Annotated in this window: 65 protein-coding genes and 1 tRNA gene (1 of these 66 only partly in view); 18 read left to right on the top strand and 48 right to left on the bottom strand. The window is 68.5% G+C overall.

Annotated features, from left to right (window positions below):
- Nucleotides 1-433: the 3' portion of a sensor histidine kinase gene (locus tag FGL94_RS12665; protein ID WP_144925801.1), read on the top strand. The gene continues 560 nt to the left of window position 1, outside the view; the window shows 433 of its 993 coding nt (coding positions 561-993); its start codon lies beyond the left edge, outside the window; it ends in the stop codon at nucleotides 431-433.
- Here the strand turns inward: FGL94_RS12665 and FGL94_RS18835 are convergent.
- From FGL94_RS18835 to FGL94_RS12705, 9 genes are all read right to left on the bottom strand, one after another.
- A complete protein-coding gene (locus FGL94_RS18835) occupies nucleotides 430-564 on the bottom strand; it encodes a hypothetical protein (RefSeq protein WP_006114415.1) in 135 nt (44 codons plus the stop codon). The genes FGL94_RS12665 and FGL94_RS18835 overlap by 4 nt on opposite strands.
- Nucleotides 565-663: 99 nt before the next feature.
- Complete coding sequence (locus FGL94_RS12670; protein WP_144925804.1) at nucleotides 664-957, bottom strand: DUF5808 domain-containing protein; 294 nt, start codon at nucleotides 955-957, stop codon at nucleotides 664-666.
- Nucleotides 958-1,048: 91 nt separating this feature from the next.
- Complete coding sequence (locus FGL94_RS12675; protein WP_144925807.1) at nucleotides 1,049-2,776, bottom strand: bifunctional N(6)-L-threonylcarbamoyladenine synthase/serine/threonine protein kinase; 1,728 nt, start codon at nucleotides 2,774-2,776, stop codon at nucleotides 1,049-1,051.
- Nucleotides 2,777-2,786: 10 nt separating this feature from the next.
- Nucleotides 2,787-3,095 carry a 30S ribosomal protein S24e gene (locus FGL94_RS12680; protein WP_144925809.1) on the bottom strand — a complete coding sequence of 103 codons (309 nt, stop codon included), beginning with the start codon at nucleotides 3,093-3,095 and terminating at the stop codon, nucleotides 2,787-2,789.
- 95 nt (nucleotides 3,096-3,190) lie between these two features.
- Nucleotides 3,191-3,769 (bottom strand): GTP-dependent dephospho-CoA kinase family protein, encoded by a 579-nt coding sequence (locus tag FGL94_RS12685; RefSeq protein ID WP_144925812.1) that lies wholly within the window; start codon nucleotides 3,767-3,769, stop codon nucleotides 3,191-3,193.
- A gap of 48 nt (nucleotides 3,770-3,817) precedes the next feature.
- On the bottom strand, nucleotides 3,818-4,015 hold the full coding sequence (spt4, locus tag FGL94_RS12690) for a transcription elongation factor subunit Spt4 (protein ID WP_004047158.1): 198 nt from the start codon (nucleotides 4,013-4,015) through the stop codon (nucleotides 3,818-3,820).
- Nucleotides 4,015-4,590, bottom strand: coding sequence for a DNA-directed RNA polymerase (locus FGL94_RS12695; protein ID WP_008007806.1), 576 nt, complete (start codon nucleotides 4,588-4,590; stop codon nucleotides 4,015-4,017). Before FGL94_RS12695 ends, spt4 begins: the two co-directional genes overlap by 1 nt.
- A 22-nt stretch (nucleotides 4,591-4,612) precedes the next feature.
- Nucleotides 4,613-5,083, bottom strand: a complete 471-nt coding sequence (locus FGL94_RS12700; protein WP_144925815.1) for a PIN domain-containing protein — start codon at nucleotides 5,081-5,083, stop codon at nucleotides 4,613-4,615.
- A gap of 1 nt (nucleotide 5,084) precedes the next feature.
- Nucleotides 5,085-6,329 carry a translation initiation factor IF-2 subunit gamma gene (locus FGL94_RS12705; protein ID WP_144925818.1) on the bottom strand — a complete coding sequence of 415 codons (1,245 nt, stop codon included), beginning with the start codon at nucleotides 6,327-6,329 and terminating at the stop codon, nucleotides 5,085-5,087.
- 485 nt (nucleotides 6,330-6,814) lie between these two features.
- Here FGL94_RS12705 and FGL94_RS12710 point away from each other — a divergent pair, with 485 nt between their 5' ends.
- Both FGL94_RS12710 and FGL94_RS12715 read left to right on the top strand, forming a co-directional pair.
- A complete protein-coding gene (locus FGL94_RS12710; RefSeq protein ID WP_144925821.1) occupies nucleotides 6,815-7,303 on the top strand; it encodes a DUF5810 domain-containing protein in 489 nt (162 codons plus the stop codon).
- Nucleotides 7,304-7,339: 36 nt separating this feature from the next.
- Entirely contained in the window at nucleotides 7,340-7,777 is a 438-nt protein-coding gene (locus tag FGL94_RS12715) for a DUF5809 family protein (RefSeq protein WP_144925824.1), read from the top strand.
- A gap of 124 nt (nucleotides 7,778-7,901) precedes the next feature.
- Here FGL94_RS12715 and dpsA read toward each other — a convergent pair whose 3' ends face one another.
- Nucleotides 7,902-8,450 (bottom strand): DNA starvation/stationary phase protection protein DpsA, encoded by a 549-nt coding sequence (dpsA, locus tag FGL94_RS12720; RefSeq protein WP_144925827.1) that lies wholly within the window; start codon nucleotides 8,448-8,450, stop codon nucleotides 7,902-7,904.
- Nucleotides 8,451-8,617: 167 nt separating this feature from the next.
- On the opposite strand from dpsA, the gene FGL94_RS12725 reads away from it, so the two are divergent.
- Both FGL94_RS12725 and FGL94_RS12730 read left to right on the top strand, forming a co-directional pair.
- On the top strand, nucleotides 8,618-10,066 hold the full coding sequence (locus FGL94_RS12725) for a HEAT repeat domain-containing protein (protein WP_144925830.1): 1,449 nt from the start codon (nucleotides 8,618-8,620) through the stop codon (nucleotides 10,064-10,066).
- 55 nt (nucleotides 10,067-10,121) lie between these two features.
- Nucleotides 10,122-11,915 carry a phospholipase D-like domain-containing protein gene (locus tag FGL94_RS12730; protein WP_241659173.1) on the top strand — a complete coding sequence of 598 codons (1,794 nt, stop codon included), beginning with the start codon at nucleotides 10,122-10,124 and terminating at the stop codon, nucleotides 11,913-11,915.
- A 36-nt stretch (nucleotides 11,916-11,951) separates the two neighbouring features.
- On the opposite strand, the gene FGL94_RS12735 is transcribed toward FGL94_RS12730, so the two are convergent.
- On the bottom strand, nucleotides 11,952-13,898 hold the full coding sequence (locus tag FGL94_RS12735; protein WP_144925832.1) for a DHH family phosphoesterase: 1,947 nt from the start codon (nucleotides 13,896-13,898) through the stop codon (nucleotides 11,952-11,954).
- A gap of 150 nt (nucleotides 13,899-14,048) precedes the next feature.
- Here FGL94_RS12735 and FGL94_RS12740 point away from each other — a divergent pair, with 150 nt between their 5' ends.
- The 5 genes from FGL94_RS12740 to FGL94_RS12760 all read left to right on the top strand — a co-directional run bounded on the left by FGL94_RS12740 (nucleotide 14,049) and on the right by FGL94_RS12760 (nucleotide 18,012).
- Nucleotides 14,049-14,570: a Mov34/MPN/PAD-1 family protein gene (locus tag FGL94_RS12740; RefSeq protein ID WP_144925835.1), complete on the top strand. Its 522-nt coding sequence runs from the start codon at nucleotides 14,049-14,051 to the stop codon at nucleotides 14,568-14,570.
- Entirely contained in the window at nucleotides 14,567-15,055 is a 489-nt protein-coding gene (locus FGL94_RS12745) for an adenylyltransferase/cytidyltransferase family protein (RefSeq protein ID WP_186313408.1), read from the top strand. Before FGL94_RS12740 ends, FGL94_RS12745 begins: the two co-directional genes overlap by 4 nt.
- 78 nt (nucleotides 15,056-15,133) lie before the next feature.
- Nucleotides 15,134-16,537 carry a heme o synthase gene (locus tag FGL94_RS12750; RefSeq protein ID WP_144925841.1) on the top strand — a complete coding sequence of 468 codons (1,404 nt, stop codon included), beginning with the start codon at nucleotides 15,134-15,136 and terminating at the stop codon, nucleotides 16,535-16,537.
- A 90-nt stretch (nucleotides 16,538-16,627) separates the two neighbouring features.
- On the top strand, nucleotides 16,628-17,710 hold the full coding sequence (locus tag FGL94_RS12755) for a sensor histidine kinase (protein WP_144925844.1): 1,083 nt from the start codon (nucleotides 16,628-16,630) through the stop codon (nucleotides 17,708-17,710).
- 59 nt (nucleotides 17,711-17,769) lie between these two features.
- The gene (locus FGL94_RS12760; protein ID WP_144925847.1) at nucleotides 17,770-18,012 is read left to right on the top strand and encodes a SelT/SelW/SelH family protein; all 243 of its coding nucleotides are present in this window, start codon (nucleotides 17,770-17,772) and stop codon (nucleotides 18,010-18,012) included.
- Between the two features lie 24 nt (nucleotides 18,013-18,036).
- On the opposite strand, the gene FGL94_RS12765 is transcribed toward FGL94_RS12760, so the two are convergent.
- Together FGL94_RS12765 and FGL94_RS12770 are read right to left on the bottom strand one after the other, a co-directional pair.
- The gene (locus tag FGL94_RS12765; RefSeq protein WP_144925850.1) at nucleotides 18,037-20,517 is read right to left on the bottom strand and encodes a heavy metal translocating P-type ATPase; all 2,481 of its coding nucleotides are present in this window, start codon (nucleotides 20,515-20,517) and stop codon (nucleotides 18,037-18,039) included.
- A 93-nt stretch (nucleotides 20,518-20,610) separates the two neighbouring features.
- Nucleotides 20,611-20,814 carry a hypothetical protein gene (locus tag FGL94_RS12770; RefSeq protein ID WP_144925853.1) on the bottom strand — a complete coding sequence of 68 codons (204 nt, stop codon included), beginning with the start codon at nucleotides 20,812-20,814 and terminating at the stop codon, nucleotides 20,611-20,613.
- Nucleotides 20,815-20,911: 97 nt separating this feature from the next.
- Here FGL94_RS12770 and FGL94_RS18370 point away from each other — a divergent pair, with 97 nt between their 5' ends.
- The 5 genes from FGL94_RS18370 to FGL94_RS12790 all read left to right on the top strand — a co-directional run bounded on the left by FGL94_RS18370 (nucleotide 20,912) and on the right by FGL94_RS12790 (nucleotide 23,969).
- Nucleotides 20,912-21,088, top strand: coding sequence for a hypothetical protein (locus tag FGL94_RS18370; RefSeq protein ID WP_186313409.1), 177 nt, complete (start codon nucleotides 20,912-20,914; stop codon nucleotides 21,086-21,088).
- Between the two features lie 7 nt (nucleotides 21,089-21,095).
- Entirely contained in the window at nucleotides 21,096-21,611 is a 516-nt protein-coding gene (locus FGL94_RS12775) for a cytochrome c oxidase subunit II (RefSeq protein ID WP_144925856.1), read from the top strand.
- Nucleotides 21,608-23,401 carry a b(o/a)3-type cytochrome-c oxidase subunit 1 gene (locus FGL94_RS12780; protein WP_144925859.1) on the top strand — a complete coding sequence of 598 codons (1,794 nt, stop codon included), beginning with the start codon at nucleotides 21,608-21,610 and terminating at the stop codon, nucleotides 23,399-23,401. Before FGL94_RS12775 ends, FGL94_RS12780 begins: the two co-directional genes overlap by 4 nt.
- On the top strand, nucleotides 23,398-23,613 hold the full coding sequence (locus FGL94_RS12785) for a CbaC protein (RefSeq protein WP_144925862.1): 216 nt from the start codon (nucleotides 23,398-23,400) through the stop codon (nucleotides 23,611-23,613). The genes FGL94_RS12780 and FGL94_RS12785 overlap by 4 nt, the downstream gene beginning before the upstream one ends.
- 98 nt (nucleotides 23,614-23,711) lie before the next feature.
- A complete protein-coding gene (locus FGL94_RS12790; RefSeq protein ID WP_144925865.1) occupies nucleotides 23,712-23,969 on the top strand; it encodes a DUF7542 family protein in 258 nt (85 codons plus the stop codon).
- Nucleotides 23,970-24,194: 225 nt separating this feature from the next.
- Here the strand turns inward: FGL94_RS12790 and secY are convergent, their stop codons facing one another.
- The 27 genes from secY to FGL94_RS12925 form a co-directional block, all read right to left on the bottom strand.
- On the bottom strand, nucleotides 24,195-25,673 hold the full coding sequence (gene secY, locus FGL94_RS12795) for a preprotein translocase subunit SecY (protein ID WP_144925868.1): 1,479 nt from the start codon (nucleotides 25,671-25,673) through the stop codon (nucleotides 24,195-24,197).
- 3 nt (nucleotides 25,674-25,676) lie between these two features.
- Nucleotides 25,677-26,174 (bottom strand): uL15m family ribosomal protein, encoded by a 498-nt coding sequence (locus FGL94_RS12800; RefSeq protein ID WP_144925870.1) that lies wholly within the window; start codon nucleotides 26,172-26,174, stop codon nucleotides 25,677-25,679.
- The gene (locus tag FGL94_RS12805; RefSeq protein ID WP_144925873.1) at nucleotides 26,171-26,635 is read right to left on the bottom strand and encodes a 50S ribosomal protein L30; all 465 of its coding nucleotides are present in this window, start codon (nucleotides 26,633-26,635) and stop codon (nucleotides 26,171-26,173) included. Before FGL94_RS12805 ends, FGL94_RS12800 begins: the two co-directional genes overlap by 4 nt.
- A complete protein-coding gene (locus FGL94_RS12810) occupies nucleotides 26,635-27,282 on the bottom strand; it encodes a 30S ribosomal protein S5 (protein ID WP_144925876.1) in 648 nt (215 codons plus the stop codon). The genes FGL94_RS12805 and FGL94_RS12810 overlap by 1 nt, the downstream gene beginning before the upstream one ends.
- Nucleotides 27,275-27,832 (bottom strand): 50S ribosomal protein L18, encoded by a 558-nt coding sequence (locus FGL94_RS12815; RefSeq protein WP_144925879.1) that lies wholly within the window; start codon nucleotides 27,830-27,832, stop codon nucleotides 27,275-27,277. The genes FGL94_RS12810 and FGL94_RS12815 overlap by 8 nt, the downstream gene beginning before the upstream one ends.
- Nucleotides 27,832-28,293, bottom strand: coding sequence for a 50S ribosomal protein L19e (locus FGL94_RS12820; RefSeq protein ID WP_144925882.1), 462 nt, complete (start codon nucleotides 28,291-28,293; stop codon nucleotides 27,832-27,834). The genes FGL94_RS12815 and FGL94_RS12820 overlap by 1 nt, the downstream gene beginning before the upstream one ends.
- Nucleotides 28,286-28,993 carry a 50S ribosomal protein L32e gene (locus FGL94_RS12825; RefSeq protein ID WP_144925883.1) on the bottom strand — a complete coding sequence of 236 codons (708 nt, stop codon included), beginning with the start codon at nucleotides 28,991-28,993 and terminating at the stop codon, nucleotides 28,286-28,288. The genes FGL94_RS12820 and FGL94_RS12825 overlap by 8 nt, the downstream gene beginning before the upstream one ends.
- A gap of 3 nt (nucleotides 28,994-28,996) precedes the next feature.
- Nucleotides 28,997-29,530 (bottom strand): 50S ribosomal protein L6, encoded by a 534-nt coding sequence (locus tag FGL94_RS12830; protein ID WP_004047214.1) that lies wholly within the window; start codon nucleotides 29,528-29,530, stop codon nucleotides 28,997-28,999.
- A 2-nt stretch (nucleotides 29,531-29,532) separates the two neighbouring features.
- On the bottom strand, nucleotides 29,533-29,925 hold the full coding sequence (locus FGL94_RS12835) for a 30S ribosomal protein S8 (protein WP_004047215.1): 393 nt from the start codon (nucleotides 29,923-29,925) through the stop codon (nucleotides 29,533-29,535).
- Between the two features lie 2 nt (nucleotides 29,926-29,927).
- Nucleotides 29,928-30,101, bottom strand: coding sequence for a 30S ribosomal protein S14 (locus FGL94_RS12840; RefSeq protein ID WP_004047216.1), 174 nt, complete (start codon nucleotides 30,099-30,101; stop codon nucleotides 29,928-29,930).
- The gene (locus FGL94_RS12845; RefSeq protein WP_144925886.1) at nucleotides 30,098-30,622 is read right to left on the bottom strand and encodes a 50S ribosomal protein L5; all 525 of its coding nucleotides are present in this window, start codon (nucleotides 30,620-30,622) and stop codon (nucleotides 30,098-30,100) included. Before FGL94_RS12845 ends, FGL94_RS12840 begins: the two co-directional genes overlap by 4 nt.
- Nucleotides 30,615-31,340: a 30S ribosomal protein S4e gene (locus FGL94_RS12850; protein ID WP_144925889.1), complete on the bottom strand. Its 726-nt coding sequence runs from the start codon at nucleotides 31,338-31,340 to the stop codon at nucleotides 30,615-30,617. Before FGL94_RS12850 ends, FGL94_RS12845 begins: the two co-directional genes overlap by 8 nt.
- A complete protein-coding gene (gene rplX, locus FGL94_RS12855; RefSeq protein ID WP_144925892.1) occupies nucleotides 31,337-31,693 on the bottom strand; it encodes a 50S ribosomal protein L24 in 357 nt (118 codons plus the stop codon). Before rplX ends, FGL94_RS12850 begins: the two co-directional genes overlap by 4 nt.
- Nucleotides 31,694-31,695: 2 nt before the next feature.
- Nucleotides 31,696-32,094 (bottom strand): 50S ribosomal protein L14, encoded by a 399-nt coding sequence (locus tag FGL94_RS12860; protein ID WP_050025348.1) that lies wholly within the window; start codon nucleotides 32,092-32,094, stop codon nucleotides 31,696-31,698.
- On the bottom strand, nucleotides 32,094-32,438 hold the full coding sequence (locus FGL94_RS12865) for a 30S ribosomal protein S17 (RefSeq protein ID WP_127118563.1): 345 nt from the start codon (nucleotides 32,436-32,438) through the stop codon (nucleotides 32,094-32,096). The genes FGL94_RS12860 and FGL94_RS12865 overlap by 1 nt, the downstream gene beginning before the upstream one ends.
- Complete coding sequence (locus FGL94_RS12870) at nucleotides 32,429-32,887, bottom strand: ribonuclease P protein component 1 (RefSeq protein ID WP_144925895.1); 459 nt, start codon at nucleotides 32,885-32,887, stop codon at nucleotides 32,429-32,431. Before FGL94_RS12870 ends, FGL94_RS12865 begins: the two co-directional genes overlap by 10 nt.
- A 2-nt stretch (nucleotides 32,888-32,889) precedes the next feature.
- Nucleotides 32,890-33,102, bottom strand: a complete 213-nt coding sequence (gene rpmC, locus FGL94_RS12875; RefSeq protein ID WP_004047223.1) for a 50S ribosomal protein L29 — start codon at nucleotides 33,100-33,102, stop codon at nucleotides 32,890-32,892.
- Nucleotides 33,103-34,047, bottom strand: coding sequence for a 30S ribosomal protein S3 (locus FGL94_RS12880; protein ID WP_144925898.1), 945 nt, complete (start codon nucleotides 34,045-34,047; stop codon nucleotides 33,103-33,105).
- Nucleotides 34,047-34,511, bottom strand: a complete 465-nt coding sequence (locus FGL94_RS12885; RefSeq protein ID WP_144925901.1) for a 50S ribosomal protein L22 — start codon at nucleotides 34,509-34,511, stop codon at nucleotides 34,047-34,049. The genes FGL94_RS12880 and FGL94_RS12885 overlap by 1 nt, the downstream gene beginning before the upstream one ends.
- Nucleotides 34,512-34,514: 3 nt before the next feature.
- On the bottom strand, nucleotides 34,515-34,940 hold the full coding sequence (locus tag FGL94_RS12890) for a 30S ribosomal protein S19 (protein ID WP_144925904.1): 426 nt from the start codon (nucleotides 34,938-34,940) through the stop codon (nucleotides 34,515-34,517).
- The gene (locus FGL94_RS12895; protein ID WP_004047227.1) at nucleotides 34,937-35,659 is read right to left on the bottom strand and encodes a 50S ribosomal protein L2; all 723 of its coding nucleotides are present in this window, start codon (nucleotides 35,657-35,659) and stop codon (nucleotides 34,937-34,939) included. The genes FGL94_RS12890 and FGL94_RS12895 overlap by 4 nt, the downstream gene beginning before the upstream one ends.
- 1 nt (nucleotide 35,660) lies before the next feature.
- Nucleotides 35,661-35,915, bottom strand: coding sequence for a 50S ribosomal protein L23 (locus tag FGL94_RS12900; RefSeq protein ID WP_144925907.1), 255 nt, complete (start codon nucleotides 35,913-35,915; stop codon nucleotides 35,661-35,663).
- Nucleotides 35,912-36,658: a 50S ribosomal protein L4 gene (rpl4p, locus tag FGL94_RS12905; protein WP_144925910.1), complete on the bottom strand. Its 747-nt coding sequence runs from the start codon at nucleotides 36,656-36,658 to the stop codon at nucleotides 35,912-35,914. Before rpl4p ends, FGL94_RS12900 begins: the two co-directional genes overlap by 4 nt.
- A 3-nt stretch (nucleotides 36,659-36,661) precedes the next feature.
- Nucleotides 36,662-37,678, bottom strand: coding sequence for a 50S ribosomal protein L3 (locus FGL94_RS12910; RefSeq protein WP_144925913.1), 1,017 nt, complete (start codon nucleotides 37,676-37,678; stop codon nucleotides 36,662-36,664).
- 4 nt (nucleotides 37,679-37,682) lie between these two features.
- Complete coding sequence (locus FGL94_RS12915) at nucleotides 37,683-38,549, bottom strand: putative RNA uridine N3 methyltransferase (protein WP_144925916.1); 867 nt, start codon at nucleotides 38,547-38,549, stop codon at nucleotides 37,683-37,685.
- A gap of 245 nt (nucleotides 38,550-38,794) precedes the next feature.
- Nucleotides 38,795-39,073 (bottom strand): hypothetical protein, encoded by a 279-nt coding sequence (locus FGL94_RS12920; RefSeq protein WP_144925919.1) that lies wholly within the window; start codon nucleotides 39,071-39,073, stop codon nucleotides 38,795-38,797.
- Between the two features lie 106 nt (nucleotides 39,074-39,179).
- The gene (locus FGL94_RS12925; RefSeq protein ID WP_144925922.1) at nucleotides 39,180-40,460 is read right to left on the bottom strand and encodes a PQQ-dependent sugar dehydrogenase; all 1,281 of its coding nucleotides are present in this window, start codon (nucleotides 40,458-40,460) and stop codon (nucleotides 39,180-39,182) included.
- Nucleotides 40,461-40,612: 152 nt separating this feature from the next.
- Here FGL94_RS12925 and FGL94_RS12930 point away from each other — a divergent pair.
- Nucleotides 40,613-40,683, top strand: a tRNA-Gly gene (locus FGL94_RS12930).
- A 107-nt stretch (nucleotides 40,684-40,790) separates the two neighbouring features.
- On the opposite strand, the gene FGL94_RS12935 is transcribed toward FGL94_RS12930, so the two are convergent.
- Nucleotides 40,791-41,318, bottom strand: coding sequence for a redoxin domain-containing protein (locus tag FGL94_RS12935; protein ID WP_144925925.1), 528 nt, complete (start codon nucleotides 41,316-41,318; stop codon nucleotides 40,791-40,793).
- Nucleotides 41,319-41,479: 161 nt separating this feature from the next.
- Here FGL94_RS12935 and FGL94_RS12940 point away from each other — a divergent pair, with 161 nt between their 5' ends.
- A complete protein-coding gene (locus tag FGL94_RS12940; protein WP_144925928.1) occupies nucleotides 41,480-42,028 on the top strand; it encodes a DedA family protein in 549 nt (182 codons plus the stop codon).
- A 26-nt stretch (nucleotides 42,029-42,054) separates the two neighbouring features.
- On the opposite strand, the gene FGL94_RS12945 is transcribed toward FGL94_RS12940, so the two are convergent.
- From FGL94_RS12945 to FGL94_RS12955, 3 genes are all read right to left on the bottom strand, one after another.
- Nucleotides 42,055-43,878 (bottom strand): acyl-CoA carboxylase subunit beta, encoded by a 1,824-nt coding sequence (locus tag FGL94_RS12945; RefSeq protein WP_144925931.1) that lies wholly within the window; start codon nucleotides 43,876-43,878, stop codon nucleotides 42,055-42,057.
- An 88-nt stretch (nucleotides 43,879-43,966) separates the two neighbouring features.
- Nucleotides 43,967-44,848, bottom strand: a complete 882-nt coding sequence (locus FGL94_RS12950; RefSeq protein ID WP_144925934.1) for a class 1 fructose-bisphosphatase — start codon at nucleotides 44,846-44,848, stop codon at nucleotides 43,967-43,969.
- Nucleotides 44,848-45,645: a class I fructose-bisphosphate aldolase gene (locus tag FGL94_RS12955; protein WP_144925937.1), complete on the bottom strand. Its 798-nt coding sequence runs from the start codon at nucleotides 45,643-45,645 to the stop codon at nucleotides 44,848-44,850. Before FGL94_RS12955 ends, FGL94_RS12950 begins: the two co-directional genes overlap by 1 nt.
- Before the next feature lie 221 nt (nucleotides 45,646-45,866).
- Here FGL94_RS12955 and FGL94_RS12960 point away from each other — a divergent pair, with 221 nt between their 5' ends.
- A complete protein-coding gene (locus tag FGL94_RS12960; RefSeq protein ID WP_144925940.1) occupies nucleotides 45,867-46,724 on the top strand; it encodes a 3-hydroxyacyl-CoA dehydrogenase family protein in 858 nt (285 codons plus the stop codon).
- Here FGL94_RS12960 and FGL94_RS12965 read toward each other — a convergent pair.
- From FGL94_RS12965 to FGL94_RS12980, 4 genes are all read right to left on the bottom strand, one after another.
- On the bottom strand, nucleotides 46,721-47,398 hold the full coding sequence (locus tag FGL94_RS12965) for a phosphate ABC transporter permease (RefSeq protein ID WP_144925943.1): 678 nt from the start codon (nucleotides 47,396-47,398) through the stop codon (nucleotides 46,721-46,723). The two genes, FGL94_RS12960 and FGL94_RS12965, sit on opposite strands and share 4 nt — an antisense overlap.
- 84 nt (nucleotides 47,399-47,482) lie before the next feature.
- Complete coding sequence (locus tag FGL94_RS12970) at nucleotides 47,483-47,761, bottom strand: zinc ribbon domain-containing protein (protein WP_144925946.1); 279 nt, start codon at nucleotides 47,759-47,761, stop codon at nucleotides 47,483-47,485.
- 395 nt (nucleotides 47,762-48,156) lie between these two features.
- Nucleotides 48,157-49,473 carry an MFS transporter gene (locus tag FGL94_RS12975; RefSeq protein ID WP_144925949.1) on the bottom strand — a complete coding sequence of 439 codons (1,317 nt, stop codon included), beginning with the start codon at nucleotides 49,471-49,473 and terminating at the stop codon, nucleotides 48,157-48,159.
- A gap of 95 nt (nucleotides 49,474-49,568) precedes the next feature.
- A complete protein-coding gene (locus FGL94_RS12980; RefSeq protein ID WP_144925952.1) occupies nucleotides 49,569-51,347 on the bottom strand; it encodes a hybrid sensor histidine kinase/response regulator in 1,779 nt (592 codons plus the stop codon).
- Nucleotides 51,348-51,964: the final 617 nt, after the last annotated feature.

The following is a 51,964-nucleotide window of genomic DNA, read 5'->3' on the forward strand; positions in this document are numbered from 1 at the left end:
GTGGGTCCGCGCGGACGAGTCGATCGAGTACCCGATCCGAGAGGTGTTCGAGAACGCCGTCACGCACAACGACGAGTCGGTGCGCCGGGTCGACGCCCGCGTCACCGAGAACGGGTCGACGGCCTGCTTGGAGGTCCGCGACAACGGCCCCGGGCTCCCCGACGACGAGCGAGCCGTGTTGCGCGCCGAGGAGGAGACGCCGCTGTCGCACGCGAGCAGCATCGGGCTGTGGCTCGTCAAGTGGATGTGCGAGACGCAGGGCGGAACCGTCGGGTTCGAGACGAGCGACGACGGGACGACGGTCAGACTCCGGTTCGAGTCGGTCGACGGTCCGGCGGCGCCGACGGAAGGAACGGACAGCGGAACGGCGAGCGGGATCAAAACGAGCGGTTTGGGCGCGGAAAGGAAGGCCGACCCGGGGGCGCGAAGCTAGTCGAGTTCCGTGATCGTCACCGCGTACACCGCGCCGCAGTTGCCGCATTCGACGTGGACCCCGCGGCTCGTCTCCCCGCGAGTGAACTCGGAGATCTCTTCCGAACACGAGCACTCGAACTGGACTTTCATCAGTTCCAGTACGTCGTTCCGGTATTTAAAAGAATCCGTCCCAAAATCGCGTCTGAAAATCGAGGCGAGACGGTCGGAAACGCTCGGCGTCTACGACGGTCAGTCGTCGTCGACGATCACTTCGACCGGCTCGTCGCTCGCGTCCGCGTCGTCGTCGGACGCTCCGGCGGCCCCGGCCGACTGCGTCTGCTGGTAGTAGAGCCCGCCGGCGACGGCGAGGACGATCCACGACCGCCAGTTCGCGAGGTTCAGCGTGTAGCCGATGCCGAACGGCTTCTCGACGAGCATTCCCTCGTCGGGCTGCCAGTACGACGAGAGCAGCCGGCCGAGGCTCGGCCGCTCGAAGTTGTACGGGATCCCGAGTATCTCTCCCGAGGACGGTTTGTCTGCCATACCGGTACATCACTCGCCGGGCATATAAAGCGTGGCGCAACTCCGCGTCGTTCGTCGTCCGCCGACGACTCACCGGTCGACTCCCGACCGCTCACCGGTACCGTCCGCGTCCCTCCACGTCGCGAAGCCGTTCGAGAACGTCGTCGTCGCCCACGGCCGCGTACCCGGCCTCGAACGCCTCGATAAGCGGGTCCGGGTCGGTCGCGGTCGCGCGGACGGACCCCTCGAACACGTGGAGGTCCATCGCGTGGTCCTCGACGTGGCCGGTGTGGTAGGCGAGCCCGAAGTCGATGAGCGCGGCTCGGTCGGCGGTGTTCGTCGCGCGCCTCGTTTCGCTCGCCGCCGCCGAGCCCTCACCGGCCGCTTCCGCTCCTACCCGCGCGTTCCGCGTGGTCGGGTCCCCGTGAACGATCCCCGCGTCGTGGAGCCGAGCGAGGTGGCGACCGATCGACGCCGCGCGCTCCCTCCCCCCGTCGAGGGCGGCGGCGAGGTCGCGGTCACCGACGTGTTGGAGGGTCAGCGTCGCGTTCGGCACGTCGGCGTCGTACACCAGCGGCGTCGGCACGCCCGCCCGGCGTGCCTCGCTCGTCAGCCGGGCCTCCGCGACGGTTCGGTCGCGCCTGAGCGTTCGGTCGAGCGTGGGATGGCGGTACGCCTTCGGGACGCGGCGTTTGATCACGCGGCGGTCGGCGGGACCTCCACCAGTGCCGTCTTCCGAGACGATCGCTACCGTCGCCTCGGCGCCCCGCCGATCGGCGTCCGTCTCGACGCCCTCCCCTCCGGGAGCGCGTCCGACAGCGACCGACTCGCCGCTCCGCCACGTCACGGGCACCTGATCCGGGCGGAAGTTCGGGTCGATCGCGGATCGGGGAATGGGGATCGTGTCGCCGGCCTCCGCCATCTTCGCTCCCAACACGGCGATCATCCCGGCGTTGTCGCGGAGAAATCGCGGCTCCGGGGCGTGGAACTTCGCGTCGCGGGCCGCACACATCGACGCCAGCATCTCGCGGAGCCGATCGTTCTGCGCGACCCCCCCGCCCAACACGAGCTCGTCGGCGCCCGTCAGCGAGAGGGCGCGCTCCGAGACCTCGGTGAGCATCGCGAACACGTGCTCCTGCAGCGAAAAGCAGATCTCCTCGACGGGGACCCCGTCGTCGTACGCGTCGTTGGCGGCGGAGCTGATCCCGGAGAAGGAGAAGTCCATCCCCTTGACGACGTACGGGAGATCGAGGAGGTCCTCCGAGCCGTCGCTCTCCTCGACGTACCGCCGCGCCGCCGCCTCGACCTTCGGCCCGCCGGGATGGTCCCAGCCGACGTGGCGCGTGAACTTGTCGATCGCGTTGCCGACGCCGGCGTCCATCGTCTCCCCGAGCACGCGGTAGCGCCCGTCGTGGTAGCCGAGCAGGTGGGCGTTCGCGCCGGAGGCGTTCAGACACACCGGGTTCTCGAAGCCAGAGCGATGGCGGCCGATCTCCAGATGGGCGACCATGTGGTTGACGCCGACGAGCGGCACGTCAAGCGCCCCCGCGAGCGCCCGGGCGGCGGTGCCGACGGTGCGGAGACAGGGTCCGAGTCCCGGACCCTTCGAGAACGCGACCGCGTCGATCGCGTCGGGACCGTGTTCGGCCTCGGCCGCGGTCAGCACCGCGTCGACGACCTCGGGGATCGCCTCGGACATGTGTTCGGCGGCCTCGCGCGGGTGAATGCCGCCGCTGTCCGGCTCGTACGGGTTCGATTCGATGAGAACGGAGTCCGTCTCGGCGTCGTACAGGGCGGCGCTCGCGCACCACGCGGTTCCCTCGATGCCGAGAACGCGCATTCAGCGAGCGTTAGGCTTCCTCGGCGTCCGCCTCGCCCTCGCCGCCGATCTTGTTGCGTTCGAGCATGTACTCCTGCTCGACGTCGAGTGCGTCCTCTGCGCTGTCGTACACCTTCGCGTAGCCGACCGTCTTGCGCATGCCGAACTTCGTGTCCAGCTCGTGGACGACGACCTCCTCGGAGGCCTTATCGAGCTTGGCCGCGAGCGAGTCGCGAACCGACAGACGAGAGGGCGTCGCCTCCTCGTGAGTCGTCTCGAAACGGATGTCCGTGCGGTGCAACATCGGGTTCTCCTCCTCGGAGATGATATCGACGTCCATGGTTCAGTTAGGCGTATATCCCCTCGAAAGCTGTAAAAGGATTTCGAAGCGGGGGTGCCGTCGAGATCCGGATTTCGGTCGCCTCCGTCCGGGTCTCACTGGTCTTCGTCGGGGACACGACCGAGCGCCTTGTAGGCCGCCTCGACGTCGCCGTCGAGCGCCTCGAACAGCTCTCGCGCCTCCGTACGGGACTCGGGGGTGACCGCGACGCGGACCATCCCCTCACCCGGCTGGCCGTAGACGACGCTCGCGCCGTCTGGCGCGGCGAGGATCGCCGGCAGAGCGGCCAGATCCTCCTCGCCGGCCACCTCGATAATGACCGGTTCGACGTCGGAGAGCGCCTCGGCGAGCGCCTCGAGCAGCTCCGCCGACAGCGACGCGGCGGGGTTCTCCACCGAGATCCGGCGGTCGTCCGCGGCCGCGAGCGCGGACTCGATCGCCGCGTCGACCGCCTCGCGCTCGGTCTTCCCGTCGATCAGCGCGACGTCGGGGACGCGGCCCGCCTCCCGCAGGTGGTACGTGACCACGTCGCCGACCGCGATGAGGGGGGCGTCGGGCGCGGCCCGCTCGCCGCGGGTCTCCGCCGCGCCCGCGAGCAGTTCGTCGGCGTCCGACGTCACCGGACCGAGCGGCTCCTTAAAGGCGTCGCGCAGGGAGTCGGGGAGTGTAAGCATGGGTGAGGTAGTGGTTGAAACCGTAAACCGTTGCCGCGAACCGCCGCCCTACCGGACCTTCAGCGCGTACGAGCCGGGCTTCGTGACGTTCATCTCCTCCGCGATCTGGCTCTCCTCGGGCTGGGTGATGATGACGTAGCCCGCCCAGTCCTCGGTGAGCGACGACGACCCGCAGTGCTCGCAGGTCTGGGAGTCGGGGTCGTTGACGTGGTGGCACTCACGGCACGCCAGGCGGTCCTCGGCCATCAGTCGGCCTCCTCACCGGTCTGTTCGCGGTGTTGGCGCTGACCCTCCAGCCACTCGTGCTTCCCGAGGCCGGGCTGTTTCGCGGTGAGCCCGATCTTCGAGTCGCGGGGGTTGCGCTCGTCGATGCTCTTGGTCACCACGCGCACCCGGACGGCGTCGTCGACGCCGAGGGTCTTGTCGGAGTCCGAGGAGGCGAGCTGCTGGTTCGCTCCGTCGAACGTGAGGTACTCGTCGGTGATCTGCGAGACGTGCAGCAGGCCGTCGACCGGGCCGATACCGACGAAGGCGCCGAACTCGACCGTCTCGACGACCGTTCCGTCGGCGACTTCCTGCATGTCGGGGTCGTACGTCAGCGCGTCGAACTCGGCCTCGTAGTAGACGCCGGGTCGGTTGTGTAACACCGCCCCGTCGCCGATGTCGTGGACCTCGATGACGCTCACGACGCTCCCCACGTCCTCGTCCATTCGTCCTTCCAGTTTGTCCTGCAGCAGGGCTTTCACCCGCTCGTCGGTGACGTCCGCCAGGTGTTTCGGCGGTACCTCGACCGTATCCTTGAGTCGAACTCGTTTGTACATATTCGTTGGTTGTCCGCGTCCGCTAGGGTTCCGTTATCGCCAGTGTGTTCCGACCCCTTAAACCGATTACTGGTGCGCCCGCCTCCAGCACCCGGTTCGCCAGCGGTCGATCGTTGGTGACGACGCCGTCGACCCGACCCTCGGCGGCCAGCTCGACGAGCGCGTCGTCGGCGTACGATTCTGCCGTCTCCACCGCCTCCGCCCGCGTCGCGAGGTCCGCACCCACGCTCGCCGCGGTCGCCGCCTCGCCGTTCCCGCCTTGGAGCCGGTCCAGCTCCGACACGACGGCGGTCGGGACCACGGCGTCATAGCCTCCGAGGAGCCGATCGAGCTCCTCGAACAGCCGCAGGTCCGCTTCGACCGGCGCCATCAGCGCGCTCGCGTCGAGCGCGACGACCGGAGCGCCGTCGGGACCGTCACCCGTGAGGCCATCGGTAGGGGCGTCGCCCGCGGGAGCCGACTCCGATCCGTCCGCGCGGGCGTCGTCGGTCACGCTACGACAGGGTCCCGACGCCGATGAGTCGCCAGCGCGCGCCGACGCGCCGGTTGATCGCGATCTGTGCGCCCTCCTCGGCGCAGACCGGCCGTTTGAGGCTGACCTCGCACTCGCCGTCGCGCGCGCTCGTCACCGCGCCGACCGTCGTCGCGGTGCCGACCGTGAGCATCAGGGGCTCGCCGGTGTTGATGTCCTCGATGTCGCTCTCACCGCTCTCGTCGTCCTCCTTCCCGACGACGCGGTCGAGGAGGTCGACCTGCATCTCGAACTCGTTGCGCGTCGGCGGGAGCGTCCCGGGCTCGCCGGCGACCTGCCCCGCGAGCGCGTCGCCCTTCGTCAGGCTCGGGTCGAGCCCGGTGCCGACGCCGAGCAGCCCGCCCGGCCGCGCGGACTCCACGTCGCTGCTGCCGGCCTGTAGCGAGCGCACCGTGGTTTCGAGGGGGCGCCACTCCGTCTGGCCCTCCTCGTCGACCTCGCGGCCCGGTCGGATCTCCAGCCCGTCGCCGACGGACAGCTCGCCGCTGACGAGCGAGCCGCCGACGACGCCGCCCTTGAGGTCCGCCGCGGTCGCGCCCGGACGGTTGATGTCGAACGAGCGGGCCGCGTACATCCGGGCGTTCTCGCCGGGATCGCGATCGGGGGTCGGGATCTCCGTCTCGATCGCGTCGATGAGGAGGTCCATGTTGACCTCCTGTTGCGCGGAGACGGGGACGATCGGCGCGTCCTCCGCGACGGTGCCCTCGACGAACTCCTGTATCTGCCGGTAGTTGTCGACGGCGCGGTCGCGGTCGACCAGATCGACCTTGTTCTGCGCGATGACGATGTTCTCGATCCCGATGAGATCGAGCGCCATCAGGTGCTCTTCCGTCTGCGCCTGCGGGACGTCCTCGGTCGCGCTCACGACGAGCACGGCCCCGTCCATGATCGAGGCGCCGGAGAGCATCGTCGCCATGAGCGTCTCGTGGCCGGGCGCGTCGACGAACGAGACCGTCCGGATCGGCTCGCTCTCGGAGCCGTCCTCGCACTCCTCGTCGACGGTGTAACACTCGGGCGCGTCGACGCCGGGACAACGTCGGAACGTCGCGTCCGCGTACCCCAGCCGGATCGAGATGCCGCGTTTCATTTCCTCGCTGTGCTGGTCGGTCCACGAGCCGGACAACGCCTGCACGAGCGTCGTCTTCCCGTGGTCGACGTGACCGACGAGACCGATGTTCACCTCCGGTTGTGTGTTGGCTTCAGTCACTGTTGGACCTCCTAACGGAGTAGTCTTACCGGAAATTCGCTCCGTGCGAGTGATAAAGTTGCTGTTATAGTGGCGCCCGCGGCGTCGACGACGGCGGACGCCCGAACGGGAAGAGCGACGAAACGATACGTAAACCGATGAGCGCAGCCCAGAGGTCTATTTATAAATGTGCGACGCGGGGCGGTGGCGCGCGCCTCCGAGCGCCCCGTGGGCGCGAGTAGTGAGGGACCGAAGGTCCCTCTGACAGCCGGCGGCGAAGCCGCCGGCGAGGAGCGCGTGCGAGGGAGGCGGCGGACCGGCGCGGCGTCGCCCGCGCCGGTCTGTCCGCCGAGGCTGGGGAGGCGTGAGGCCGCGGTGGCGGTGCGGGCTGGGGCTTTGTGGGTATTCGGCGTCGAGTCACCGATCTCAACCGCTTATAAACAAATCCCGGCGTCGCCGGCGTCGTCCGACGCCGATTTACGCCTCACGCATCAACTCGAAACGTAATGGGATACGCGTGCCCCGTCTGCGAGACGCCCCAGCGCGACGGCGAACACCTCGCGCATCACCTCGCGTTCACGGCGATGTTACACGGCGGCGACCACGAGGCGTGGCTCGACGACCACGTCTCCGACTGGAGCGATCGGGAGCCCGCGGGGCTCGCGGCCGAGGTGACGCCCCACGCCGAAGACGCCGAGTACCACGAGGTGTTCGAGGACACCGTCGATCGCGGGCGCCCCGACGTCGACCTCGGGGCGCACGACCACGTGGGGCACGACCACTCGGGACACACCCGCGCGGATCGCGCCGGTCACGACCACGCCGCGGGCGGCGGCCCGGGCGCGGTCGACTCGACCGGCGAGACCGATCCGAAGGTGGCCGAGGCGATCCGCGAGGCCCGCGAGATGGCGCGGGAGGTGAGTGACGACGAGAACGACGAAAGCGACCCGAGCAACAGCGACGACTCCGACGCCGCCGACGACCCGTCCGCGTAACGGAACGCCCTTTTCAGTCGACGGCGAACGGCGGGTATGGACACCAGAGGGACGTTCGCCCCGGAGACCCGCGCCGACGCGCTCGAACGCTACGAGGAGGTCGGGCCGGTCGCGCAGGTCGTCGTCCGCGAGGCGACGAAGGCGATGTCGTTCGACGCCGACGAGTACGACGAGCGGGTCACGCCCGAGGTGATCCGGACCGCGCGCGACGCGACGTTCGCAGAGCTGCTCGCGGTCCACGTCGGCGAGGGCGGGGAGTTCGACGAGTGGCTCGCCGACAGCGAGTTCGACGAGGGCGACGTGGTCCGGATCGGGTCCGACAACGTCGACAACGTCGTGTGGCACCCGATCCCCTTCGCCGACACCGTGATCGCGGCGACGTATCAGGAGGAGCCGGACGCGGCAGCCAGCACCCTCCGCCGGAACGCGTTCGGGCGAGTGTACCGCGAGGAGTTCTACGAGTCCGGGCGGTAGGCCGGTTCAGTTACAACCCACACAGCCGCCGCTTTCGGACGAGAAAACGGGAAAAATTCGAGGCCGCGGACGGAACGATGGCCGCCGACCGAGAGATCGTCAGCTACAACGAGGTCGTCGACGCCTAGTCGAGCGTGCCCTGAGTGACGAGGGTGTCGTCCTCCAGGTAGTGCTCGATGTGGTGGCCGTGTTCCTCGACGCCCTCGAGGATCTCGCGGAGCTGCTCCTCGGTGGCGTAGTCGCCGAGGTTGTTGGCGAGTTGGATGTGCTCGCGGAGCTGCTCGATGATGTCGCCGAAGATCTCTAGGTCGTTCTCCAGCGACGTGCGGATGTCGTAGGCGTCGGCGTCCTCGGGGCTCACGGGCGCGTGTTCCTCGTAGTTCGCGCCGCCCGAGAGCGGGACACCACCGAGCGCCTGCGCGCGTTCGGCGATCACGTCGGCGTCCTCCTCGAGGTCCGCGGCGACCTCGCCGAGGTACTCGTGGATGTCGTGGAACTCGGCTCCCTCGACGAGCCAATGGTGCTTTTTCACCTGATGGTAGAGCACGTACGTCGCCGCGAGGTCGGAGTTGAGCGCGTCGACGAGCTGTTCGGCTTTCTCCTCCGGGATACGCAGCGCTTCGCTTTCGTGAACGTCGCCGTACCGTTGGCGGGCCTCTTTCTGGGTGCTCATAGCTACTTCGACGTACGCGCGCGACCCACTTAACTATTCTTACTTTAGAAAGATAAATTCCAGACATTGAAAAATATCTTCTGTATTTTCGATAGTAGGGGGGTACTACCGTCGACTCCGTCCGGAAGGGAAACGTCTTAATGGACAACGCGCGCAGTTCTGGGTATATGAGCAACGGCGACGACGACCCGGCCGACGCCTCCGAGGGGGCCGACGCCGCGGACAACGCGGAGGAGGCGGGCGGCGCCGGCGAGTCGACGGACGCGGCCGCCGCGCCCACGCTTCCCGACGAAGCGACCGAGGAGTCCCTGAACGAGTACCTCGACGACATCGAGGCGCTTCTCGACGACGCCGAGACCGAGGCGGACCTCGACGACATCGAGGCGCTTCTCGACGACGCCGAAGAGGGGCTCACCGGGGCCGATCTCCCCGAGCCGGACGAGGACGACGAGGACGCCGACGACCCGCGCGGCGACCTCGAAGACCGGATCGCGGAGCTCCGTGACGGCGTCGAGGAGGCCCGCGGCCCCTACGCCGAAGACGTGATCGACGCGATCGAATCGGCGGCTTCGACGCTCGAAGACACCGAGTGGACCGCCGCCGGCCGCGACGACGCCGCGGACGCGGTGGTGGCGTTCGTTGACGCGGCCGCGGACGCCGTCGACGACGAGGTCGACACGGACGATCTCGACCGGGACACCATCGATACGGACGAACCCGACGCGGATGCCGACGACGCGGACGCCGACGGTACCGGCGGTGACTCCCTCGACGATTTCGTCGCCGCACTCGACGCGGTCGCCGCAGCGGTCGCGGACGCCGGTCTCGACCCCGACGACGACGCTGAGACGATCGCGGCCCTGCTCGATGCGACCGACGGGCTCGAAGCGGGGCTCGACGACGCCGAGGAGTGGGACGACCTCGAAACGCACGAGCAGCTCCGCGCGCAGGAGTACTACGACGTGCTCGGCCACTACAAGGACTACCCGGTCGAGTGGGCCGCGCTGAAAGAGCACGAGACGCGTGACAACGTCGACATGATCCTGCTCGCGCTCGACTCGCTGCAGTCGGACTTCATGGAGCGCCACTGTCTCGAGGCACTCGAACGCATGGGGAAACGCGGGAAAACCGAGGCCTCGGTCGAGGAGCTGCTCGGCCGCGCCGAGAAGCGCGACCAGCCGGCGATCCGGATCCTCGGCAAGATGGCGGCCGAGGAGGCGACGGAGACCCTCGTCGAGTACGTCCCGGAGGACTCGAACCCGCAGCTCCAGAAGGCCGTCTTCAAGGCCCTCGGCGAAATCGGCGCCGCGGAGGCCGTCCAGCCGCTCGCGAACCAGCTCGACCCCGAAGGTGACACCGACAGCCTCGTGCGGCCCCACGCCGCCCGGGCGCTCGGTCTGATCGGCGACACCCGCGCGATCGACCCCCTCGCCGACGCGCTCGCCGAGGACGACTCCGACGACGTCCGTGCCGCCGCCGGCTGGGCGCTCCGCCAGATCGGCACGCGCGAGGCGCTCGAAGCGGTCGCCGAGTACGGCGACGAGCACTCCTTCATCGTCTCCACCGAGGCCGAGAAGGCCGAGCGCGCGCTCGACGAGGCGGCGCCGACCGCCTGACGGCCACACGCCGTTCGGTCGACTTTTTTTAATCCATACCGCGGGCAGACCCCTCGTGTCGCCCGTATCATTCCATCCCGGAAACGAGTCTGTCACGGGTGTCGTCGCGGTCAAGAGCGTCGTCGCCGTCGCGCTCGGGCTGCTCGTCCTGACGACCGCCGCGCCGGTCGGGGGTACCGCCGCGCCGGTCACAGGTGACACCGCGTCGACCGCGGGTGACGCGGGCACCGACCTGAAGGTCGGCGGGACCGACTCGGAGCCCGGCGTCGCGCAGTCGAACGACGGCCCGGAAAACCGGACGCTCGTAGCGATGGAGCCGCGGATCATCGAGCTGTTCCCGAACCCGACAGCGGTGGAGAACCGCGGCGAGTACCTCGTCGTCCGGCTCCCCGAGCGCGGGAACTGGTCGCTCTCCGACGGCTACTACGAGGCGAGGATCCCGGCGAACGCGAGCGGCGTCGTCGCGCTCTCGATGGACCCCGCGAACACGACGCCCCTACTCGACGACGGGACCGCGGTCGCCGGTAGCGGCGGCGTCGGCGAACCGGAACTCCGCGCGCTCGACGGCTACTTCCCGCTCGCTGCATCCGGCGATCGGGTCGAGCTCCGCCGAAACGGGACGGCGGTCGCCGTGGTCGACTACGACCGCGCACCCGAGGGGCACCGCTGGCGAGCGGACTGGGGAGAGTGGCGACCGCGGGGGTACGACCCGCGACCCGCGACCAGAACGGAGAACGCGACCGTGACTCCGTTCGTGCTTCCGGACAGTCCAGGGATGCCGGTCGAGCCGCTGCGCGCCGCCGATGACCGTCTGCTGCTCGCCGGCTACACCTTGGGATCCGAGCGCGTCGCCGACCTGCTCGTCGCCGCCGCCGATCGCGGCGTCGACGTGCGGGTCCTCGTCGAGGGGTCCCCGGTCGGCGGCTTTTCCGCGCGGAGCGCGCGGCTCCTCGACCGGATCGCGGCCGCCGGCGTCGAGGTCCGCGTGCTCGACGGAAACCCCGAACGGTTCCGCTTCCACCACGCGAAATACGCCGTCGCCGACGACCGCGCGATCGTTCTCACAGAGAACTGGAAGGCGTCCGGTACCGGCGGACAGACCAACCGGGGGTGGGGAGTGACGACGGACGGATCGACGGGTGAAACGGGTTCCGAAACCACCGCAGACGACCTCGCTGCCCTGTTCCAGGCGGACGCCGCGGCGTCCGACGCCCGGGCGTGGTCGTCGTTCCGGACCGACACCGAGTTCCACGAGTCGGGGACGGCAAACGAGTCGTATCCGGCGCGGTTCGAGCCGCCAGCGGCGACGACGGCAGATGTCGAGCTTCTGACGACTCCGGGGAATGCCGCCGATCGGTTAGTCGAGCGGATCGACGCCGCCGACGACCGCGTGTTAGGCGTGGTCCCGCGGACCGGTGGGCCGGACAACCGGATCGTCCGCGCGCTTCGCCGGGCCGCAGACCGCGGCGTCGACGTTCACCTCCTGTTGTCCGGTGCGTGGTACGACCGCGAGGAGAACCGGGCGCTCGTCGACGAGCTCGCCGACGAGCCGATCGAAGTGACCGTCTCCCAGCCGCGGGGACGATTCGGGAAGATCCACGCGAAGGGGCTCGTCGTCGACGACACCGCCGTCGTTGGAAGCCTCAACTGGAACGAGGGCGCGGCGACAGAGAACAGAGAGGTGTTACTCGCGATCGAAGACGGATCAGTTGCAGACTTCTACGCTCGAGCGTACGCGGCGGACTGGCGCGGCGGCGGGGTTCACCTGCCGATCGGGTTACTCGGAGGACTGGCGACGGCCGCCGTCGGCGCCGGCGCCGTCGCGCGCCGGGAGGTGGCGTTCGTGTGAGGCGACACGGCAGCCGAACGGCCGTTCGGGGCCGCGTCAGTCGTCGATCGCGACCGTCGACGAAAGCGATTCGTCGATCTCCGCTTCGGCCATCTTCTCGACGAGGGCCTCGATGACGGCGCCCCGGCGACCCTTCACGAACTTGATGGAGCCGACGACGAGGTGGCCGCCGCCCGAGACGCCCGCCTCGGGAAGCTCCTCGTTCAACTCGGTCACCATGTTCGGGATGTCGAGCCGGACGCCGTCGGACCGGAGCACGCAGAAGTCGGGGCCGTAGCCGATTGTGATGACGGGGTCGCCCGTCTCCTGCACGCGGGTGTCGTGAAGCTCGCCGGTCGTCTTCCCGGGCGCGGGGTAGGTGAACCGGTGGGCGTACTCGTCGAGATCGATGCGGTAGAGGTGCGCGCCGGAGGCGAGCCGCTCGTGTTCGACGTGGTCGTCGACGGCATCGAGCTGGCGGTCGACGTCGCGTTCGGCCCGTTCGGAGAGGAATTCGACCAGCTCCTCGTGCCGGGCTTCGTCCTCACAGCCCACGTTGAGAGCGTCGTTGACGAGCGTTTTCCCCTCGGAGTAGCGCAGCCAGTGGGCGGCGTAGTCGAGTGCCTCGCCGATATCGAACAGGTCGGACTCGTCGTAGCCGGCCTCCTGTGCGAGCGCGATATAGTCGTCCATCGCCTCCGCCTTCGAGCGGTCGGAGAGCCCGGCGACGGCCGGGACGTGCTCCAGCTCCTCGGTGATCGACGGGTCGATTAGCCGGGCGAGCTCGACGCACATCATCCCCGTGGTGACCCGGTAGTCCTCGTCGTGGAGGTACGGGTTGACGTGCGCGTCGAGCAGCGGCTCGACCGCCTCGGGGTCGGGGTGGTGGTGATCGACGGCCGCGATGGGGATGTCGTAATGCGCGAGGTTCTCGTAGGCGGGCACGTCCTCCTCGGTCGACCCGTTGTCGAGCATCAGGAGGAAGGGGAGCTTCTGGCCGTGGCGGGCTCGGCCCTCCAGCGCGAAGTTCAGGTCGCGGGTCACGTCCTCCATCTCGTAGTACGGCGCCTTGCTCGGGAGCCGCTTGAACAGGTGCCGGGCAGCGTCCGGGTCCTCGTGCACGTCGCGGACGAAGTTCTCTAAGGCGAGCTGCACGGGAATCGCGGCGCACATCCCGTCGCCGTCGGCGTGGTGCCGGACGCGGATCGGGCGACCGGCGAGCACGGTGCGACGGAGCAGCCGCGCCAGCTCCCGGAGGTCGTCGTGGATCGGCTCGAACGCCTCCCACTCGACGAGCGGGTCGACGTCGGCGGGTGCGGCGCGCTCGTCGAGAGCCGTCTCGAAGCGCTCACGGGCCGCAGTCGCCCGCTCCTCGGGGAGTCGCTTCAGCGAATCGACCTCCAGCTGGAGGGCGTTCTCGCGCGTTTCGATCGTCCCGCTGACGTGGACCATGTCGCCGACCTCGACCTCGGGGTACGCCCGGACGCCGGCCTCTTCGAAGGCGGCACAGGAGACGACGCCGGAGGCGTCCGCGACGGCGAATATCGTCGGGCCGCCCGTCTGTTTCGCCTGGACGACCTCACCCTCGACGGTGACCTCGTCGCCGGGAGCGAGCCCGCGGACGCGGGAGACAGACGGTTCGTGGGCGACGGCCTCAGTGCGGTAGTCGTCGAGACTCTCGTCGTCGAAGGCCACGTCGCCGTTCTCTTTCACCTCGGTCAGCCGGACGACCAGCCGGTCGCCGACGGCGTAGTCGTCGGCGAGGTTCGACTCGTGGACGAGTCCCGAGAGGGCGTCTGAGACGTCGACGAAGATCCCGTAGTCGACGACGCCGTTGACTTCGGCGTGGTACAGCGCGTCGACCTCGGCGTCTTCGAGGGTGCAGTCCGGTGCCAGATCGTAGACGGTCGGCCGGTCGTCGGCCGCCCCCTCCGCCCCGTCGGCGTCGAGTTCGGGGCTCGAATCGCCCCGCGTGCCGGAATCCCCGGCGGTGTTCTCGCTCATAGAGACTCATCGGGAACGGCCGGTGTTAAGCCTGTTCTCTCGCGTCTCGGGCGTCGTCCGGTGCAGAGCGCCGGCAGCGATGACGGCAGGCCGGCGCCGTCCGCCCCGCGGTCCGGAATCCATATGGGGCGACAGTGCCTCCCGTCGCGTATGCGACTGTTCCGCTCGGACGAACTCCTCGGGATCGCCCGGGAGACCATGGAGTTCGTCCTCGAGGCGAGCGAGGAGAGCCACCCCGACGAGTACATGGGGTTCCTCCGCGCGGACGACGCCCGAAAGCTCGACCTCGACCGGGACGGACAGGTGATCACCGACGTGCTCGTCATCCCGGGGACGGAGTCGAACCCGACGAGCGCCAGCGTCCGCACCCACATGAAGCCGAACGACATGCGCGCGGTCGGCTCGGTCCACTCCCATCCGAACGGCGCGCTTCGACCGAGCGACGCCGACCTCGCGACGTTCGGACAGGGGCGGGTCCACATCATCGTCGGCGCGCCCTACGGGTGGGGGGACTGGAAGGCGTTCGACAACGAGGGAAAGCAGACCACCCTCGACGTGCTCGACGTGGAGGTCCCCGACGAGCACTTCTTCGACTTCACACAGGAGGACATCGACCGCGAGATCGGCGAGGAGCGACGGGACGGCGGCGGCTTCCTCTCGTGGTTCCGATGAAGCGGGTCGTCGCGCAGGGGACCTTCGACCTGCTCCACCCCGGCCACGTCCACTACCTGGAGGACGCGGCGGCGTACGGCGACGAGCTTCACGCCATCGTCGCCCGCCGCACCAACGTCACGCACAAGCCGGCGCCGATCCTCTGTGCCGAGCAGCGCCGCGATATGGTCGCCGCGCTCGACGCCGTCGACGAGGCCCACCTCGGCCATCCGGAAGACGTGTTCGTCCCGATCGAGCGCCTCGATCCCGACGTGATCGTGTTGGGCTACGACCAGCACCACGACGAGGCCGACATCGCCGACGCGCTCGCGGAGCGCGGGATCGACTGCCGGGTCGAACGCGCTTCGGGCCGCGACCCACGGTACGAGGACGAACTGCTCTCCAGCGGCGACATCGTCGAGCGGATCCTGGAACGGCGTGGCCCCGACCGCGACGTCGACCGTGACCGGCAGAACAGCGATCGGCCCCGCGACGAACGGAGATAGCGACCGTTCCAGAACGACGAACGCGGGCGGTACGGTGAAGCGCGGAACATATATGGATCGGTTCCTAAGACTCTCCAAGTGACGATACCCGATCGATTCCCCGCAGTCCTCGTGGCGGCGGCGATGGGCGTGTACCTGCTCATCGTCGTCGGCGCGACCACCTCTCTCACGGAGGCGGCGACCGCCTGCGGCGGCTGGCCCGCCTGCGGGAACGGCGCCGAACTCCCGACGGCGACCGAGGGCTGGATCGCCCTCGGCCACCGCGTTCTCGCGGTCGTCGTCGGCCTCCTCGTGGCTCTCTCCGCTGCGCTCGCGTGGCGGGACGGTGCGAGCCGCCGGACCCGGACCGCGCTCACTCTCGCCCTGACCGTGTACCCCGCGCAGGCCGGCGTGGGCGCGCTCGTCGCGGTCGGCGGCCTCCCGTCCGCGCTCGGCTCCGTGCACCTCCTCCTCGGCGTGGCCATCTTCGCGGCCGTGCTCGCCGGGCTCGCGTGGTGGCTGGAGGCCGAGACCGGTGACCCGAACGACGCTCCCGTCGACTTCGAGCCCGGCACCGACGACCTCCCGCCGATCGAGGAGGCGCCCGATCCGGACGTGCCGACCGCGGCGGTCCCTCGGCTGAGAGCGACCGCGGCGGCGTACTTCCGGCTGATGAAGCCGCGGCTGATGTGGCTGCTCTGTCTGGTCGCCGCCGCCGCGATGGCGCTGGCCGGCGGCGCCGGGTTCACCCCTCGCGTCGTGACCGCGACGCTCGTCGGCGGCGCGCTTTCGATCGGCGCCTCCGGTACGTTCAACCACGTCCTCGAACGCGACGTGGACAAGCGGATGCAGCGCACGAACGACCGCCCGCTGGCGACCGACCTCGTGCCGGTGTCCCACGCGCTCGCGTTCGGCGGGTTCCTCACGCTCGTCTCGGTGGGTCTGTTCTGGACGGTGAACCTGCTGACGGCAGCGCTCGGGCTGGTCGCGATCGTGTTCTACAGCGTCGTGTACACGCTCATCCTGAAGCCGAACACGGTGCAAAACACCGTGATCGGCGGGGCCGCCGGCGCGCTCCCGGCCCTCATCGGCTGGGCCGCGGTGACGAGTGAGATCGGCGGCGGCGGGCTGTTGCTCGCCTTAGTCATCTTCCTGTGGACGCCCGCGCACTTCTACAACCTCGCGCTGGCCTACAAGGACGACTACGAGCGCGGCGGCTTCCCGATGATGCCCGTGGTCCGCGGGGAGACGACGACGCGCCGGCACATCGTCTGGTACCTCGGCGCGACGCTCGTCGCGGCGGTCGCGCTCGCGGCGGTCGCCGAGCCGCTCGGTGCGCTCTACGCCGTCGTGGGCGTCGCCGTCGGCGCCCTGTTCCTCTGGACGGTCGTCCGGCTCCACTACGAGCAGACCGAGGGCGCGGCGTTCCGCGCGTTCCACGCGTCGAACGCCTATCTCGGACTCCTGCTGTTCGCCGTCGTCTTCGACGCGCTCGTGGTCTGAGCGGTGTTTCGGCGAGGCGTCGGAGGTATCGTCGGTGATAGCCGGGGCGGCGTGGTTTATATAGCTTCGCGAGAAAGCCAACGCAGTCGAATGAATTGCACGTCGAGCGCGGCCGTACGCTCGCTGTGGCCCGTCTGGGGACTCAGCGTCGTACTCCTTCTCTCGCTCGTCGCTGAAGCCGCGACCGTCTCGCTCGGACTCGTTCCCGTCCCGGGCGGCTACTGGGTGGGTTTTCTCTCCTCGATACTGGTCGTGTTCGGCGTCGGGTACGTTGTCTACTGGATCTCGAGGGCCGATCTCTCGACCGGCCGGTACCAGCGGATCAACCGCTGGTGGGTCGCCGGCGGGGTGGGGTATCTCCTCGTCAACATCGGGTTCATGGCGGCGCTACCGACGGAGTCCGCGTTTCAGGTGTTCGGCTGGATCCGCTGGGCGATCGGTTTCGGCGGCGGTATCGGACTGCTTATCGGCCTGTTCGAGGCGAGAGCGATCGAACGCGAGGTCACGGCGGAGCGGAGCCGGGTCCGACAGGCCGAACTCCGTCGAGAGCGGGATCGGCTCGAAGAGTTCGCGAGCGTCGTGTCACACGACCTTCGGAACCCGCTCAACGTCGTCCACGGGCGGGTCGACCTCGCCCAGCAGGCGCATCCGGACGACGAGCATTTGGCGGCGGTCGAGCCCGCTCTCGATCGGATGGACGAGATAATCGAGGAGACGCTGACGCTCGCCCGCGAGGGGAAGATCGTCGACGACGCCGACAACGTCGATCTCGCCGAGTGCGCGCGCGAGTGCTGGTCGCGCGTGGACACGGCGGACGCGGCGCTCCGCGTGAACGGATCGATGACTGTGCGGGCCGACCGCGACCGGCTGTCGCACGTCTTCGAGAATCTCCTCCGAAACGCGGTCGAGCACGGCGGGAGCGACGTGACCGTTCGCGTCGACGCGCTCGACGGGGAGAACGGGTTCTACGTCGAGGACGACGGCGTCGGCATTCCGGAGGGAGACTTCGATCGGGTGCGCGAGACCGGGTACACGTCGTCGACCGACGGGACGGGGTTCGGCCTCTCGATCGTGGACCGGATCGTCGAGGCGCACGGGTGGGAGCTGCAGATCGGTGACGGGGACGAGGGCGGTACGCGGTTCGAGATCAGCGGCGTCGACCGGGGATCGTAGAGAGCGGCAAACGGCACGCGGTTCGTTTTTAAGTTCGTTCGGCACGAACCAGAGGGCGTATGACACGCATCGAAGTCGAGTACTGCGTCCCGTGCGGCATGTTGAATCGCGCCCGAGACGTCTCGGAGGCGATCTTAAAGCAGTTCGGCGAGCGGATCGACGAGGTCGCGTTGGTGACCGGCGACGACGGCGTGTTCGTCGTGCGCGCCGACGGCGAGGTCGTCTTCGACAAGGCGGAAGACGAGTACGACGTGGACGCCATCGTGCGCGCGGTCAGACCGTACGTCGGCGCGGCGGCGTGACGCCACCGTAGACCCGTCCTTCCGCTACTCGCCTTTATAAACGGCTCGCGCCGAGTTCGACACCACGAGGAGGCTGCTCGTCGCCATCGCGGCCGCGGCGAACAGCGGGTTGAGGGCCCCCGAGACGGCCATCGGGATCGCGACCGCGTTGTAGACGAACGCCCACCCGAGGTTCTGCTTGAGCCGGCGGTTCGTCCCGCGGGTGACCGCGAACAGTTCCGGGACCGCCGAGAGGCGGTCCTCCAGCAGGACGGCGTCGGCGGCGTCGGCCGCCAGATCGGTCCCGCTGGCGACGGAGACGCCGATGTCTGCCGCTGCGAGCGCGGGCGCGTCGTTGCTCCCGTCACCGACCATCGCGACGCGTTCGGTCAGGGTCAGCCGTCGGACCGTTTCAGCCTTCGCCTCCGGTGGGACTTCCGCAAACGTCTCGTCGATCGCGGGATGCTCCTCGAACTGGCGGGCCGCGGCCGGCGAGTCGCCGGTGAGCACGACGACCCGGCGCCCGCCTGCCGCCAGGTCCTCGACGACCGCCTCCCAGCCGTCGCGCACCTCGTCGCCGACGACGAGCACCCCCCTGACGGTCCCGTCCCAGCCGACGTACACGGGGACGCGACCCGCCTCGCGGGCGTCCGCGCCGGCCGCGTCGAGCGGCTCGGGCACGGCCCACGCGTCGCACTCGAACAGCGAGCGGTGGCCGACGACAACCTCGTCGCCGTCGATCCGACCGGAGACGCCCCTGTCCGTGACCGTCACGTCCGCGGCGGCGAGCGACGGCTCGGCCGGGGCCGCCGTGTCGGCGTCGGTTGTCGTGCCGTCGTCGGACCGCGTTCCGTCATCAGTGGCCGTCCCTCCGTCGGTCGCCGCGGCCGGACGGGGAGGGGTCTCGTCGGGTTTCGCCGCGTGTCCCGCCACCCCCGCGACGATCGCCTCCGCGATCGGGTGGACCGAGGCGCGCTCCAGCGCCGCGGCCCGTCTCCGGACGGTTTCTCGGTCGGTCCCGTCCGTCGCGGTGTCGAGCAGCCGCATCTCCCCGTCAGTGAGGGTCCCGGTCTTGTCGAGCACGACCGCATCGACGTCGGCGGCCTCCTCGAAGACGGCGTCGGAGACGATCACGATCCCCCGCCGGGCCGCGTCGCGGATCCCGGCGGCGACCGCGAGCGGGGTCGCGAGCCCGAGCGCGCACGGACACGAGACGATGAGCACCGTGAGTCCGACAAGCGCCGCCTCGGTGGGTGCGGCGCCGAACGCAAGGGTCGCGCCGGCCGCGAGGACCGCGACGGCGACGACGAGTGGGACGAACACCGTCGCCAGTCTGTCGACGAGCCGCTGGACCCCCGACCGCGAGCTCTGGATCTCCCACAGCATCCGCACGAGCGTGTCGAGAGTGCTCTCGGCGTCCTCGCCCACCTCGACGACCACCGGGGCGTCGGTGACGACGGTGCCGCCGCGGACCGCGTCGCCCTCGCGTTTCGTCGCCGGGAGCGACTCGCCGGTGACCAGCGCCTCGTCGACCGCGGCGCTCCCCTCGACGACGGTCCCGTCGAACGGGACGCGATCGCCGGGGCGAACGAGGAGCCGATCGCCCGGCTCCACCGCGTCGGCCGCGACCCTCTCGCCCGCCTCGGTCCGGACTTCTCGATCGGTCGCGGTCGTCAGCTCCGAGAGAGAGCCGGTCGCGCGCCGCTTGATCAGCGACTCGTAGTGGTTGCCGGCGGTGACCACCAGAACGACGGCGATCGTCACGTCGAAGTAGAGATCGGTCTGACCGAGGAACATCGCGAGGGTGCTGTACGCGTACGAACTCACCGCCGCGAGCGACACCAGGAGGTCCATGTTCGGCTGTCGCGCGCGGAGGCTCACGTAGGCGCCCCGCAGGATGGGGTATCCCGTGTAAAACAGGACGACGGAGGCGAACACCCAGATCTGCGTGAACAGGTACTGCCCCGAGACCCCGCCCAGATCGAGGAAGGGTTCGTAGCCGAAGTAGGTGGGGTACAGGAAGACGACGTACCACAGCATCGCCATCATCCCGAAGAAGCCGCCGCCGATCAGGAACCGGACGACGGCGTCGTCGCTCTCGGCGTCCGGATCCGCGCGGTGGCTCGCCGAGTACCCGGCGACGGAGAGGCGCTCGGGGAGTTCGTCGGCGCCGACGGCCTCGGGGTCGTAGTCGACCCGGATCGTGTCGGTGGCGTAGCTCGCCTCCGCGGCCGCGACCCCGGGCTGTTCGCCCGCCGTCATCTCTAAGAAGGACTCGCAGGTCGCACAGTGCATCCCGTCGACGTGGAGGAACGCCGTCTCACCGTCGAAGCCGTCGTCCGGCTCCGCGGCCGGCCGCCGCTCCTCGACCTCGTCGAGCCCCTCGTCGAGCCCGTCAAACCCCTCGGCGTCGCCGAGCGACCGCGCGACGGCGAGACAGCCCCGGCAGCAGAACTCGCCGTCGACGTCCGGGGCCGTGTGGGGGTCGTCCCCGGTCGGCAGGTCACAGAGTGTACAGCCTGACATGTGTTTGATTCCGGAATTCCGCAGGAGGGATTCGCTACTCGGACGCGACGGACGAGGCTCGACGCGGTCCGGTCACTGGCCGTATCCGGGCGACTACGCTCGATCCGGATCCGCTGCGTCGCCGTCGCCGAACCCCAACAGGCTCCCGCCGGTCGCGATCCGGAGACTCGCCCAGATGAGCAGCACGTTCACCAGCGTGATCGCGACGAAGATCTCCGCGCGGTCCGCGATGAACACCGCCGCGGGGACGAGCCCGCCGAGCACGAGGAGTATGGCCTGTTGAAGCGAGAAGTCCATGTCGTAACCAACGGTCCGCGGGACATATATAATATCCGTGTTTTCAGGGTTCGGGAACGGATAGATCTTATATAGTTGTTTACCATCAACACGTACCATGGGCCGAAACGAAACCGCACACGGGTCGGCGAACGACGTGAGCGGTGACATCGAGGAGTTCGATCCGATCGGGACCCTCACGCTCATCGGGATATACTTCGTCATCCTGGTGCTTTCATGGGTGTACATCTACTACATCGAATTCCTCGGCCGCGATCTGGTCATCGTGGGGTAATCACAGCATGCATATTCACGCCTACGAGAAGCTCTGGCTCGCGGCGTCGCTGCTTCTGATACTGTTCCTCCTCGGATCGGTCACGTACGGCGCCGTCGGTCCCGGCGTCGCGATGGTGACCGACAGCGAACCGGCGATCGACGCCGGCGCGCTCGACGAGGACGAACGGTTTTCGGAACCCCGAGTCGAACAGGTCGGCGAGAACGAGTACGAGGCGTACGTTCTCGCCTTCCAGTTCGGATTCCAGCCCGACCCGATCGTGGTACCAGAAAACAGCACGGTGACGTTCTACGTCACGTCCCGGGACGTGATCCACGGGTTCGAGGTCGTCGGGACGAACGCGAACACGATGGTCGTTCCCGGCGAGGTCTCGGAGATCACCGTCGAGACCGACGGCCCGGCCGAGTACGGGATCGTCTGTAACGAATACTGCGGCGCCGGCCACCACGCGATGGAGGGGAAACTGGAGGTCGTGCCTCAGTCCGAGTTCGACGAGCGGACGAACGGAGGTGACGGCGAATGAGCGAGGCCATCGAGGGCGAACGGACCTTCGCCGATAAGTTCCCCGAAGAGGCGCGGATCGTCCGCGCCGCGCTGCTCGGGTCATTCCTCGCGCTCACGCTCGGCGCGATCTTCGGGATCATCCAGACGCTCCACCGAACCGGGGTCTTCCGGGGGCTCATCGACTCCACCGACTACTACACGTCGCTCACCGCACACGGGGTGTTCCTCGCGCTCAGCTTCACGACGTTCTTCCTCGTCGGGCTGTTCACGTGGGCGGTCGTGCGGAGCCTCGACCGACCGCTGATCAACACCAAAATCACGTGGACGTGGTACGGGCTCATGGCCGCCGGGATGACGATGACCGGCATCTCGATCCTCGCCGGCTTCGTCGACTCCATCGAGATGAGCGCGGACGTGCTGTTCACCTTTTACGCCCCGCTGCAGGCGCATCCGATGTTCTACGCGGGGCTCGCCGTGTTCATCGTCGGGTCGTGGATCGCCGGCGCCGACTACTTCCGGACGTGGCTCGCGTGGAAGCGCGAGCACCCCGACGAGCGGATCCCGCTGCAGACGTTCATGGTGTTGACGACGATGGCGATGTGGTACATCGCGTCGTCCGCGGTGGCGGCGTCAGTGCTCATCTTTCTGCTGCCGTGGTCGCTCGGACTGATCGATCAGGTGAATCCGACGCTGACCCGGACGCTGTTCTGGTTCTTCGGCCACCCGGTGGTGTACTTCTGGCTGATGCCGGCGTACCTGCTGTGGTACACCGTGCTCCCGAAGATCGCCGGCGGGCGGCTGTTCAGCGACCCGCTTGCCCGCGTCGTGTTCGTGCTGTTCCTCCTCCTCTCTACCCCGGTCGGGATCCACCACCAGTACCTCGATCCGGGGATCGCGGAGGGGTTCAAGTTCATCTCGATGACGAACACGATGTTCCTCCTGCTGCCGAGCCTGCTCACCGCGTTCACGGTGGTCGCGAGCGTGGAGTACGGCGCCCGCCAGCGCGGCGGGAGCGGGCTCCTCGGCTGGCTCACCGACCTCCCGTGGCGGAAGCCCGAGTTCACGGGGATGATGCTCGCGGGACTGATGTTCGCTGCCGGCGGCTTCTCCGGGATGGTGAACGCCGGGATGAACATCAACTACATGATCCACAACACGATCTGGGTCCCGGGACACTTCCACCTCACCGTGGGGACCGCGGTCGCGCTCACCTTCATGGCGGCCACCTACTGGCTCTGGCCCCAGATCACCAACAAGCCGATCTACAGCCGGTCGGTCGGGCTGTTCCAGGTCGTACTCTGGTTCATCGGTATGGCACTGATGTCCAACGCGATGCACGCACAGGGGATCTTGGGCGTCCCGCGGCGGACCGCCGAGCCGGAGTACTCCGGGTTCGACTACCCGACAATGTTCGGCGGGTTCGAGGAGCTCAACATTCAGATCGCGATCGGCGGGACGCTGCTGTTCGTCTCGACGGTCCTGTTCATCGGGAACCTCGTACTCACGATGGGGAACCCGAAGGTCTCCGGGCTCGCGGAGACGTTGCCCCCGGCGCTGTCCGGGCCCGACGACGCACCGCGCGTGCTCGATAACCTCCGGCTGTGGGTCGGTATCGCAGTCACGCTCGTCGTCCTCGCGTACATGCTCCCGCTGGCGGCGATTATCAACCGCGGCGGACTGCTCGGGCCGGGAGTCGGCACGTACCCGGTGTGGCTCTCGCCCATGCTCGACGCGCTCGCGAACGCGGCAACGGCGCTGCTCGGTGCGATCGGCGACGAGTCGGCCGCGCTCGTCGAGGTGATCCGATGACCGTCGACGTGACCCGCGGCGGGCTCTTAGTGGTGCTCGCGATCTTCGGCGTGATCATCTACGAGTTCCGGACGGTGCTCGACTTCGTCGGGATCGAGCTCCCGCTGATTCCGTACATGGCCGGCGTCTTCATCCTCGCCGGTCTCGCGGTCTGGTTCGTCACGCTGAAGGGCGGCTGGCGGACCGATCCCGAGGGTGACGACCCGGCGTAGCGACGCAGGTACCGCCAGATTCGACAATCGGCGTTTTTGGGTTCCACCGGATCGCCGGTGACCGCGGTGGTTATGTCGAAGTAGCACAAGAGACGGGCATGGACGAGACGCGCGTCGCGGTCCGGTGTGGCGACTGTTCGTTCGCGGCGACGTACGACCGGCTTCGGGACGCCCGAACCGCCGTGGACGACCACGAGTCGACGACCGGTCACGACGTCGACTGGGACATCGAGTCGCTCGACGCCGGCGTCTCGCGGGCCGGCGCCGACGCCGGCGTCTGCGGTCGTCCCGAGTGCGTCAACGAGGACTCCCCGCTCGTCGAGCCGGCGCCGCCGGAACCGGAACGGGAGTCGTAGTCAAAGCCGGATTCACCGCCAGCGTCGCGACTGGCCGCGGTTCCGAAAGCACCGAAACGGTTCTGAAGGCGACCGGAACGAGAAGTGCGGAGACGGCGCGACACCAGACGTGGCGCCGTTTCGTCGGCCCGCTAGACACTCAGCTGAGACGCGTCACTGGCGGGAAGTAAATAAAAGATCCGTCGAGAGATGGCCCGAAACGGTGTCGAGGAACGAACCTCGTTCTTACTCGTTGCCGAACATCTGGCGCATCATCGGGTGCATCTCCATCAGCTGCTCTTCCGCGATCTCCTCGTACAGCTTGTACGTGATAGAGACCGCGAGTAGCAGTCCGGTTCCGGAGACTTGCCCGATGGTACCGAGCAGGTTCGCCATGACGGCGAGCAGCCCGACGAGGGCACCGCCAATGACGGTCACCTGCGGGATGTACCGCTCCATGACCTTCTCTACGACCTGTGGGTTCCGTCGGAATCCGGGGATCTGCATCCCGGAGTTCTGGATCTGTTTCGCCGTCGCCTCCGGGCCCATACCGGTGGTTTCGACCCAGAAGATGGCGAAGATCGCGCCGCCGACGACCATGAACGTGAGATCGATGATCAGCCGAATCGCGATCATCCACGGTTCGACCGACGCCGGTATCTCACCCAGGAACCACATCCAGTCGGTTCGGGCCTGAATCGGGTTCAGGTAGTAGAACAGCCCGGAGATGGGCTGGCCTTGATCGCTGTAGACACCGAGCCAGCCCGGCATCCCCGCCCACTGCGAGGAGAGGAGCTGCCCGAGGAACTGGATGTTCGCCTGCAGCGCGCGAACGAGGATCATCGGCAGGACGGACGCGTAGATCAGCTTCACCGGGAAGCGTCCGCGAGCGCCCTTCACCCGCGCGTGCGACAGCGGGATCTCGACGCGGACCGACTCCGCGTACACGACGATCCCGAAGATGAACAGCGTGGTGAAAAGCGCCAAGATGTTCCCCGGATCGAACAGCAGGTTCTGGAGTCCTTCCGCCGTGAACGGCGACAGCGACACCGGCACGTCGCCGACGATGATGCCGTACCAGCTCGCGAAGAAGCCTGACGCGCCGAGCGCGGAGAAGCTGAAGAACCCGCCGACGATCTGCTGGCTCACGGCCGCGATGATGAACAGCCCGACGCCGGAGCCGACGCCCCACTTGCTCACGATCTCGTCCATGAACAGGATGAGGATGCCGCCGACGAACACCTGCGCGAAGATCAGCAGTTCGACGCCGAACGTGCCAATCCCGAGCGCCCCCGCGACCGCGTCGTCCGCTGGAAGGAACTCGCCGGTGAACACCATCGGGGCCGCCGTCAGGGCGGTGACGATGATCACCAGGAGCTTCTGGAGGCCCTGATACAGGACCTGGTCGCGCGGGTCGTCGGTGTCGAGTCCCAGCAGGTTCGCACCGCCCAACAGCTGGAGGACGATGGACGCCGTGACGATCGGCCCGATACCGACCTGCAACAGCGAGCCGGACGAGCCGGCAAGCACCGACCGGAACTGCCCGAAGAAGTCAGACCCCTGACCGACAGCCAACCCGAACGGGTTGATGTTGGTCAGGAAGAAGTAGACGACCAAGATACCGGCCGTCCACATGAGCTTCCGCTTGAACGGAACGTGACCCGCGGGTCGCTCCACGACGGGCATCCGCGTGAGCACCGGTTCGGCGACCTCCTTCCAACTCATTGGTTACGCCTCGTCGTCCTCGTCGTCGGAAGTGTTTTCCGGTTCGTCAGCGGCCTCCTCGGCGCGTTCGGAGAGCGCCGCCTCGCCGTCGGCTTCCTCGATGAGTTCGACCGCTCCGGCGGTGAACGCGTCGGCAGTGACGCGAAGCTCGCGGCGAACCTGGCCGCCGCCGAGCACTTTCACAACATCGGCCTCGTGCCCGTCTTCGACGACGTCTCGCGCGTCGATGACGTACGCGTCGCCGTCCTCCTCGGCGAGGTCCTCAGCGGCGTACAGCGCCGCGTCCTCGTCGAGCTTCTGGACCTTCACTTCGAGGACCTCGGTCTGCGAACTCTCGGGGCGCTTGAAGCCGTACTTGCCGAGCGGGCCGTAGTTGTGGAACTCGTGTTTCGCGCGACCGGCCGCGCCGCGTCCGCCGCGGTGACCGGCGCCGCGCCGGTTCTTGTGCGTTCCGCCGCCGTGCGTTCGAGATCCGCGCTGTCGACGTTTCTTGCTCGTCATCGCATCGCCTCCAGGAGACTGTCGATCTCCTCGGTCGTGTGTTTCCCGAGTTCGCCGCCCTCGATCACGGGGTGCTTGATTCCCTCGTGACCGCCGCGGGGGGCGTGGAGCCGGAGCGTCGGCGAGAGCCCCTGCTCGCGCAGAGTCGTCTCCTCGTCGACAAGTGCCTCGGCCAGCGCCTCCAGGTCGGCGTAGTCGGTGTTGTCGTCGATCCACTCGTCGTCGATGTCGGCCGAGCCCTCCAGGGGCTCGCCGCGTCGCGCGACGGTGGTTGCGACCGCGTCGACGCTCGGTTCCCCGAACGCGACGACGTCGTTCACCTTGGTGATCATGCCGCGGTACGAGTCCGTCTCGGGGACGAGCGTCGCGTGATTGACGCGCCCGATGTTCAGCATGTCGAGGGTGTCCTCGACGCCGTACTCGAGATTCACGTCACCGCGGAGCTGCACGATCGCTTGCATCACTCGCTCACCTCGTCGTAGTGGACCTCACGCGCGTGCTGCGGAGTGCGGGACTGCGCCGCGTTCTCTAAGGCGTTGAACGTCGCCTTCGCGAGGTTCACGGTCGTGCGAGTGTTGCCGTCGGAGTTCGTCCAGGCGTCCTCGACGCCGGCGAGCTCCAGGATGTTCCGGACCGTCTCCGCCGCGGCCAGCCCGAGCCCCTGCGGGGCGGGCTGGATCTCGACGGTGACGGACCCGGCCTTCCCCTCGGCCTTGCGGGTGAGGGAGTTCGTGCCGCCGGGCTGGTCCTCCCAGGACCCGGAGCCGCGGTCGACCTTGATGATGTTCAGCTTCGCGACGTCGATCGCCTTCTGGATGGCGCCGCCGACCTGATCGTCCCGGGCCTGCGCGTAGCCGAGGTAGCCGTCGCGGTTGCCCACGGCGACCACGCAGCGGAACTTCACGCGGCGGCCGGAGTCAGTCATGCGCTGGACCATGTTGATGTCCAGCACCTCGTCTTCCAGCCCCGGGAGGAGCTGGTCGACGATCTCGGCCTCCTTCATGGGGAGACCGGAGTCGAGCGCCTGTTCCATCGACGAGATGTCGCCGTTCTGTACCTTGCGGCCGAGTCGCGTCCGCGGTTCCCAGCCGTCGTTGTGTCTACTCATGGTCCTCCTGGATTGTGGCGAGCACGTCGTCGAAGTGCTCGGGTAAGTCGGCGGCGTCGAAATCGCCGCTGTACAGCGGCTCGTCGAGCTGCTCGGCGTACGCGGCGATGTGCTCGCCACGCGTGCGCGACCAGTCGGCCAGCACGTCGTCGTTGTGCGGGATCTCGAGGCCGGCGTCGATCGCTCCTTCCTGTACTGCGAACGTCTTGTTGCCGGGCGTCGCCGTGTTGAGTCCGATGTCGAGGACGGCCTCGTCGAGGCCGGCGTCGACGGCGCGGGCGCCCGCGAGGTAGCCGGTGAGGTACGCGCTGGGGAGGTTGCCCGTGGGGGCGTCCCAGTCGTACTCGCCGAGCTCCTCGCTGGAGGCGGCCGCGTGGGTCTCGTCGCCGTCGGGTCCGGGAGTCACCAGCTGCGCCCTGACGTGAGCGTTGCTCACCCGGGCGACCAGGCGAGGCTTGCCCGATTTCAGCAGGCGCAACCTCTGATGGTAGTCCGTCCGGACCTCGCGGCGGCGCCGCATCGGCACCTTGTATCGTGGTCCTGTGGCCATTAGTCCGTCACCTCGTAACCGTACTGCGTCTGGATGTACGCCTCCAGCCGCGCGACGTCCTCGAACTCGCCGCCGCTCGACTTGTTGTAGAGCGTGCGGTACTCGCTGGCGTCGAGTACGTCTTCGTCGTCGCGGAGTTCCTTCAGGCGGGCGCGCTGCGCGCGGATCCGCGCCTTCCAGTCGTCCTTCGTGTTCTGTCGTGCACCGGCCTTCCCCTTCCGGGTACCGGCGCCGGACTGGTGTCCGTACGAGCGCTTCTCGGCGCGCTCGCGGGCCTGACCGCGCGAGTTCGTCTTCGCGTCCTTCGCGCGGATGGTGCCCTGCTCGATGAGCTCGCGGACGTCCTCTCGCGTGATGGCGTCCTCGATCTCCTCCTGTGCCTCGGGGTCGAGCCAGACGCGGCCCTTGCCGACGTCGAGCTCGTCCGCCGCGAGCCGCTTCTGCGCCTTCAGATCACTCATCGTTGACCTCCACTTCGACGTAGGTCGGGTTCAGCACGCGGATACCGCGCTCCTCCGCCTCGTCTTCGATCAGTTCGCGCTTGCGACCGCCGACCTTCGAGGCGATCCGCACCGCCTGCGTGTCACCGTCGACGCCTTCGAGGTCGTCCGTGTTGTGTACGCGGACCTCTTCGAAGCCGCTCGGGTGCAGGTCGCGCGACGCCTTCGGCGAACGGAATCCCGCCTCGACGACGGGGCCTTTCGCCTTCATGCGGCGGCGCTGCTTGGAGAGCCCGCCGCGCGGCTTGCGCCACGACGTCGGGATGCGCTTCTTCTTGTGGTAATCCTGCCGGTTGAACTGCGGTTTCCCCTCGCGGTGCTTCTGTGCGAGCGCGCGAGCGGTCTCGTCGTCCAGGTCCGGCGTCTTGTCGGCGTGACCGCGGGGGCGAAGCTCCGTCTCGACGTCCTCGTCGGCCGCCTCGTCGGCGGCCTCCTCCTCGTCCGTCTCGTCTTCGATCTCCGCGTCCGCCTCCTCGTCGACCTCCAGTCCGCCGACGTCGGCCTTGATACGCGCTGCGAGCGCGTTGCCGACGCCGTCGACCTCGGAGAGCTCCGACTGGGAGGCGGCCTTCACGTCCTCGACCGTCTCGTAGCCGGCCTCACGAAGGGCGTCCGCCTTCGAGGGACCGACACCGCTGATGTCTTCCAGTTCTTCGGCCATTGGTTAGGCACCTCCGGTGGGCTTCTCGACGATGTACACGCCGTCTTGGAAGACGCGCGTGTCCTTGTCGGTCACCTTCGTCAGCTGTTCGATGTCGGCGGCGGTCTGCCCGACGGCCTCCTTGTCGGAGCCCGAAAGCGTGACCGTCTCGCCGTCGATCTGTACGTCCGTGTCCCCGCGAATCGGGGTGCGTCGCTGTGCTCGCTCGCCGAGGAAGTTCTCGATGACGACCTCGTCGCCCTCCACGGTCACCTGCATCGGGAAGTGGGCGTAGTACACTTCCATCGTGTACTCCCATCCGTCGGTGACGCCGTGGATCATGTTGGCGACATGGCTCTCGAAGGTGCCGACCGTGGCGTTCGTCTTCGCGTCCTCGTTCTCGGAAGCGATCGCGACGACACCGTCCTCGACCGTGACCTCGACGTCGGGGTACCAGAGGCGTCGCGTGACGCTCCCGTTGGGACCCTCGACGGTGAGTTCGAGGTGGTCGGTCTCGGCGGAGACGTCGTCCGGAATCTCGATTTCGACTCTGTTCATTGTTAGTAGACGTATGCGATCACTTGGCCGCCGATGCCCTCTTCGCGGGCCTCGTAGTGGCTCATGACGCCGTGGCTCGTCGTGACGATGAGCGTCCCGTAGTCACGGGCGGGGAGGTATCGCTTCTCCCACTTCTCGAACTCGTCGGCACCCGCGGAGTAGCGGGGCTTGACGGCGCCACACTCGTTGATCGCTCCTTTCAGTTCGACCTCGAACTTCCCGGCTTTCCCGTCGTCGACGTACTCGAAGCCGTCGACGTACCCGCGGTCGTAGAGGACCTCGAGGACGGAGCCGATGATGTTGGAGGCGGGCTCAACCGTGTACGACAGGTGGCCAACGCTCTCGGCGTTGTCCATGCCGGCCAGCGCGTTGGTGAATGGATCGTTTCCCGTCATGATCAGCTGTACTTCTCGAATCCCATGTCTCGGGCGACCTCGCGGAAACACTGCCGGCAGAGGTTAATGTCGTACTTGCCGACGAGCCCCTGCTCGCGGTCGCACCGCCGGCACGTGTGCCGGGAGTCGGTGCGTTTCGACGCGTGCTCGCCCGTGTCGTTGTTCGCTTCGCTCATTCCGTTACCTCAACGTCGAAGTTCGTTTCGAGGAACGCGGCCGCGTCCTCGGCGGTCATCCGGTGTTTGGACGGGATCGAGGCCGTCGCCTTGTCCCGCTTCGACACGCGGTAGCCGGGACGGACGATCGTCGTCGTCACGTCGAGGCCGTAGATGCCGATGTTCGGGTTGTACTCCTGGCTCGGGAAGTCGGTGTGGTCCTCGACCCCGAAGCTCAGGTTGCCCGTGTCGTCGAACTGGCTGCGCGAGACGTCGACGATGTCGAGCGCGGTCGCGAGGAACTCGTGTGCGTCCTCGCCCCGTAGCGTCACCTTGACGCCGATCGGGTCGCCCTTACGGATCCCGAACTCGGCGATGGTGCGCTTCGAAGTGGTCCGGACCGACTGCTGGTCCGTGATCTCCTCGATGATCTCCTCGGCGTCCGCGAGCGGCTCACCGCCCTGCCCGACGCCCATGTGGACGACGACCTTCTCCAGGTACGGCTCGCGCATCTCGTGCGGCGCGCTCTCGGATTCACTCATCCGAATCACCCGCCTCGTCGGCGTCGTCGCCGGTGAAGTTCTCGTCGATGACGACGAGGTACTCCTCGACCGTCTCGTAGCCGTCCTCGTCGTCGCCGACGAAGACCGTGTTCGAGCCGGAGCCGAGCGTCACGTCGATGTCGGTCACCTCGCCGATGCGACCGGCGTGCTGGCCGGCGACGGCGGTGACGAGGGCACCCTCTTCGTACTCGAAGTGGGCGACGATCTCCTTCGACTCGTTGTCGACGACGATCGAGTCCTTCGTGTCGTACTCGGTGTCGGCGTCCACGAGGACGTTCGTCCCGTCGTGGAGCGTCAGCTGGGCGTCGCCACCGGGGACGACGGACTTGTTCGTGATCTTCCCGAGCCGGCTTCCGGCGGCTTCCTCGTCGACGGGGGTCAGCGCGAGCCGACCGCCCTCGTCGGGGAAGACGCGGAAGAACTCCCCGCGCTCGGGGAACGCCAGGATGTCGAACATCCCGATCGGACGCTGCTCGTCCGAGACCGCGTCCCCGTTCACGAGGACCGAGTCGTTGTTCAGCGCGTAGCGCGCCTCCTTCGTCGAGTCGACGTAGCCGAGCACGTCCCGCAGCAGGACGACGAGCGGAACGCCCGCCTCACCGTGCGGGCCGGCGCCGGCCTTGACGGTGAACGTGTTCGTCTTTCGCTCGACCGGCCAGGAGTTCGGTACTGCCAGTCGCTTCTGATGTCGCGTCATTCGTTATCCTCCTGGAGCCGCGCCTCCCGGCGCTCGTCTTCCAGGTCCAGTCCGGTCACCCGGACGTTGCTCGCCGGGATGGGACGGGGAACTTCCTCCCCGTCCGCCTTCTCGACGGTGACGTCCTCGACGGTGATCCGTTCCGCGGACAGGTCGACCGAGATGACCTCGGCCTCCGTCCCGGCCGCGTCGCCGCGAAGCACCTCGACGGTGTCGCCGGCGTTGACGCGGACGTTCCGCTGGCCGTACTCCTCGCGGAGCTCGTCCGTGAGGGTGGCCCGGACCTGGTTCTGCCGCTCGTGGAGCGGCGCGGTCTCCGACCGTTTTCGCTGTTTTCGTGGCTGTTTCGTCATGATTAGACGATCATCGTCGCGGTCGAGGCGATGCTCCCGAACCGTTCGGCGACCTCGCGGGCGACGGGGCCTTTGATCTCCGTGCCCCGCGGCTCCTCGAGGTCGTCGATGATGACGGCCGCGTTGTCCTCGAACTTCACGCGCGTGCCGTCCGGACGGCGGATCGGCTTGCGCTGGCGGACGACGACCGCCTCCAGCACCTGCCGCCGCATCTCCGGGGTCCCTTTGGTGACCGAGACGGTCACCTTGTCGCCGATACCTGCCTTCGGGTGGCGGTTCTTCGTACCGGAGTAGCCGGCCACCGAGATCACCTTCAGCTCACGGGCGCCGGTGTTGTCGGCGCACGTGATGAGCGAGCCCTTCGAGAGGCCCTGCGTGACGTCGGCCTTGAGCGCCTCCATCACAGATCACCCGACAGGTTCTCGACGACGACGTGGGACTTCGTCTTCGAGAGCGGTCGCGTCTCCGCGATTTTCACTTCGTCACCGACTTCGAGCGAGTCGAGCACGCCCGGCACGTGAGCCGGGATGCGCGACCGACGCTTCATGTACCGGTCGTATTTCGGTACGAACACGTCGTATTCTCGCTCGACGATGACGGTCTTTTCCATATCCGTCGACACGACCGTCCCCTCACGGGTCTGGCCGCGGACGGAGAGCTGCCCGTAGAACGGGCATTTCTCATAGTCGTAATCCTCCGGGTTGTCTGGCTCCGGAGGCGTGGGTACGTCGATTCCTATCGCCATTGTGTGACACCTTGTTCGGTGCGTTCGGCGGGTCGATACCGCAACCGCTCGCCATCCACCGTCGCGTAGACCACGTCTTTGCACTCGCCGCGGTGGCTCGCCGGACCCACGCCGTCACCGGTGACGACGCTTGTGGATCCGGACGGGCCAGACTGACGGGGGCGGACCCCCGTAGTATCCGACCCGAGTTGGGACGCGGACCCCGACGACTGATCGCCGTCGGCGGCTTCATCTGTGCGGGCGGTCGGTCGATCGACGACCGCGAACTCGAACGTCGCGCCCGACTTGGGCACGCGTTTGTCCCCCGATCCCGTTCGCACCACGAGGGTGCCGAACGTCTCGGACAGCACGCGACCGGCGATACCCACGTGGGCGTCGCTGTCGGCGTCGGCCACCCGAACCGGGAGGCCGACGAGTTCGTGCCGAACGAGTGTGTCGGGGGAGATCATCGTTATTCGTCGTCGAAGTCGCCTTCTTCCGCCTGAATCGTCTTGATCCGCGCGATCGTCTTCTTCATCTCCTTGACGCGGCCCGGACTTTCCGGCATGCCGCCGGCGGCCCGCTGCGCCTTCGAGTTGAGCAGCTCGGTCTCGAGCTCCTCGAGTTCGACCTGGCGCTCGGCCGCGGTCATGTCGCGGATTTCGTCGGTGTAGAGGATCGCCATTTATTCGTCCTCCTCGTCTTCGTCCGCCGCTTCCATCTCTGCGACGAGGTCCGCGGCTTCCTCTTCGATCTCTTCGTCGAGCTCATCGACATCGTCGGCGTCGACATCCTCGTCGCCGACCGGCTCCTCTTCGGTGACGTCGGTCGCCTCCGTGGCCGTGTCTTGGGTCTCCTCGGCGACTTCCTCGACGACCTCCTCGTCGATGACGTCGGCGGGGTCCTCGTCGGGGACCTCGACATCGTCGTCGGCGCCCACGTCGGGCACCTCCTCGGGCTCCTCTTCGAGCAGCGACTCGACGCCCTCGTCGGCGTCGACGTCGACCGCCGCCTGCTCGACCTCCGGAACTTCGGCGTCCTCGCGGATGTCGAAGTCGTCCGGGAGCTGCGCGCCCGGCGGGATGATCTTCACGTTGACGCCGATCGTCCCGAGCTTCATCACCGCGACGCCCTGGCCGTGGTCGACGACCTCCTCCGCGGGCTCGCCGTTGTGCTTGATGTAGCCGCGGTTGAACTTCTCGACGCGCGAACGCGCGCCGGTGACCTTCCCGGACAGGACGATCTCGGCGCCCAGCGCGCCCGCGTCCATGATCCGGTCGATCGTCGTGTGCCCGGCCTTCCGGAAGTACCAGCCGCGCTCCAGTGCGTTCGCGAGACGGTCCGCGACGATCTGAGCGTTCAGGTCGGGCTCGTCGACCTCCTGAACGTCGATCTGCGGGTCGTCCATGTCGAAGCGGTCCTCGAGCTCGGTGGTGATCTTGCGGATGTTCTTCCCGCCCTTCCCGATCACCATGCCGGGCTTTTCGGCCTTCAGGACGATCTGCGTGCCCATCGGCGTCTGGGCGACGTCCATGCCGCCGTAGCCGGCGCGGCCGAGCTCGTCCGCGAAGAACTCGTTGATCTGTGAACGGCGCAGGCCGTCCTCGATGAATTGGTGTTCGTCAGCCATTATTCGTCAGCCTCCGGCTCTTCGATGATGAGCTCGACATCGGCGAGGGTGGTGTTCCACCCGGTGGCGCCCGCGGCTCGCGGGTTCCGGCCGGGTCGCTCGCCGACCTTGTGGGGGGCGACGTGTTTGATGACCATCTCGTCGCCGTCGAAGCCCTGTTCGTCCGCGTTGTTCTTGACGTTCTCCAGGAGCTTCAGGAAGTCCTTGGCGGCCTTCTCGGGGTACCGTCCCGCGTCCCAGCCGTCGATGTCGGAGCGGTGGCCCGCGCCGGCGTTGTGCTGGCGCATCGGCACCGAGGTCTCCTCGTCGATGACTTCCTGCAGGAACTCCTCTGCGTCGGCGACCGTCTCGCCTTTGATCTCCCGGGAGATCTCCTTGCTGTCCTTCACGCTGATGGGCCGATCGCGGAGCATCCCCTTGGCGGTGGTCTCCGGGTCGGCCTCGACGCTGTAGTTGATTCCCATGGGTTACTTGAGGGGCACGAACTTCGAGGACCGGGTCGCGCCGATGCCGGCCTGACCGTGTTCGACGGTGCTTCGAGTCAGGTGGAACTCGCCGAGGTAATGTCCGATCATCTCGGGCTCGACCTGCACGCGCTCGAAGCTGTGTCCGTTGTACACGGAGAAGGTGACGCCGACGAACTCCGGCAGGATCGGCATGTCGCGCAGATGCGTCCGGATCGGATTGTCCGCCGTCGTCTCCTTGTCGCGGCTCCGGACCGTCTCCAGCAGCTTCTGCTGTTCGGTGCCGAGGCCGCGAACGATGCTTCGCCGCTGGCGTGCGGGGAGCAGTTCCGCGACTTCCTCTACGTCCATCTCCTGCAGCTCGTCGAGCGAGTGACCGCGGTAGGCGAACTCCTTGTCCTCGCGGCCGGTTCGGTAATCTGAACTCATTTGTTGCCACCTCGTCCGGTGCGCTTGGATGCGATGTCACCGACCTTCCGTCCGGGCGGGGCGTCCCGCGAGACGGACTTCGGCTGGCCGGGGTGTTGGCGACCGCCCCCGCCGAAGGGGTGGTCGACGGCGTTCATCGCGACGCCGCGCACGCGCGGGTACTTGGTCCCGCGCGCTTTCATCTTGTGGTGTTTGTTACCGGCCTTGACGAAGGGTTTCTCCGTCCGACCGCCGCCGGCGACCACGCCGATCGTGGCGCGGCACTGCGGGTCGAGCCGTTTCACTTCGCCGCTGGGGAGCTGGACGACCGCGACGTCGCGGTCGTGAGTGAGAAGCGTCGCCGACACGCCGGAGGCGCGGGCGAACTTCCCGCCGTCCCCGCGGTTGCTCTCGACGTTACAGACCGGGACGCCCTCGGGGATCTCCGCCAGCGGGAGCGTGTTCCCGGGCTTGATCTCCGCGGAAACGCCGACCTGAATCGTCTCGCCCACGCGCACGCCTTCCGGCGCGAGCACGAGCCGACGGTCGTCGTCCTCGAACTCGATCTCCGCGAGCGGAGCCGAGCGGGCGGGGTCGTGTTCGATCCCGACGATCTCGCCGGTGATCGTGTCCACGTCTTCGAGCTTCTTGTGCGACAGTTCCGCCTTGTAGCGGTGGGACGGGGCCCGGAACGTTGGGCCGCCGCGTCCACGCCGCTGTCCTTGGATTCGTCGTCCCATCTTAGAACACCCCGATGCGCGATGCGATCTCGGTCGCGTCGTCGTCCTCGGAGAGCGTGACGGTGGCCTTCTTCGCGCCCTGCGGGGTCACCTGCGTGTTCACGTCGACGACAGAGACGTCGTACCGGTCCTGCACTTCCTCGCGGACCTCGGGTTTGGTCGCGTCGATGTCGACGAGGAACAGCAGCTTGTTCTTGAAGTCCATCTCGTTCATCGCCTGTTCGGTGACGATCGGATGCTCGATGATGGAGTTCATCGGTCGGCAACCTCCTCGATGGCGCTCTCGGTCCACAGCGTGAGTCGGCCCGGATGCGCGCCCGGCGCGAGGTCCTCGGCGTTGACCTCTCGCGCGGTCGCGACGTCGACGCCCGAAAGGTTGCGGGCGGCGCGGGACGGCTCCTCGCTGGTGACGACGAGCACGGACTTCGGCTGGCTGTACTTGCGACCGCGGGTCTTCCCGCGGCCGGCTCGGACCGATCGACCCTCTTCAGCGCGCTCGATGTCGGCGTCGGCGCCGACGGCTTCGAGCACGCCCAGGGCCTCCTGAGTCTTCTCGAGGTCCTCGAACTCGTCGCTCACGACGAGCGGTAAGTCGAGGTCCTCGTCGAACGCGTGACCGCGTTCGGCGACGAGCTCGGCGTCGGCGGTGGCCGCGATGGCCGACCGAATCGCGAGCTGTCGTTCCTTGTCGTTGAGGCTCTTCGTCTGGTCCTTCTCGGCCTTCGGCGGGTGCGCAGCGCGGCCCGAAACGGCGTTCGGGACGCGCCGGGCGACGTTCTCGGAGCGCGGGATGTGCGCGAGCCCGCGCCCGGAGCCGAACGACTCCGCGGGGGTTCGCAGCCCGGCGAACTCGTCGGCACCGTAGGCCTGTTTCCGGTTAGCCTGTGCGGCGGAGACCGCTCGACCGATGAGGTCCGGTCGGAACGCGGTCTCGAAGATCGCCGGCAGCTCGACGCTGCCCGCGTCCCCGCCGTCCAGGTCGTGTACTGTTGCGTTCATGGATTATCCCTGGTTGGATGCGGTGGATACGTACCGGACCTCGGGATCGAGGCGCGGCTGGTCGTTCGGCCGGATGGCCGGGCGGAACCGAAGCAGACGCTTGTCCGGACCGGGCAGCGAGCCCTTGATGAGCGCGTAGTCGCCGTCGACCTCGCCGTAGTTGACGAAGCCGCCGTCGACGGAGGCGTCGTCGCCCTCGCCGAAGTCGATGAGGCGCTTGTTGAGCTCGGTGCGCTGGTGGTAACCGGTCTGCCCCTGCTGAGGAACGGTGGAGCGAACGCGGGAGGGGTTCCACGGACCGAGGTTACCGATCCGGCGCCGCCATCCCTGGCGGGCGTGTTTGCCCTTCCGCTTCTGGACGCCCCAGCGTTTGACGGGACCCTGCGTCCCCTTCCCCTTCGTGATACCCGACACGTCGGTGTACTGACCCGCGCGGAAGACGTCGCCGAACTCGTGGGCGCCGCCCTCCGCGACGAGGTCGAGCCCGAAGTCGACGCGCTCCTCGAGGGAGCCGCCGCCGACTCGGGTCTCCATGATGTCGGGCTTCTTCTTGGGTACGTTCGCGAGCTCCGAGGGGACGGTGTGGGTGATGACGCGGACGTCGTCGACCGCGCCCTCGTCGAGCAGCGAACGGAGCTCCTCGGCGTCCTCCTCGAAGGTGTCTTCCGCCGGCAGGTCGAGCGCGCGGTCGAGCTCCTCGTGGAACTCGGTCGCCCAGACCTCTTCGACCGGCTTCTTTCCGTACGGCGTCTGTTCGTAGGCACGCAGGGCCACCGCGTACATCGGCGGCGTCTCGACGACGGTGACGGGAACGGACGTTTCCATCCCCTCACGCGGCGAGTTGGCCTCGTCGTTGACCATAACGACGTGCGTCATTCCGGCCTTGTAGCCGGCGAACCCCTGCAGTGCGGGGGCTCCGTCGTCGTCGGGCCACGATCGAATGCGCGGGACCTCGCGGTCTGCGCGGGTACGCGGGCCGTAGCCCAGCGAGCCTTTTCGTGGTCGGCTTGGTTGTGGCATGTGTTTACTCCGTGAGTGTGAGCGAGCCGAGAGTCACGAACAGAGCCTCCTCCGTCCGGACGACCTCGCTCGCCTGTGCCGGGATCGTGTTCAGCCAGAGGTCGAACCCCGGATCGGGTTCGACCGAGCGGCCGTCGGCGACGGCCGCCCGAATGCCGTCGGGCGAAAGCCCGAGCATCTCCGGAAGCCCCCGCTCGGGCGAGCCGAAGGCGACGGTGTACCCGCCGACCTCCCGCGCGTCCGAGACGATGGTGCCGAGCCGCGAGACGGAGAGTTCCTCCCCGTGTCGCGACGTCGCGACGGCCAAGCCGTCGCCGGCGAGCGCTTCCGACAGGTCCGCTTCCACGACCTGGAAACCCTCCTCGGGCTTCCCGGTGATGCGGGCGCGGACCGGTTCTCTCGAAGAGACCCTGATGGTGACGCGCTCCCCCTGCTCGACCTCCATTCCGGAGGGAACGAGCAGGGAGATCGGGTGTTCCCGCAGCGGGGAATTGACCCGGACGCGGCCTTCAGGTCCGACCTCGGTCACGAGTCCCTGTGTTTTCGACTCTTCCCCGCTAGGGGTCGAGCCGGTCCGCCACGGCACGCGGAGCGGCGGGAGCACGCCGGCGTACCGGAGCTCGTCGCGCTCCCCCCAGAGGTCCTTGCGGAGCCCCGGAGGGGTCGCGGCGTACCCCAGCACGGTCCGAACGTACTCGCCGCCCCGTCGCCGCTCGCCTTCCCTGTCGGGGAAGACGACCAGTCGATCCGCCCGGAACACCGCCGCCGCACGGGCGACGTAGCCGAGTTTGCGAGTCGCCTCGCGAGCGTCCTCGGCCTCCCGGACGACCGAAGACGGAATGCAGATCGTGAGTCCGTCTTCGGTACGCATCGTGGCGAGACTGTACTCCTCGATTTCGGACGCCGGCCTAAAAGGGTAGCGGTACCGATTTCGCACTGTGGCGCGTTCACACGGGGTCTGGCGGGCGTTTCGGTCCGTGGATCGAGAGAGTCGATCGCACGGTCCGGAGCGAGGCGGAGGAACGGCCGGGGTGAGAACGGGTCGAGCCCGTGGTCGAGTCTGAACACCAACACCTCGGGAAGGGACGGCAGGCCGAACGAGAGCCCGGCGGCGGGTCACGCTTCGAGACAGACGTTTGTTCGGGGCACACAGACCGGGGTCACTTCCCGTTCACGCGCCGCACACCGGAGGCGGCCGGCGAGGGGTCTCGCGCCGTAGCGAACGGCGAGGGCCGCCGTGCCGGCGACGGCGCTCGCGGTCGGATACGTGACGGCGACGAAGAGGCCGAACGTCGCCGCGAGCAGCAGCGCCGTCCCCGACACGAGAGACATCGCGTCGGCGCCGGGGACGGGGTTCGGTGCGTCACGTGACGGCCGTCCTGTGTCAGGTCGCATACGAGATACGTAGGGCGGCTCGGACTTAATGATAATCTGTATGACGTTTTTGTAACGTTCCTTACGGTAATTCGTTTGAGTAGACCCGCGCGAACCGCTCCCGCCCTCACTCGGGGACGATCCGCGCGATCGGCGCGTCGCCGTCGTCGACCGCGACGTAGAGGTGGCCCGTGGCCGGCTCGACCGCGAGCGCTCGGACCCGCCAGTCGCGGTCGGCGAGCAGGGGCTCGCGCTCGGTCACCGCGGCGTCGGCGACGCCCGCGCCCTCGACGGTGAATCGACCGAGGTACCGCGCCGCGAGCGTCCCCGCGAACAGGTCGCCGCGCCACTCCGGGAAGGCGTCGCCGTCGTAGAAGACGGCGCCGCTCGGCGGGAAGCCACCGGAGCCGCAGGGCCAGTAGTGGACGGGAGCGACCACGTCGCCGCGCTCGCGGTGGCTCGGAGCGAGGCGCTCGTCGGTTCCGTACCGACACGCCTCGCTGGCGACCGGCCACCCGTAGTTGCCGCCGCGCTCGATGACGTTGATCTCGTCGCCGTCGCGCTCGCCGTGCTCGCACTGCCAGATCGCTCCCGTCTCGGGACGCACCGCCATCGCCTGCGGGTTCCGGTGTCCGTAGCTGTAGATCGAGTCTGCCACCGCTGAATCGTCGACGAAGGGGTTGTCGGGATGGGCGTCGCCGTCGGGCGTCAGCCGGAGGGTCGAGCCGAGCTCGTTCGACCGGTCCTGCGAGACGTGGTCGGGACCGAACTCGGTGTCGCGCCGGTCGCCGACCGTGACGAACAGCGCGCCGTCGGGGCCAAACGTCGCCCGCGAGCCGAAGTGGAGGTCGGAGCCGACGAACGGCGCCGCGACGCGGATCGCCTCGAAGTCGTCGAGCGCGGGGGATTCGGAGCCGGAGAGGGAAAGCCGCCCGCTTCCCACGTGCGTCGCCGACTCCCCGGCGTCGTTCGTCGCGGCGTACGTGAGGTATACGCGCGCGTCGCCCGGGAACCCGGGGTGGACCACGACGTCGAGCAGTCCGCCCTGTCCGGCGGCGTGAACCCCCGGAGCTCCTTCGACGGTCGAGCGAGAGCCGTCCTCGGGGTCGACGAGCGAGAGCCGACCGGAACGCTCCGTCACGAGCAGTCGACCGTCGTCCGGAAGGAAGGCGATCCCCCACGGGTGGTCGAACCCCTCCGCGACGCGCTCGACGGCGTACTCGACGTCCGTGCCGTCATCGGGCGGGGTGGCGGTGTCGTTGTCGCCGCTGTCACCGTCGTCGGCCGACCTGTCGTCGTTCCCCCCACCGTCGCCGAGACAGCCGGCCAGCGAGAGCGCCGCAAGACCGCCGGTGGCCCGGAGCACGGTGCGTCTGTCGGTGACGGGATCTGTGGCGTGACGCGTCATGGACGGGAGTCGTCTCCGTGTCGGTGTTGGTCGCGATGCCGATGACGCTTCCGGCGGTTGGGGCGGTGGACAATGGGGACCTACGGCGCCCCGTCGGCCGTCGTTCGGAACCCTTATATCTCCGACTCGGGCTATGTGGAGATGCGAAGCACGCACCGGTAGTGTAGTGGTATCACGCAACCTTGCCATGGTTGCAACCCGAGTTCAAATCTCGGCCGGTGCATTTCTCGAACGTAGTGAGAGAAATCTCCGAGTGATTTGAACCCAGAAAGACGCAGTCCACGCAGCGATCGAGGTCACTGCGGTCCCCCGTTCACCGCGGTCCCCCGTTCACCACGGTCCGTCGTAGTTCACGCGCGGCCGGTCGACGTCGATACCGATCTCGCGGAGCGTCGCGGTCGCGTTCTGGACGGGAGAGGGCGCCGGCCGGTCGAGCGCGTCGGTCGTCGCCTCGGCGAACCGCACCGTCCAGTCGCCGTCGATGGCGACGACCGCCCGGCGCGGGATATCCGAGTGAGCCTCCCACGAGTCGGCCAACAGGTGGTATGACTCCGCGATCCCCCCGTGGAAGTCGGAGACGATGGGAAACGGGAGGTCGAACCGGTCGGCGTACGCGAACCCCGCGTACAGCGAGTCGCCGGTGAGCGCGACGACGGCGAGGTCGTCTCGGTCGTGCCAGCCCGCGTCGCGGACTGCGGCGAACGCGGCGGTGCAGGTCGGCACGAAGTTCGCGGGCGCGAAACAGAGGACGACCGCCTCGTGTCGGTCGACGAGCCGGAACAGCTCCAGTTCGGTTGCCGTCCCAGCCGCGACCGCGGGCGCGATGAAGTCGGGAGCCTTGACGCCGACGTCGATCATGGATGACACCTGCGCGTGCGACCGATAAATACCCACCTCCGGAGGTTCGGCCACTCGGGGGACCACTGTGAATCAAAATAGATCCGATTAACTGCCACCATGGCTCCTGAGAGCACTGTTCACGGTGTAAGAGCTTTACGTGGTGGCGACCGACGTTGGTCGTGTTCGGTTCCCACGCCGCGACCGCGCTCGCCCTCGTCGACAGCTACGGCGCCGTCGCGGTCTTCGTCGTGTTCGCGCTGGAGGGCGCGCTCGTCGGGAAGGTGCTCCCGGCGCGGACGCTGTTCGTCGCCGCGGTCGTCGCCGTCGGCGTCGAGGCGGTCGCGGTGCTGCCGGTGTTCGCCGCGGCGGTGGTCGGCGCGACCGTCGGCCAGTCGGCCGTCTTCGTGGCCGTCCGCCGGTTCGGCGCGGACCCCGCGTCGCTCCCCCTCGTCCCGGTCGGCGAGGGGCGACTCGACGGCGCGAGCCGCTGGTTCGACCGATGGGGGCTCCCGGCGGTAGCGGCCTCGAACGCGGTCCCCGGCACGCGCGGGTGGCTCGCGGTCCCGACCGCGAAAGCCTCGTCCGTCTCCGCCCCGCGGTTCGCCGCCGCGTCGCTCGTCGGCTCCGCCGCGTACGTCGGCGCGCTGCTGGCGATCGGGGTCGCGGTGGCGCTCGGGTTCGGGGGCGCCCTCGGGCTCCTCGGCGCCGAGGAGCTGGCGGCGCTGTAGGGGCGGCGCTGGAGGGCGGAGAGAGGTTACAGAACCGTCCCGTGTTTCTTGTCCGGCAGGTCCTTCTCCACGTCCTCGTAGAACGCGAAGCGGGCCGCCAGCTCCTCCCGGAGCGCCGAGGGCGGAACGATCTCGTCGATGACGACCTCGCTCGCCATCCGGTGGACGTCGATGTCCTCGCGGTACTCCTCGCGCAGGCGCGCCTCCGTCTCGGCGCGCTCCTCGGGGTCGTCGATCGCGGCGAGCTTCCGGGCGTACACCGCGTTGATCGCGGCCTCGGGCCCCATGATCGCGATCTCGCCGGAGGGGAGCCCGACCACGCTCTCGGGGTCGTAGGCGGGGCCGCCCATCGCGTAGATCCCCGCGCCGTACGCCTTCCGGACGACGACGGTCTGTTTCGGGACCGTCGCCGAGGAGGTGGCGTAGATCATCTTCTTCCCCTTCTCCAGAATGGCGTCCTTCTCGACCTGTGACCCCGCCATGAAGCCGGGCGTGTCACAGAGGTACAGCAGGGGGACCTCGTAGGCGTCGCAGGTCCAGATGAACTCGGCGGCCTTCTCGGCCGCGTCGGGGAAGATGGCGCCCGAGCGGACCGCGGGGTCGTTGGCGACGACGCCGACGGGGCGGCCGTCGATCCGACAGAACGCCGTGACGATCTCCTCGCCGTACCCCTCCTTCAGCTCGAACACCGACTCGGCGTCGGCGACCCGGTCGAGCAGGTCGCGCACGTCGTATGGGCGGTTCGGCGACTCCGGGATCAGCTCGTCGATCCCCTCGGGCGAGAACTTCGGCGGCTTCGTCTCGCGCTGCGGGGGCTTTTCGCCGGCTTTGTCGGGGAGGTAGCCGACGAGGTCGGCGACGAGCTCGCGGGCGTGCTCCTCGTCGCGCGCGACCAGATCGGCCGAGCCGGACTCCTCCGCGTGGACCCGCGGGCCGCCCAGCTCGTCGAGCTCGATCTCCTCGCCGGTGACCATCTTCACCATCCGCGGGGAGGCGATCGCCATCGCGGACATCCCCTCGACCATCACGGTGAAGTCGGCGAAGACCGGCGTGTAGGCGGCGCCGGCGATACAGGGGCCGTACAGCACGCAGATCTGCGGCACCGCGCCGGAGAGCATCGAGTGGTTGTAGTAGTACTTCCCGATCCCCTCGCGGTTGGCGAAGAAGCCGGTCTGCTGGTCGATCCGGCCGCCCGAGGAGTCCATCAGGTAGAGCACGGGGTTGCCCGTCTTCAGGGCGCGCTGCTGCATCCGGAGGAACTTCTCGACGCCCTTCGCCGCCATCGACCCCGCCTTCACGGTGAAGTCGTTGGCCATGAAGTGCACGTCGCGCCCCTCGAACTCGGCCGCGCCGGTGAGGAGGCCGTCGCCCGGGAGGCGGTCGCTCGACCCCCCGGAGTCGTCGCCGTCGGAGTCGTCGCTCTCGCGGTCCGGTGCGTTCGGGTGCCAGTCGTCGAACGCGGCGAACTTCCCGTCCTCGAAGTGGAGCCCGTCCGGGTCGCCCTCCGCGGCGCTCGCGTCCCCCGCGCCGCGCGTGCCGCCCTCGCCGCCGAACCAGAGGTCGAGGCGGTCGCGGACGAACAGCTTCCCCTGCTCGGGGAGGCGGTCGCGGTACTTCTCGGGGCCGCCCTCGAGGATGTCGTCGATCTCGGCCTGGAGGTCGCGCTCGCGGTCCGTGGGACCGAGGTCGTCGTCGAGGGGGTACTCGACCTCGGGAGGCGCCGCGCTCGCGGCGGGCTCGTCGTGCTCCCCGACGTAGACGTCGACGTCGACGCCGAGGTGCTCGGCGAGCGACTTCGCTATCGCCTCGGCCTCCTCCGGCGTCGCCGCCGCGCCGACGTGGACGTTCATGGGCGCAAGATTTGCGGTAGATCCTAAACAGTTTTCCATGCGGATTTGTCTCCGCACGGCGTGTCAAGAAAGCGTGGCAGCCGCGGTATCAGTCCAGCGCCGCCTTCAGCCGCTCGACCAGTTCCTCGTTACCGACGTAGAGGGGGACGCGGTCGTGGACGCCCTCGGGTTCGACGTCGAGGATGTCGATTTCGCCGTCGGTCGCGGCCCCGCCCGCCCGCTCGACGATGTAGGCGATCGGGTTCGCCTCGAAGGAGAGCCGGAGCTTCCCCTCCGGCGCGTCGACGAGCGCGGGGTACGCGAAGATCCCGCCGTAGGTGAGCACCTGGTTCACGTCGCCGACCATGGCGCCGCCGTACCGGAGCTTCAGCTCGTCTTCGATCTCGCGGACGTAGGCGGTGAACTCGTCGGTCCAGTCGGGGACGCGTCCGCCGAACCCGTAGACGAGGGGGTCGTCGGGGAGTCGGAGGTCGTCCTCGACGACGGAGCGGGAGACCGATTCGTCGGCCTCCGCTTCGACGACCTCCTCGCGGACGCCGTCGTCGTCGGCGACGACCATCGTCGTGATCGGGCCGTAGAGCACGTACCCGGCGGCGACGAGGTCGCGTCCGGTCGCGGGGAGCGGGGCGTCGTACACCCCGACGACGGTCCCCATCGCGTTGTTCGATCGGAGGTTCGAGGAGCCGTCGAGGGGGTCGATCGCGACCGCGTACGCCCCCTCTCCGACCGCGCCGCCGGCGTCGACGGCGTCCGCGCGCTCCTCGCTGACGAACGACCCGACGCCGTCGACCGCGGTCAGCGCGTCCGCGAGCAGCTCGTCGGCGTAGAGGTCGCCGGCCAACACCGACTCCCCGGAGGGGTTGTCGGTCCCGCTCTCGACGCGTCGGCCGGGGAGCGCGGCGCGGATCTCGGGGGCCGTGGCCGCGACCGCGTCGAATATCGCCTCGACGACGGGGTCAGTCTCCGTCATCAGTCGTCGGCGACCGCCAGCGCCTCCGCCGGGTCGGCCTCCTCGAAGACCACGGCCTCGAGCGCGTCGAGGATGCGCTCGGGATCGTCGCGCTGGAAGACGTTCCGCCCGACCGCGAGCCCGGTCGCGCCGGCGTCGATCGCGTCCGCGACGTTCCGGAGGAACGCCTCGTCGTCGCGCATCGTGCCGCCGGACATCACGACCTTCGTGGGGCCGGCCATCCGGACCGCCTCGCCCATCGCCTCTGCGGAGCCGGGGTACTTCACCTTCACCACGTCGGCGCCGAGCTCCAGTCCGAGCCGGGCCGCGTACGAGATGGTGTCGGGGCTCGTGTCGTTTTTGACGCCCTGTCCGCGGGGGTACGACCACATGACGACGCCCATGTCGTGTTCGCGGGCGCCCTCCTGGGCCGCCTTGAACTCCTCGGCCATCTCGACCTCGTAGTTCGAGCCGCCGTAGAGCGTGAACCCGACCGCGTCGGCGCCGAGACCGGCGGCGTACTCGGCCGAGCAGTTGACGGGGCTGTCGGGCTCGCCCATCCAGAGGTTCGAGGTGCCGTTCAGCTTCAACAGCAGGTTCACGTCGTCCTCGTAGTCGGGGTAGTACGCCTCGGCGACCCCCTTCTGTACGGCCAGCGCGGTGACCGCGTCGTGGGTGGCGAGCTCGAACAGCCGCTCCGGGTCGGCGGTCGCCGGATTCGGTTCGAAGTCGACCGGGCCGTGTTCGAGCCCGTGATCGTACGCGAGGATGAGAGACTTGCCGTCCCGCGAGATGGCGTCGTCAGCGTGAGGAAGCATCAGTTCGTACTTCCGTTACATCGATAAAAAACACTATGGTTATTCAAGCCGCCGCGTCGAGTTAGAGACCGCATATATAGCCCCCTCGTCGGCGCTATCGACCGATACGCCGATCCTACTATTACTACTCAGATAGTTAATTCTACGCACCCTCGGACGGATCGCGGTCCCTCGCTACCGGAGCCGCAATACTTACCACCGCCGCCGCGACAGCGTCTCGCATGCGGGAGCTATCCGACATCGACGTCGTCGGCGTGGTGGGGGCCGGCACGATGGGCAACGGGATCGCGCAGGTCGCGGCGACCGCCGGCTACGAGGTCGTGATGCGCGACATCGAGCCGGAGTACGTCGAGCGGGGACTCGAGGGCATCGACGACAGCCTCGCCCGGCTCGACCGGAACGGTCGGCTCGGCGAGGACCCGGAAGCGATCCGTACCCGGATCGAGGGAACGACCGATTTCGACGCCCTCTCGACCGCCGACGTGGTCGTCGAGGCCGCCGTCGAGGACCTCGACGTGAAGAAGGACATCTTCGCCGACCTCGACGCGGTGACCGACGACGACGTTGTCCTCGCGACCAACACCTCGACGCTGTCGATCACGACCATCGCGAGCGCCACCGACCGCGCGAGCGACGTGATCGGCCTCCACTTCATGAACCCGGTCCCGATCATGGACGGCGTTGAGGTCGTCGTCGGGGAGCGCACCGGGGACACGGTGGTCGACTTCGCGCACGCGTTCGCGGAGGACCTCGGCAAGGAGACGTGGGAGGCCGACGACAAGCCCGGCTTCGTCACGAACCGCATCCTGATGCCGTGGATCAACGAGGGCGTCCGCGCGTACGACGAGGGCGTCGCCGACAGGGAGGACATCGACCGCGGGATGACGCTCGGGACGAACGTCCCGATGGGCCCCCTCGAACTCGCCGATCACATCGGGCTCGACGTGGTGTTAGACGCCAGCGAGACGCTCCACGCCGAACTCGGCGACCGGTACAAGCCGGCGTACCTCGTGAAGCGCAAGGTGGAGGCCGGCGACCTCGGCAAGAAGACGGGGAGGGGGTTCTACGAGTACGATTAGGTGCTTTCGGCGCCGTCCTCGTCGTCGCCCGCGGTCCACCGGCGCGCGCCGGGGAGCAGGCCGACGAGCGTCGTCACGTAGCCGAACTTGAACAGCCCGAGCTGGGAGAGCGCGCCGAGGGCGAACACGGCGAGGAACGCGGGTGCGGTCACGTCGAACAGCAGCGGTTCGACCGTCGTCTGCGCGGCGGCCGCGTCCAGCGTCGCGGGGGTGATCGACCGCGACGCGAACGCCGCGCCGATGAAGGCCGTCGAGACGACGAGCGTCGTCCGGCTCAGCACGAACCCGAACAGCGCGCCGACCGCGACGCCGGCCAGCGTGGCGCCGACGAGGAGGAGGGTCCCCTCCATCCCGGCCGCGTCGGTCGCGTACATCGGCCCGACCGCGAACCGCCCGCCGAAGCCGCCGACGAGCCCGCCGATGGCGACGACCGCGAAGGAGAGCCCGGCGTACGCGAGGAACCCACCGACAGCGGCGCCGAGCGCGACCGCCCCGCCGGTGAGGACCAGCCCGTCGACCGCGATCAGCCCGACGAGGTTCGGCGCGGCGAGATAGCCCGCACCGGCGCCGACGAGGACCCCGGTCAGCGTGACGGCGTAGACGGAGACCGCGGCTCCGACGAACGCGAGGAGCAGCCCCGCGACGACGAGCCCGGCGGAGAGTGGCGTGATCATGTCGTCACGTGGACGCCGGTTCGACTTAAAAGGTCGCGAGACGAGAATGTCGGCGGCGGCATGGAGCCGACTCGGCGGGCCCCGTCACCTCCCTCGACGGCCCGCCTCCCGGTCGACGTATCGGGTGTAGCCGCCGACGGCGAGGCCGAATCCCACTACGATCAGTCCGAGCCCGAGCATGCGGGTCGTCCCCAGCGTCATCAGCGCGAGGATCACGCCGAAGACGAACGCGAACACGCCGGCGACGACGACGCCGACGTCGAGGAGCGGCGACGGTTGGAGGGCCTCGCAGTGGGGGCAGGTCCGCGCGTCGCTCGGGATCGGCTCCCGGCAGTCGACGCAGTGGACGCGATCGCGGGACACGCGAGGGGGTTCGCGAGTCATCGACTTATAAGCGATCAACTACAGATAAGCAAGCAACTACAGAGAAGCGATCGACGACTCGACGGTGAACGCTTCCGGAGTCTCAGCCGTTTACTTATAAACAGGTGATAGTCGATCGGCGGTGACCCCTCCGAATCCCTCCCCAACCGCACAGCCTCACGCCTCCCCAGCCTCGTCGGAGCGGCGCTTATAAGCGCCGCTCCGACTCCCTCGCGGGCACCTCGCGGCCGCCAAGGGCGGCCGCTCGGAGGCGCGCCACGAGGTACGGGTCTCATAAATAGCGGTTTTCACTCCCCGTTGCACGCCGCGATCGGGTCCGCCGTCAGTCCGTCGCGATCGGGTCCGCCGTCAGCCCGCCGCGATCGGATCCGCCGTCAGTCCGTCGCGAGCGGGTCCGCGGCGTCCTCGCCCGTTCCGAGCGTCTCCTCGACCTGCGTCACGACGGCCGCGAGCGCGACGACGGCGAGGACGGCGCCGGCCGCGAAGGGGACGACGAAGCCGAAGCCGACGAGCCAGCCGGACGCCAGCGGCCCGATCGCGACCCCGAAGCCGAACCCCATCGTGAGCACCGACAGCGTCGTCCCGGACTCGCCCTCACGCGCGAGGTCGCCCGCGAGCGCCAGCGACGGCGCGAACACGCACGCGACGGCGACGCCCTGCGCCAACCGGACGAGCGTCATCACCAGCGGGTCGGTGACGATCCCCTGCAGGAGGGTGGTGGGACCGAGCAGCACGAACCCGGCCAAGAGGAAGGGGCGGCGCCCGATCCGGTCGCTCGCCTGCCCGACGGGCACCTGAAACAGGACGTTCGCGATGGTGACCGCCGCGAACTGGAGGCCGAACCACACCGGCGGCTGGTCGAGCCGGGCGTTCACCTGCGTTTGGAGGGTCGCGAACAGCGCGATGCAGATCCCCATCGCGACCGTCGCCAGCCCGAGCGCGAACACCGGGTCGAGCAGGCGCCCCTCGCCGCGGACCCGGATCGAGAGGTCGTCGCTCGCCTCGCTCGACTCGGCGGCGTCGCGCACGAGGAGGAAGACGAGGGTGAAGCTGAGGTACGCGCCGGCGCAGGCGGCCGCGAACGCGGCGTCGAACCCGTCGAGGACCGGGAGCCCGATCGCGGAGAGGTCGTACGGGCCCCGCTGGACGACGGCGCCGGCGAGGACCGGACCGAAGCCGAATCCGATCAGCCGGAACGTGTTGTACACGCCGAAGTTGCCGCCGCGGTCGGCGTCGCTCGCGGCGTACTCGTTGACCAGCGCGACCGTCGCCGGGATGATGAGCGCCGCGCCGAACCCCTGGGCCGCGCGGAGCGCGATCAGCTGCCAGTAGGCGTCCGCGATCGTGTACAGCCCGCTCGCGGTCCCCAAGAGGAGGATGCCGGCCAACACGAAGGGGCGCCGCACGCCCGTCCGGTCCGAGAGTCGTCCGGTCAGTGGCTGCGAGAGGCTGTTGAGGAAGCCGAACAGCGAGAGCACGACCCCGATGAGCAGCGGCTCGGTCAGGGTCACCGACGCCGCGCCGACGCCGACCGCGGTCCCGAGGAGCGACTCGATGTCGACCAGGTCGCTCGCGATGTACAGCGGCAGCACGACGATGAGAAAGGAGTTACCGGCGGCGCCGACCATCCGAGCGAGCGCGAGCACGATCACCCGGCGGTCGGTGTCGGCGACGCCCGAGAGCAACCCCATCGATCGCGGGTTCGCCCGCGAGGACAAAGGCGTTTGCGAAGCCGGGGATCGATCCGGTTTCGACCCGCGGCGGATCGCCGTTCCGACCCGAGAGGCTACGACGACGCGGGACGCTCGACGCCGCGGATCTCGAACCGCGCGCCGCCGTCGGCCGCGTCGACCGCCTCGACGGTCCACCCGTGGGCGGTGGCGATCTCCTGTACGATCGCCAGCCCGAAGCCGGTGTTGCCGGCGACGCCGCTCTGCCCGGGCTCGAAGAGGTCGCCGCGGACAGACTCGGGAATCCCGGGCCCGTCGTCCTCGACGTAGAACCCGTCCGGCAGGTCGCCGACGCGGATCCGAACGTCGTCGCCGGCGTGTTCGACCGCATTGCGGACGAGGTTCTCGAACAGGTTCCGGAGCCGGTCCGGGTCCGCCAACGCCTCGCCGTCGGCCTCGTTCGACAGCGAGGCCGGGCCGGTGTCGACCGTCTCCCAGCTGTCGGCGGCGACCTCGGCGATCGCGACCCGCTCCGGGTCGCCGACGCTCTCCCCCTCGCGAGCGAGCGTGAGCGTGTGTTCGACGATGGACTCGATGCGATCGAGCGCGTCGGCGGCGGTGTCCAGGTGTTCCGGGTCGTCCGCCAGCTCCCGCGCCAGCTCGACCCTCCCCTGCGCGACGTTGAGCGGGTTCCGGAGGTCGTGCGAGACGATGCCCGCGAACGCGTCGAGGCGCTCGTTCTGGCGTTGGAGCGCCGCCTCGCGCTCCTTGAACGCCGTGATGTTCTCCTGGAAGCCGACCCACTCCGAGACGGAGCCGTCGCCGTCGCGGATCGGCGCGACGCTGACGCGGTTCCAGAACGGCGTGTCGTCCTTCCGGTAGTTCAACAGCTCGACGCTCGCCGGCTCCTGGGCGTCGATCGCCTGGCGGAGCCGGGCGACGGGCTCCGGATCGGTGTCGTCTCCCTGCAGGAACCGACAGTTGACGCCGACCGCGTCCCCGCGGTCGTAACCGGTCATCTCGACGAACCGGTCGTTGACGTACACCATCGGGTTGTCCGGCAGGTCCGGATCGGTGATCGTGATACCGACGGGCGCCTCGTCGAGCGCCCGCGTCTTCGTCTCCAGCTCCTCGCGGCGCGCGCGCTCGTCGGAGACGTCTCGGAGGATACCGACGCTCCCCTCGAACGACTCGCCCTCGTACGGGAGCGCGGCCATGTGGTCTCGGCAGGGGACCGGCTCGCCCTCCTTCGGGACGATGTCGACCGAGAAGCGCTCCACGTCGGAGCCGGAGCTCGAGAGGACCCGCCCGAGTCGGTCCTCGGCCTCTTCGACCGCGTCGTCGTCCTTTATCAGCGCCGGGGTGCTACCGACGAGCTCCGCTCGGTCGTAGCCGGTCAGCTCCGCGAACGGCTCGTTGACGAACCGGAAGACGCCGGTCTCGTCGACGACGTACACGGGATACCCGAGCGCGTCGATGACCGTGGAGTAGCGGTCGGCGATCTCGCGGGTCCGGTGCTCCGCGACCGCCTGCTCGACACGGTTCGCGAGCCGGCGGAGCTGCTCGGGACCGCCCTTCTGGAAGTACCCCGTGACGCCCGCGTTGAGCGCCCGACTGGCGATCTCCTCCGACCCCTTCCCGGTGTAGAGGACGAACGGGAGCCGGCGGTGCGCCGAGTGAACGGCCTCGAAGAGCTCCAGCCCGTCCGTGCCGGGCATGTCGTAGTCGCTGACGACGCAGTCGAACTCCGCCTCGTCGAGGGCGTCGAGCGCGGCCGACGGCTCCGTGACGCTCGTCACCGCGACGGACTCCAGCTCGCGTTCGAGGTACGCCTCCGCGAGGTCCAGCACGGACGGGTCGTCGTCGACGTGCAACACGTCGATCCGTTCGGACATGGCACGGTCTACTCGGTCGCCGGATAAACGGATGTCGGCTTCTGTATCAGTCGTGAGGATCGGGGGCGTCGTCGACCGCGGCCACCGGCGTTCACCGCGACGCGACGCCGGAGTTCCACTACCGCCGCGCGTGGCTGATTCTTAAGGCCGCGCGGCGCGGAGCCTCGTGCGATGGCGGGCGGAACGCTCCCCGGAACCGACGCGGACGACGACGCGGAGAGCGACCGCGTCGTGTTCCACGTCGACATGGACTGCTTTAACGTTTTGCGAGCGCCTGCGACGCCCCGAGCTGGCGGGCGAGCCGATCGTCGTTGTCGGGCGATTTCGACGGTCAGAGCCGTCGATATCGGGCGGAGACGCCCCCCGTGTTGACGCGTCCAACGTGTCCGTGTGTCTGACCCTGTCGCCGTCTCGGATGTTCACCGTGTGCATCCGTCGTCGAGATAACAAAACCGAACGTCACGGCAAATGTCGCTGGTTCAATAGCCATCGTTCGGGAGCATCCGTACCATAGGCGAAGTGATCGAATCAATAACAGAGACAGTAATAGGTCCGACAGTCACCTCAAAACGGTCCAATTGCTACGAAACAACACAATTAATATCGTGGAGTCCTAT

This window comes from Halorubrum salsamenti (assembly GCF_007671685.1).
Taxonomy (GTDB): domain Archaea; phylum Halobacteriota; class Halobacteria; order Halobacteriales; family Haloferacaceae; genus Halorubrum; species Halorubrum salsamenti.

Excerpts from the sequence above, each read along its gene's own strand:
- FGL94_RS12835 (WP_004047215.1), bottom strand. The coding sequence starts at position 29,925 with ATGACGGGAAACGATCCATTCACCAACGCGCTGGCCGGCATGGACAAC.
- FGL94_RS12760 (WP_144925847.1), top strand. The coding sequence starts at position 17,770 with ATGACACGCATCGAAGTCGAGTACTGCGTCCCGTGCGGCATGTTGAAT.
- FGL94_RS12710 (WP_144925821.1), top strand. The coding sequence starts at position 6,815 with ATGGGATACGCGTGCCCCGTCTGCGAGACGCCCCAGCGCGACGGCGAA.
- FGL94_RS18370 (WP_186313409.1), top strand. The coding sequence starts at position 20,912 with ATGGGCCGAAACGAAACCGCACACGGGTCGGCGAACGACGTGAGCGGT.
- FGL94_RS12945 (WP_144925931.1), bottom strand. The coding sequence starts at position 43,878 with ATGAACGTCCACGTCGGCGCGGCGGCGACGCCGGAGGAGGCCGAGGCG.
- FGL94_RS12975 (WP_144925949.1), bottom strand. The coding sequence starts at position 49,473 with ATGGGGTTGCTCTCGGGCGTCGCCGACACCGACCGCCGGGTGATCGTG.
- FGL94_RS12925 (WP_144925922.1), bottom strand. The coding sequence starts at position 40,460 with ATGACGCGTCACGCCACAGATCCCGTCACCGACAGACGCACCGTGCTC.
- FGL94_RS12685 (WP_144925812.1), bottom strand. The coding sequence starts at position 3,769 with ATGCTTACACTCCCCGACTCCCTGCGCGACGCCTTTAAGGAGCCGCTC.
- FGL94_RS12950 (WP_144925934.1), bottom strand. The coding sequence starts at position 44,848 with ATGACGGAGACTGACCCCGTCGTCGAGGCGATATTCGACGCGGTCGCG.
- FGL94_RS12960 (WP_144925940.1), top strand. The coding sequence starts at position 45,867 with ATGCGGGAGCTATCCGACATCGACGTCGTCGGCGTGGTGGGGGCCGGC.
- FGL94_RS12915 (WP_144925916.1), bottom strand. The coding sequence starts at position 38,549 with ATGCGTACCGAAGACGGACTCACGATCTGCATTCCGTCTTCGGTCGTC.
- FGL94_RS12785 (WP_144925862.1), top strand. The coding sequence starts at position 23,398 with ATGACCGTCGACGTGACCCGCGGCGGGCTCTTAGTGGTGCTCGCGATC.
- FGL94_RS12680 (WP_144925809.1), bottom strand. The coding sequence starts at position 3,095 with ATGGACGTCGATATCATCTCCGAGGAGGAGAACCCGATGTTGCACCGC.
- FGL94_RS12890 (WP_144925904.1), bottom strand. The coding sequence starts at position 34,940 with ATGAGTTCAGATTACCGAACCGGCCGCGAGGACAAGGAGTTCGCCTAC.
- FGL94_RS12895 (WP_004047227.1), bottom strand. The coding sequence starts at position 35,659 with ATGGGACGACGAATCCAAGGACAGCGGCGTGGACGCGGCGGCCCAACG.
- FGL94_RS12780 (WP_144925859.1), top strand. The coding sequence starts at position 21,608 with ATGAGCGAGGCCATCGAGGGCGAACGGACCTTCGCCGATAAGTTCCCC.
- FGL94_RS12860 (WP_050025348.1), bottom strand. The coding sequence starts at position 32,094 with ATGGAGGCGCTCAAGGCCGACGTCACGCAGGGCCTCTCGAAGGGCTCG.
- FGL94_RS12935 (WP_144925925.1), bottom strand. The coding sequence starts at position 41,318 with ATGATCGACGTCGGCGTCAAGGCTCCCGACTTCATCGCGCCCGCGGTC.
- FGL94_RS12675 (WP_144925807.1), bottom strand. The coding sequence starts at position 2,776 with ATGCGCGTTCTCGGCATCGAGGGAACCGCGTGGTGCGCGAGCGCCGCC.
- FGL94_RS12965 (WP_144925943.1), bottom strand. The coding sequence starts at position 47,398 with ATGATCACGCCACTCTCCGCCGGGCTCGTCGTCGCGGGGCTGCTCCTC.
- FGL94_RS12880 (WP_144925898.1), bottom strand. The coding sequence starts at position 34,047 with ATGGCTGACGAACACCAATTCATCGAGGACGGCCTGCGCCGTTCACAG.
- FGL94_RS12740 (WP_144925835.1), top strand. The coding sequence starts at position 14,049 with ATGCGACTGTTCCGCTCGGACGAACTCCTCGGGATCGCCCGGGAGACC.
- FGL94_RS12815 (WP_144925879.1), bottom strand. The coding sequence starts at position 27,832 with ATGGCCACAGGACCACGATACAAGGTGCCGATGCGGCGCCGCCGCGAG.
- FGL94_RS12845 (WP_144925886.1), bottom strand. The coding sequence starts at position 30,622 with ATGAGTGAATCCGAGAGCGCGCCGCACGAGATGCGCGAGCCGTACCTG.
- FGL94_RS12735 (WP_144925832.1), bottom strand. The coding sequence starts at position 13,898 with ATGAGCGAGAACACCGCCGGGGATTCCGGCACGCGGGGCGATTCGAGC.
- rpmC (WP_004047223.1), bottom strand. The coding sequence starts at position 33,102 with ATGGCGATCCTCTACACCGACGAAATCCGCGACATGACCGCGGCCGAG.
- FGL94_RS12755 (WP_144925844.1), top strand. The coding sequence starts at position 16,628 with ATGAATTGCACGTCGAGCGCGGCCGTACGCTCGCTGTGGCCCGTCTGG.
- FGL94_RS12910 (WP_144925913.1), bottom strand. The coding sequence starts at position 37,678 with ATGCCACAACCAAGCCGACCACGAAAAGGCTCGCTGGGCTACGGCCCG.
- FGL94_RS12790 (WP_144925865.1), top strand. The coding sequence starts at position 23,712 with ATGGACGAGACGCGCGTCGCGGTCCGGTGTGGCGACTGTTCGTTCGCG.
- FGL94_RS12765 (WP_144925850.1), bottom strand. The coding sequence starts at position 20,517 with ATGTCAGGCTGTACACTCTGTGACCTGCCGACCGGGGACGACCCCCAC.
- FGL94_RS12670 (WP_144925804.1), bottom strand. The coding sequence starts at position 957 with ATGGCAGACAAACCGTCCTCGGGAGAGATACTCGGGATCCCGTACAAC.
- FGL94_RS18835 (WP_006114415.1), bottom strand. The coding sequence starts at position 564 with ATGAAAGTCCAGTTCGAGTGCTCGTGTTCGGAAGAGATCTCCGAGTTC.
- FGL94_RS12825 (WP_144925883.1), bottom strand. The coding sequence starts at position 28,993 with ATGGCCGAAGAACTGGAAGACATCAGCGGTGTCGGTCCCTCGAAGGCG.
- spt4 (WP_004047158.1), bottom strand. The coding sequence starts at position 4,015 with ATGGCCGAGGACCGCCTGGCGTGCCGTGAGTGCCACCACGTCAACGAC.
- FGL94_RS12725 (WP_144925830.1), top strand. The coding sequence starts at position 8,618 with ATGAGCAACGGCGACGACGACCCGGCCGACGCCTCCGAGGGGGCCGAC.
- FGL94_RS12900 (WP_144925907.1), bottom strand. The coding sequence starts at position 35,915 with ATGAACTCCATCATCGAGCATCCGATCGTCACCGAACAGGCGATGAAC.
- FGL94_RS12865 (WP_127118563.1), bottom strand. The coding sequence starts at position 32,438 with ATGGCGATAGGAATCGACGTACCCACGCCTCCGGAGCCAGACAACCCG.
- secY (WP_144925868.1), bottom strand. The coding sequence starts at position 25,673 with ATGAGTTGGAAGGAGGTCGCCGAACCGGTGCTCACGCGGATGCCCGTC.
- FGL94_RS12775 (WP_144925856.1), top strand. The coding sequence starts at position 21,096 with ATGCATATTCACGCCTACGAGAAGCTCTGGCTCGCGGCGTCGCTGCTT.
- FGL94_RS12870 (WP_144925895.1), bottom strand. The coding sequence starts at position 32,887 with ATGATCTCCCCCGACACACTCGTTCGGCACGAACTCGTCGGCCTCCCG.
- FGL94_RS12850 (WP_144925889.1), bottom strand. The coding sequence starts at position 31,340 with ATGACGCGACATCAGAAGCGACTGGCAGTACCGAACTCCTGGCCGGTC.
- FGL94_RS12800 (WP_144925870.1), bottom strand. The coding sequence starts at position 26,174 with ATGACGAGCAAGAAACGTCGACAGCGCGGATCTCGAACGCACGGCGGC.
- FGL94_RS12745 (WP_186313408.1), top strand. The coding sequence starts at position 14,567 with ATGAAGCGGGTCGTCGCGCAGGGGACCTTCGACCTGCTCCACCCCGGC.
- FGL94_RS12810 (WP_144925876.1), bottom strand. The coding sequence starts at position 27,282 with ATGAGTAGACACAACGACGGCTGGGAACCGCGGACGCGACTCGGCCGC.
- FGL94_RS12920 (WP_144925919.1), bottom strand. The coding sequence starts at position 39,073 with ATGCGACCTGACACAGGACGGCCGTCACGTGACGCACCGAACCCCGTC.
- dpsA (WP_144925827.1), bottom strand. The coding sequence starts at position 8,450 with ATGAGCACCCAGAAAGAGGCCCGCCAACGGTACGGCGACGTTCACGAA.
- rplX (WP_144925892.1), bottom strand. The coding sequence starts at position 31,693 with ATGACGAAACAGCCACGAAAACAGCGAAAACGGTCGGAGACCGCGCCG.
- FGL94_RS12830 (WP_004047214.1), bottom strand. The coding sequence starts at position 29,530 with ATGAACAGAGTCGAAATCGAGATTCCGGACGACGTCTCCGCCGAGACC.
- FGL94_RS12980 (WP_144925952.1), bottom strand. The coding sequence starts at position 51,347 with ATGTCCGAACGGATCGACGTGTTGCACGTCGACGACGACCCGTCCGTG.
- rpl4p (WP_144925910.1), bottom strand. The coding sequence starts at position 36,658 with ATGAACGCAACAGTACACGACCTGGACGGCGGGGACGCGGGCAGCGTC.
- FGL94_RS12885 (WP_144925901.1), bottom strand. The coding sequence starts at position 34,511 with ATGGGAATCAACTACAGCGTCGAGGCCGACCCGGAGACCACCGCCAAG.
- FGL94_RS12770 (WP_144925853.1), bottom strand. The coding sequence starts at position 20,814 with ATGGACTTCTCGCTTCAACAGGCCATACTCCTCGTGCTCGGCGGGCTC.
- FGL94_RS12805 (WP_144925873.1), bottom strand. The coding sequence starts at position 26,635 with ATGCAAGCGATCGTGCAGCTCCGCGGTGACGTGAATCTCGAGTACGGC.
- FGL94_RS12695 (WP_008007806.1), bottom strand. The coding sequence starts at position 4,590 with ATGTACAAACGAGTTCGACTCAAGGATACGGTCGAGGTACCGCCGAAA.
- FGL94_RS12955 (WP_144925937.1), bottom strand. The coding sequence starts at position 45,645 with ATGCTTCCTCACGCTGACGACGCCATCTCGCGGGACGGCAAGTCTCTC.
- FGL94_RS12840 (WP_004047216.1), bottom strand. The coding sequence starts at position 30,101 with ATGAGCGAAGCGAACAACGACACGGGCGAGCACGCGTCGAAACGCACC.
- FGL94_RS12715 (WP_144925824.1), top strand. The coding sequence starts at position 7,340 with ATGGACACCAGAGGGACGTTCGCCCCGGAGACCCGCGCCGACGCGCTC.
- FGL94_RS12820 (WP_144925882.1), bottom strand. The coding sequence starts at position 28,293 with ATGAGTGATCTGAAGGCGCAGAAGCGGCTCGCGGCGGACGAGCTCGAC.